This window comes from Enterobacter sp. 940_PEND (genome assembly GCF_001059415.1).
GTDB lineage: Bacteria > Pseudomonadota > Gammaproteobacteria > Enterobacterales > Enterobacteriaceae > Enterobacter > Enterobacter cloacae_M.
Genome location: NZ_JUMS01000109.1, coordinates 57,672 through 111,300, shown reverse-complemented (window position 1 = coordinate 111,300; position 53,629 = coordinate 57,672). Strand labels below are relative to the sequence as shown.

Sequence of the window (53,629 nt, the reverse complement as noted above, 5' to 3'; positions counted from 1 at the left end):
GACCGCTCGGTTCGTAGCCGAGTACTCTATCCAGCTGAGCTACGGATGCAAAATGGCGGTGAGGCGGGGATTCGAACCCCGGATGCAGCTTTTGACCGCATACTCCCTTAGCAGGGGAGCGCCTTCAGCCTCTCGGCCACCTCACCACACAACGCCTCTTTCGAGTGCTTCGAGTTACTCGTTAAGAGCTTCTCGTCGCTGCGTGGCGCATATATTACTTTCTGGGACTTATAAGTCAAACAATTTTCCAAAAGCTTTTATCGTTTGCACAAATCACACGCAATTCGCATGTAAAAGCCGCAAAGAGGGTGTTTTATAAGCGGATTTTGCAGGCATCTTCACAGAAAACCTTTGCAGAAATGGCGGCGTAAGGGCGAGTTTAAGGTAACGGAGTGGTTAAAAAGAGAGCGTTTGAAATTAAACGGTAACGTTGAGCAGGAAAAATGACAGGAGGGTTGCGTCTCGCCCGACAGCGAGACGCGACAATATCAGTAACTGGACTGCTGGGATTTTTCAGCCTGGATACGCTGGTAGATCTCTTCACGGTGGACAGATACTTCTTTAGGAGCGTTAACACCAATACGTACCTGGTTACCCTTTACCCCTAAAACTGTCACGGTGACCTCATCCCCAATCATGAGGGTCTCACCAACTCGACGAGTCAGAATCAGCATTCTTTGCTCCTTGAAAGATTAAAAGAGTCGGGTCTCTTGTATCCCGGCATTATCCATCATATAACGCCAAAAAGTAAGCGATGACAAACACGTAAAGTGTAAGCAGTCACGGCATCACATTCTGTTAAACGTAAGTTTAGCCGATATACACAAACTCAACCTGACTTTATCGTTATCGATAGCACAGTGAACAAGACGCCATAACGTTACCGCTATGGCGTCTGCTTGTGCTTTGTAGTTATTACAGTTTCGCGCTTACCCAGCTTTCAACGCTGGCCAAAGCTTGCGGAAGTGCCGCCGCATCCGTACCACCGGCTTGCGCCATGTCCGGACGACCGCCACCCTTGCCGCCCACCTGCTGAGCGACCATACCAATCAGTTCCCCTGCTTTTACGCGGTCGGTCACATCCTTAGAGACGCCCGCAATCAGAGAAACCTTACCTTCTGCCACTGTCGCCAGCACGATAACGGTAGAACCAAGCTGGTTCTTGAGATCGTCGACCATAGTACGCAGCATCTTAGGCTCAACGCCCGCCAGATCGCTGACCAGCAGTTTGACGCCCTTAATGTCTACAGCCTTGCTGGAGAGGTTTGCACTCTCCTGCGCCGCAGCCTGCTCTTTCAGCTGCTGCAGCTCTTTTTCCAGCTGACGCGTGCGATCCAGCGCAACGCGCACTTTCTCGCCCAGGTTCTGGCTATCGCCTTTCAGCAGCTGCGCGATGTCGTGCAGCTGATCGCTCTGCGCATGCAGGCTGGCAATCGCACCTTCACCGGTCACCGCTTCAATACGACGCACGCCTGCCGCCGTACCCGACTCGGAAACAATGCGGAACAGGCCGATGTCACCGGTGCGCGATGCGTGCGTACCGCCGCACAGCTCGGTAGAGAAGTCGCCCATGCTCAGCACGCGAACGCGGTCGTCATATTTCTCACCAAACAGCGCCATCGCACCTTTTTTCTTCGCGTCCTCGAGCTCCATGATGTGGGTCTCGATTGGCAGGTTACGACGGATCTGCGCGTTCACCAGATCTTCCACCGCGCGGATTTCAGACGGTTTCATCGCTTCAAAATGCGAGAAGTCGAAACGCAGCACTTTGTCGTTAACCAGAGAACCTTTCTGTGCAACGTGGGTACCGAGTACGTCGCGCAGGGCGGCGTGCATCAGGTGGGTTGCAGAGTGGTTCAGACGAATGCGCGCGCGGCGAGCTTCATCCACGTTAGCCTGTACGCCCTCGCCCACTTTCAGAGAACCGGAAACCAGTTTGCCCTGGTGACCAATCGCCTGACCGTATTTCTGGGTGTCGCTGACGCTGAAGCTGAAACCGTTGCCTTTCAGTTCGCCTTTATCGCCAACCTGACCGCCGGATTCCGCGTAGAACGGCGTTTTGTCCAGAATGACAACCGCTTCCTGGCCCGCGCTGATGCTGTCCACGGCTTTACCGTCAACAAACAGGGCGGTCACTTTGCCGGTCAGTTCCAGCGCGTCATAACCTTTGAATTCAGACGCGCTATCAACGCGGATCATCGCGTTGTAGTCTGCACCGAAACCGCTGGATTCACGCGCACGACGACGCTGCTCTTCCATCGCGGCTTCGAAGCCCGCTTCGTCAACTTTGATGTTGCGCTCGCGGCAAACGTCCGCCGTCAGGTCAACCGGGAAGCCGTATGTGTCGTACAGGCGGAAAGCTGTTTCGCCATCCAGCGTATCGCCCTTAAGTTTCGCCAGCTCTTCGTCCAGCAGCGCCAGACCGCGCTCAAGTGTACGGGCAAACTGCTCTTCTTCGGTTTTCAGAACCTGCTCTACCTGCGCCTGCTGGCGTTTCAGCTCATCACCGGCAGCACCCATCACGCCAATCAGTGGCCCAACGAGTTTATAGAAGAAGGTGTCCTTCGCGCCCAGCATGTTGCCGTGACGGATGGCACGACGAATGATACGACGCAGCACGTAGCCACGGTTTTCATTCGACGGGATAACGCCGTCGGCAATCAGGAACGCACAGGAACGAATGTGGTCCGCGATAACGCGCAGCGATTTGTTGTTCAGGTCGGTCGCACCGGTAACTTCGGCAACGGCTTTGATCAGGGTGCTGAACAGGTCAATCTCGTAGTTGGAGTTGACGTGCTGCAGAACCGCAGCAATACGCTCCAGACCCATACCGGTATCAACGGAAGGCTTCGGCAGCGGCTCCATCGTACCGTCGGCCTGACGGTTGAACTGCATGAAGACGATGTTCCAGATCTCAATGTAGCGATCGCCGTCTTCTTCCGGGCTGCCCGGAGGGCCACCCCAGATGTGGTCGCCGTGATCGTAGAAGATCTCGGTGCACGGACCGCAAGGGCCGGTATCACCCATCTGCCAGAAGTTGTCAGACGCGTATGGCGCGCCTTTGTTATCGCCGATGCGAATAATACGCTCGCGCGGGATCCCGACTTCTTTTTCCCAGATTTCGTAGGCTTCGTCATCGGTTTCATAGACGGTAACCCACAGACGCTCTTTCGGCAGGTTGAACCAGTTTTCACAGGTCAGCAGTTCCCACGCGTATTGAATGGCATCGTGTTTGAAGTAGTCGCCGAAGCTGAAGTTACCCAGCATTTCGAAGAACGTATGGTGACGCGCGGTGTAACCGACGTTTTCCAGGTCGTTGTGTTTACCGCCCGCACGCACGCAACGCTGTGAGGTTGTGGCGCGGGAATAATTACGCTTGTCGAGACCAAGGAACACATCCTTGAACTGGTTCATCCCGGCGTTGGTAAACAGCAGAGTCGGATCGTTATTCGGTACCAGGGAGCTGCTGGCAACAACCTGGTGTCCCTTACTATGGAAAAAATCGAGAAACGCCTGACGGATCTCAGCGGTGCTCTTGCTCATAATTATCCTGAAATCAAGCTAACGAAATGTCGTAGCCAGCCTGTATCGGTAAACCGTTGGACAGACCAGCTACTGGAAAAAGTGGGAATAAGATAAGTTTTCTTTAGTGGGAAGTAAAATCCCGCATGCGTTCAATCGGCAAAATTACGCCAGATATCCTGAATATCTTCCATGAGAAAGCCGCGGTAGAGCAAAAAGCGCTGGATTTTGACTTTTTCTGAAAATTCACGCGGCAGCGGTTCGCCGTATTTACGAATCGCCTGTTCTCTGGCCAGCTCGCACCAGTCAGTATCGCATTTGCGCATCGCTTTTTCGATGGACTCCCGGGCCACTCCTTTCTGGTTCAGCTCCTGCCGGATGCGCGCGGGCCCATATCCTTTACGGCCGCGGCTGGCGAGAAACCGTGAGGCAAAGCGCTCGTCATCGAGATAATGATGCTCATAGCACCAGGCAATCACGCGGTCATAATCTTCCGCGGTGGCATCAATCTCTTCCGGCCCGTTTTTACTCATCACCGGAGCCGACAGTTTTCGCCGCAGCTCCTGTTCACTGTGGTCACGAACGGCCAGGATGCGCACCGCGCGGTCCAGCAAGCGTGCATACGCGGGTCGACGTGTTGTCGGTTCACTCATAAAAAACCTGCTGATTCAGAAATGCAAAAAGGGCCGCATCAGCAGCCCTTCATTTTAAACGAAGAATTAAAAGTCTTCGTTGGTTTCTTCAGCATCCGCGGCATCGACCACGAAATCAGGTTTAGAGTCCTGGTTGTTCAGCAGAAGCTCACGCACCTTCTTCTCAATCTCTTTCGCCGCAGCCGGGTTCTCTTTCAGCCAGGAGATCGCGTTCGCTTTACCCTGACCAATCTTGTCACCGTTGTAGCTGTACCAGGCGCCAGCTTTTTCAATCAGCTTCTCTTTCACGCCCAGGTCAACCAACTCGCCGAGGAAGTTGATCCCTTCGCCGTAGAGGATCTGGAATTCAGCCTGTTTGAACGGCGCGGCGATTTTGTTCTTCACAACCTTCACGCGGGTTTCGCTACCGACCACGTTCTCGCCCTCTTTCACCGCGCCGATACGGCGGATATCCAGACGGACAGAGGCGTAGAATTTCAGTGCGTTACCGCCGGTAGTGGTTTCCGGGTTACCGAACATCACACCAATTTTCATACGAATCTGGTTGATGAAGATCAGCAGCGTGTTGGACTGCTTCAGGTTACCCGCCAGCTTACGCATCGCCTGGCTCATCATTCGTGCCGCGAGGCCCATATGAGAGTCACCGATTTCACCTTCGATTTCGGCTTTTGGCGTCAGTGCGGCAACGGAGTCAACCACGATAACGTCAACGGCACCAGAACGCGCCAGCGCGTCACAAATTTCCAGCGCCTGCTCACCGGTGTCCGGCTGAGAACACAGCAGGTTGTCGATATCCACGCCCAGCTTGCGAGCATAAACAGGGTCCAGCGCGTGCTCGGCATCGATAAACGCACAGGTTTTACCTTCGCGCTGTGCCGCGGCAATCACCTGCAGCGTCAGGGTGGTTTTACCGGAGGACTCTGGCCCGTAGATTTCTACGATACGACCCATAGGCAGACCGCCAGCGCCCAGCGCGATATCCAGAGAAAGCGAACCGGTGGAGATGGTTTCCACATCCATGGAACGGTCTTCACCCAGGCGCATGATGGAGCCTTTACCGAATTGCTTTTCGATCTGGCCCAGTGCTGCCGCCAACGCTTTCTGTTTGTTTTCGTCGATAGCCATTATTACTCCTGTCATGCCGGGAGAAGCGACTGTGCTTCACCGTGGATTTCTGTTCTGTTGGTGCAATTATACTGTATGGTCATACAGTATCAAGTGTTTTGTAGAAATTGTTGCCAGAGCGTTTTTAACGCATAAACGGTTGCCTGACGACGCACGCTTTCGCGATCGCCGCTGAAGCACTCCCGGCGGGTGATACCTTCCCCTTTGGAGGTGGCGAACCCAAACCAGACGGTGCCGACAGGCTTTACGTCGCTGCCGCCGTCCGGGCCCGCAATACCGCTAATGGAAATCGCGTAATCTGCCCGCGCCTCTTTGAGCGCGCCAATAGCCATCTCGATTACCACCGGTTCGCTGACCGCGCCATGCTGTTCAAGCGTGGATTCACGCACGCCAATCATCTGTGCTTTAGCTTCGTTACTGTAGGTCACAAAACCGCGTTCAAACCAGGCGGAACTGCCGGCAATATCGGTAATCGCTTTCGCCACCCAGCCGCCGGTGCAGGATTCCGCAGTGGTGATTGTCGCGCCACGCTGCTTCAGCGCAAGGCCAACGATCTCGCTAAGCTGCATCAATTCATGGTCAGTCATTCTCGCTCCAGGCATCAGAAAAACGTGCTGCACAAGATAGCACTTTCTCGTCAGATGTGGGGATGCACTTCAGGTTTTACTAGGGGGCTTCAGAAAAAAGCCGGTACGGACGCACCGGCGGTGGAAAAGTTATTTCATGCTCTCAGCGAGGGTGTGCACATTGTGGCGAAACGCCTTAACGTAGGTGTCAGCCACCCCACCTTTTGCCGACAGCGCTTCGGGGTAAAGCTCGCCCCCGGGCTGTGCGCCCGTCGCCGATGCAATCTGTTTCACCAGACGCGGATCGAGCTGATTTTCCATAAACCAGGTTTTCACGCCGTCGGCTTTAATCTGATTGATAATCTCGGCGACCTGCGCCGCGCTGGCTTCGCTCTCAGACGACAGCCCCTGCGGCGCCATAAACGTCACGCCGTAGGCGCGGCTGAAATAGCCGAACGCGTCATGGCTGGTCAGCACTTTACGCTTCGCCGGCGGGATCTGGCTAAAGCGCGTTTTGGCCCAGTTATCCAGCTGGCTGAGCTGCGCGATATACGTTTTGCCAGAGGCTTCCAGCGCGGCTTTGTCCTCAGGATCGGCTTTCACCAGCCCGTTCAGAATGTTTTGCGCATAGAGCGCCCCGTTCGCCGCGCTGTTCCACGCATGGGGATCGGTCACAGTCTTTCCATCTTCCTCAAGCGTGTGGGTTTTCACTCCTGTTGAGGCCACAACCAGTTGCCCTTTGAACCCGGAGGCTTTCACCAGACGATCAAGCCAGCCTTCCAGCCCCAGGCCGTTCACCACCACCACATCAGCCTTGCTCAGGGCGGCGCTGTCTTTCGGCGACGGTTCAAAGGTATGCGGATCGCCGTCCGGCCCGACCAGCGTCGTCACGTTCACATGGTCACCGCCTACCTCCTGCGTGATATCCCCCAGAATCGAAAAGCTGGTCACCACATTCAGCGTTTTCGCCATCACGCCGTGCGACATCATCCCCAGCGCGAGCGCCACTACAAATCCTGTACGTTTCATCGTTTCCCCTTGCGTTAAAAATACGCCCGCAGGCTGCCAGCGAGCCTGCTTCGCGTACCCAGTAAAATGGAAATAAAGAACAGCGCGCTGGCGGTGAGCACGATGGACGGCCCGGCAGGTAGGCTCATGGCCCAGGAGAGGCTCAGCCCCAGCCATGCGCAGAAAATACCGCTTATCCCCGCCATCAGAAGTAAGGCTGGTAGCGTGCGCACCCAGCAGCGTGCCGCCACGGCCGGAAGCATCATCAGCCCGACGGCCATCAGCGTGCCGAGCACCTGAAAACCAGCCACCAGGTTAAGCACCAGCAGCGCCAGAAACAGTCCGTGCAGCAGGCCAGGCAGCCAGCGGGCGTTCACCTGCAGCCAGGCAGTATCAAACGCTTCTGTGACCAGCCCGCGATAAAACAGCGCCAGTGTGATAAGGGTGAACATACACACGCCCGTGACAAACAGCGCGGCGTCCTTGTCCACGGCGAGGATAGAGCCAAACAGCAGATGCAGCAGATCGACATTCGACCCGCGCAGCGACACCAGCGTGACCCCCAGCGCCAGCGAGCCAAGATAAAACCCGGCAAAGCTGGCATCTTCTTTCAGCGGCGTGCGTCGACTGACCAGACCGGCCAGCAGCGCCACGGTAATTCCCGCGATAAAACCGCCAATACTCATCGCCAGCAGCGACATACCGCTGAGCAAATACCCCACGGCGACACCCGGCAAAATGGCGTGAGAAAGGGCGTCGCCCATCAGGCTCATCCGACGCAGCTGAAGAAACACGCCGAGCGCGGTGGTGCTGACGGAGAGCGCCAGGCAAACCACCAGCGCGCGACGCATAAAGCCGTACTCAATGAACGGTTGAAAAAAGAGATGCCAGATCATGCCACCCTCACCCGCTCGGTTTTCCACTGGGGAACGTCAGCATCCAGCCGCAGCGTCTGCGGAAAATGGCGCGACACGCGCTCGCTGTCGTGCAGTACCGCGAGCAGCGTTTGCCCCTGCATATACATCTCCAGCATCAAATCCATCAGCACGCTGCAGGTGGCTTCATCGACCCCGGTAAAGGGTTCATCCAGCATCACCAGCGGCGCCTGCTGCACCAGGACGCGGGCAAACAGCATGCGCTGAAACTGACCGCCGGAGAGTTCATCGATGGTGGATAACGCCATGGACTCAAGCCCGACGCGCTCAAGCGTGCTGGCAATGCGCAGCCGCGTTTCGCGACGAAACCCGGAAAAAAGCGAAATGCCCGGCCAGCAGCCCATGCTTACCACGTCGTGTACGGTCAGCGGAAACTGCGCCTCCAGGGCGTGACGCTGTGCCAGCCAGCCGATGACCGGGCGCTTACCCTGCCAGCGGAAACCGCCGCTGACGGGAGGAATAAACCCCGCCAGCGTTTTCAGCAGCGTGGATTTCCCGCAGCCGTTAGCGCCGATAATGGCGGTCATGCTGCCGCGTTCAATGGTGCCCGAGAGGGGCCGCGTAACGGGCTGGCGTTCATAACCCGCGACCAGTTCATTCATCACGATCATGGCAGTGCCACCGCCCAGCGCACGGCCAGCCCGATAAAGACAACAAGCACCAGCGCCAGCAAAAGCCGAACCAGAGCAGACAGAGAAAAAAGGGACGTTGACATGTCGACACCACATTAAATGTTATAACATAACAATAATGAAAGACGGTTAAGATGTAAATGACGGGTTTGAAAAGGGAGTGTGGCGAAATGTTTCTGAAGAATTTCCCTCTCCCGTGGGAGAGGGTCAGGGTGAGGGCATCAGGCCGCACCGTGCGTGCAGCCATGCCGGGTGGCGGCGTTGCCTTACCCGGCCTACCCGTCTGAGCAACTTACTGACTAAACGGTGACACCGCCGGAACGCGCGCCTGAGACACCGCCAGCCCCAGCTGCCATACGGCCATCGCATAGTGAGTGCTGTGGTTATAGCGGGTGATGACGTAGAAGTTCGGCAGACCGTACCAGTACTGATAGCCCGTACCGACATCCAGACGCAGCAGGCTTGCCTGTTGCGCGTTGCCCAGCGGCTGCGTTGGCGTTAGGCCTGCAGCTGCCAGCTGCGAAATGCTGTAGTTGGTTTTGAAGCCGTTTTCCAGCCCCGGCGCCTGACCGTTCGCCTGCACCGCCACCTGGCCGCCCGGCACCCAGCCGTGCGCTTTGAAGTAGTTCGCCACGCTGCCGATGGCATCTACCGGATCCCACAGGTTGATATGACCGTCCCCGTTAAAGTCGACGGCATATTGTTTATAGGAGGACGGCATAAACTGGCCGTAGCCCATCGCGCCGGCAAACGACCCTTTCAGATCGAGCGGATCGTCCTGCTCGCTGCGCGCCATCAGCAGGAAGGTTTCCAGCTCGGAAGAGAAATACTCCGCGCGGCGCGGGTAGTTAAAGGAGAGCGTCGCCAGCGCGTCGAGGATGCGGGTTTTCCCCATCACGCGGCCCCAGCGGGTTTCAACGCCGATAATCCCGACGATGATTTCCGGCGGTACGCCGTACACCTGCCACGCGCGGTTGAGCGCATCTTCATACTGATTCCAGAACACTACGCCGTTTTGCACGTTGTCCGGGGTAATAAATTGTTTGCGATAGCGCAGCCACGCGCCGTTCGGCCCGCTCGGCACCTGGGCGGTTGGTGCCTGCCTGTCCATCAGGCGCAGCACGTAGTCCAGACGCTTGGCCTGAGACAAAATTTCGTGCAGCTGCTGTCTGTCAAAGCCGTGTTTGCTCACCATTTTATCGATGAACTGCTCGGCCGCCGGGTTATTCGCGAAGTCGCCGCCCATCTGCATCATATTGTGCTGCGGCTCCAGCAGGAATCCTCCGGAAGGCGCGCCCGCCGTTTGCTGAACGGCTTCAGTCTTAGGTTTGCTACTACAGGCAGACAGCAGAATAAGCGCAGGCAACAGCGCTGCATAACGACGCTTGAACATGAGACATCCATTTAACGGGTTCGATAAGAACCCAGTATGGTAAAGCATCCGCAACACCTCAAGGAAGCGGTACGCGCCTCCCCCACGCAAATCCGCGCTTTTTTCCACCGAAAATCATTCCCCCCACCAATAAACTTTCAAAATAATCCTTTTTTCTTTCATTGTGAGATTTAATTAACACTTTAAAACCTTTCAAAGTGATTATTATTAGCCCAGTCAGACAAAAACAAAAAAGCCCCACAGGAGAGAAGAATGATAGAAACCATCACCCACGGCGCCGAGTGGTTCATCGGGCTGTTTCAGAAAGGCGGAGAAGTGTTCACCGGCATGGTGACCGGGATCCTGCCCCTGCTGATCAGCCTGCTGGTGATCATGAACGCGCTGATCAACTTTATCGGCCAGCAGCGCATCGAACGCTTCGCCCAGCGCTGTGCCGGGAATCCGCTGTCCCGCTACCTGGTACTGCCGTTCATCGGTACCTTCGTGTTCTGCAACCCGATGACCTTAAGCCTCGGCCGCTTCATGCCGGAAAAGTACAAGCCGAGCTACTATGCCGCCGCCTCCTACAGCTGCCATTCGATGAACGGCCTGTTCCCGCACATTAACCCCGGCGAGCTGTTTGTCTATCTTGGGATCGCCAGCGGCCTCACCACCCTTGGCCTGCCGCTCGGCCCGCTGGCGGTGAGCTACCTGCTGGTTGGCCTGGTCACCAACTTCTTCCGCGGCTGGGTGACCGACCTCACCACCGCCATTTTTGAGAAAAAAATGGGCATCGAGCTTGAACAGAAAGTCCATCTTTCAGGAGCCACAGCATGAACCGGATCCGCATTGAGAAAGGCACGGGCGGCTGGGGCGGCCCGCTGGAGTTCGACGCCACCGAAGGCAAAAAGATCGTCTACATCACCGCAGGCACGCGCCCGGCAATCGTCGACAGGCTGCGCGAGCTGACCGGCTGGGAAGCGGTCGACGGCTTCAAGGAAGGCGAGCCGCCGGAAGCGGAAATCGGCGTGGCGGTAATCGACTGCGGCGGCACGCTGCGCTGCGGTATCTATCCGAAGCGCCGGATTCCGACGGTGAATATTCACTCCACCGGAAAATCCGGCCCGCTGGCACAGTACATCCTTGAGGACATTTATGTCTCAGGCGTGAAGGAGGACAACATCACGCTGGTGAATGGCACTGCCGCGCCGCAAAAAGCGGCCCCGCGCGAGTACGACACCAGCAAGAAAATCACCGAACAGAGCGACGGCCTGCTGGCGAAGGTCGGGATGGGCATGGGTTCCGCCGTGGCGGTACTGTTCCAGTCCGGGCGCGACACCATCGACACGGTGCTGAAAACCATTCTGCCGTTTATGGCATTCGTCTCGGCGCTGATCGGCATCATCATGGCGTCCGGCCTGGGCGACTGGATTGCCCACGGCCTCGCCCCGCTCGCGAGCCACCCGCTCGGGCTGGTGACGCTGGCGCTGATCTGCTCCTTCCCGCTGCTGTCGCCGTTCCTCGGCCCGGGCGCGGTAATTGCCCAGGTCATCGGCGTGCTGATTGGCGTGCAGATTGGTCTGGGGAACATTCCCCCGCACCTCGCCCTGCCCGCCCTGTTCGCCATTAACGCCCAGGCGGCGTGCGATTTCATCCCCGTAGGGCTGTCGCTGGCCGAAGCGCGCCAGGACACCGTGCGCGTGGGCGTGCCGTCCGTGCTGGTGAGCCGCTTCCTGACGGGCGCGCCGACGGTGCTGATTGCCTGGTTTGTCTCCGGCTTTATTTATCAATAAGAGGTTCCTGCGATGACCGTGATTTACCAGACCACCATTACCCGCATCGGCCAGAGCGCGGCTGACGCGCTGAGCGACCAGATGCTGATCACCTTCCGCGAAGGCGCCCCGGCGGATATCGAAGAGTTTTGCTTTATCCACTGTCACGGCGAGCTGAAGGGCGAGCTGAAGGCCGGGAGCCAGCTGGAGCTGGGCGAGGCGCGCTATGCCGTCACCGCCGTCGGCGACGTCGCCGAGCAAAACCTGCGCGAGCTGGGGCACATCACCCTGCGTTTCGACGGCCAGCCGCAGGCCGAATATCCCGGCACGGTTCACGTGGCGGGCCCGGTTCCGCAGGCTGTCACCCCAGGCTGCACGTTAAAATTTGTTGCGTAATTAAGGAGAAACACATGAGTCAGGTTGCCGTTGTCATTGGTGGAGGACAAACCTTAGGCGAGTTCCTCTGCCGTGGGCTTGCCGCAGAGGGCTACCGCGTGGCGGTAGTGGACATTCAGAGTGAAAAAGCCGCCCGCGTGGCGGACACCATTAACACCGAGTTTGGCGAAGGGATGGCGTACGGGTTTGGTGCCGACGCCACCAGCGAGCAGAGCGTGATGGCGCTGGCCCGCGGCGTGGACGAGATTTTTGGGCGTACCGACCTGCTGGTCTACAGCGCGGGGATTGCGAAAGCGGCCTTTATCAGCGATTTCGAACTGGGGGATTTTGACCGTTCGCTGCAGGTGAATCTGGTGGGCTATTTCCTCTGCGCCCGCGAGTTTTCCCGTCTGATGATCCGCGACGGCATTCAGGGGCGCATCATTCAGATCAACTCCAAATCAGGGAAAGTGGGCAGCAAGCACAACTCCGGCTACAGCGCGGCGAAGTTTGGCGGCGTGGGGCTGACGCAGTCTCTGGCGCTGGATCTGGCCGAGTACGGCATTACCGTTCATTCGCTGATGCTGGGTAACCTGCTGAAATCGCCGATGTTCCAGTCCCTGCTGCCGCAGTATGCCACCAAGCTCGGCATCAAGGCTGAGGAAGTGGAGCAGTACTACATCGATAAAGTGCCGCTGAAGCGCGGGTGCGATTATCAGGACGTGCTGAACATGCTGCTGTTTTACGCCAGCCCGAAAGCCTCGTACTGCACCGGGCAGTCGATCAACGTGACGGGTGGGCAGGTCATGTTCTGATCGAGCGGCCTGATGCCCTCACCCTAACCCTCTCCCACCGGGAGAGGGAACAAAACAAGGAGTCGATATGGTTACCGCACTCATCACCGTCGCCGCCCTCGCCTGGATCTGCCAGATGGCGTTTGGCGGCTGGCAGATCCACCAGTTTAACCGCGCGTTTGACGCGCTGTGTCAGAAAGGTCGCGTCGGGGTCGGGCGTTCCGGCGGACGCTTCAAACCGCGCGTGGTCGTCGCCGTTGCGCTGGATGAAAACAATCACGTCTGCGATTCCCTCATCATGCGCGGCATGACCGTCTTCGCCCGTCCGGCGAAAATCCAGGCGATCAACGGCATTTCGCTGCAGGAATTACGGCCTGATGTGATCTTTCCCCATGATCCACTCTGTCAGAATGCACTATCATTAGCGCTTAATCTGAAACATGGATAATTTCGTTGTGAAAGCTATAGACTTGCGAAATTATCATTTCGCAACCTAAGGAACGAAGCGCCTATGAAACCTCGTCAGCGGCAGGCGGCCATTCTCGAGTATCTGCAAAAGCAGGGAAAATGCTCGGTAGAGGATCTGGCCCACTACTTTGACACCACCGGCACGACAATACGCAAGGACCTGGTATTGCTCGAAAACTCTGGCGCCGTCATTCGAACCTACGGCGGCGTGGTGCTCAATAAGGACGAAGCGGACCCGCCTATCGACCACAAAACGCTGATCAATACCCACCAGAAAGCGCTGATTGCCGAAGCCGCCGTCAAATTTATCCACGATGGCGATTCCATCATTCTGGATGCAGGCAGCACCGTCCTGCAGATGATTCCGCTGCTCAGCCGCTTTAACAACATCACGGTGATGACCAACAGCCTGCACATCGTCAACGCCCTGTCGGAGTTCGACAGCGAGCAGACCATCCTGATGCCCGGCGGCACCTTCCGCAAAAAATCGGCGTCGTTTCACGGCCAGCTGGCGGAGAATGCCTTCGACCACTTCAGCTTTGATAAACTCTTTATGGGCACCGACGGCATCGACCTGAACGCAGGCGTTACGACGTTCAACGAGGTTTTCAGCGTCAGTAAAGCGATGTGCAACGCCGCGCGGGAAGTGATTTTGATGGCAGACTCGTCGAAGTTTGGCCGCAAAAGCCCCAACATTGTCTGTAGCCTTGAAAGCGTTGATAAGCTGATTACCGACGCAGGTATCGACCCGGCGTTCAAGAAAGCGCTGGAAGAGAAAGGAATCGACGTGATCGTAACCGGAGAGAGAGATGAGTGATTTTCTGTTAGAAACGGGTCGCCAGACGCTGATGCTGGAACTGCAGGAAGCCAGCCGCCTGCCGGAACGTCTGGGCGAGGATTTTGTCCGCGCCGCCAACACCATTATCCACTGCGAAGGCAAAGTGATCGTGGCGGGCATCGGTAAATCCGGCCATATCGGCAAAAAGATTGCCGCGACGCTCGCGAGCACCGGCACCCCGGCTTTTTTTGTGCATCCGGCAGAGGCGCTGCACGGCGATCTGGGGATGATTGAAAGCCGCGACGTGATGCTGTTTATCTCCTACTCCGGTTCGGCCAAAGAGCTGGACCTGATTATTCCGCGCCTGCAGGAAAAATCGGTCGCCCTGCTGGCGATGACCGGAAAATCCCGCTCGCCGCTGGCGCTGGCCGCCAAGGCGACGCTGGATATTTCCGTTGAGCGTGAAGCCTGTCCGATGCACCTCGCTCCGACCTCCAGCACCGTTAACACCCTGATGATGGGCGACGCGCTGGCAATGGCGGTGATGCAGGCGCGCGGCTTTAACGAAGAAGATTTCGCCCGTTCGCATCCGGCGGGCGCGCTCGGCGCACGCCTGCTCAACAAGGTTCACCACCTGATGCGCACCGACGATGCCATTCCACAGGTCAAACTCGATACCAGCGTCATGGACGCGATGCTGGAACTCAGCCGCACCGGTCTGGGGCTGGTAGCGGTGTGCGATGACAGCGGGAGCGTTAAGGGCGTGTTCACCGACGGCGACCTGCGCCGCTGGCTGGTGGGCGGCGGCAAGCTGGAAACCAACGTGTCGGACGCCATGACCAAAGGCGGGCTGACGCTGAACGCCGAGAGCCGCGCCATTGAAGCCAAAGAAGTGCTGATGAAGCGCAAAATCACCGCCGCACCGGTGGTGGATGATTCCGGCAGGCTGTGCGGCGCCATCAACCTGCAGGATTTCTATCAGGCCGGCATTATCTAACCCTTCAGTCCCAGACGCTTCGCCAGCCTGTGCAGGTTGGCGACGTCCATCTCCAGCGCCCGCGCGCACGCCGCCCAGCTGCGGTTATTCTGCTCCAGCGCGCGGGTAATCATCTGACGCTGAAACGCCTCAGTGGCTTCGCGCAGATTTTCATTGACCGTTTCTGTTAGAGCCTGGGCGATTGCCGGTGGGGTTTCATCCTGCAGCGCAAAATGCCGCGCGTGGATCACCACTTCGTCACCCGAACGCGTCGCCCGCGCCAGCACCACCGCGCGGTGAATCGCGTGCTCCAGCTCGCGCACATTGCCCGGCCAGCCGTAGCTCAGCAGATGCGACCTCGCACCCTGGCTCAGCACCACGCGGGAAAGCCCCATCCTGAGACGGCACTGCTCGCAGAAAAAGCCCGCCAGCAGCACCACGTCGTCCCCGCGCTCGCGCAGCGGCGGCACGGTAAGCGGGAACACGCTCAGGCGATGGAACAGGTCGGCGCGGAACTGCCCTGCCAGCACCGCTTCACGCAGGTCGCGGTTCGTTGCCGCCAGCACGCGAACGTCCACTCTGTGGCTGCGGTCATCCCCCACGCGCTGGATGTCGCCGTACTGCAAAACGCGCAGCAGCTTGGCCTGCAGCGACAGGGAGAGCTCGCCGATTTCATCCAGAAACAGCGTGCCGTTATCGGCCATTTCGAACTTGCCGCTGCGGTTGCTGATGGCCCCGGTAAACGCCCCTTTAACGTGACCAAACAGCTCGCTTTCCGCCACGCTTTCCGGAAGCGCGGCGCAGTTGAGGTACACCAGCGGGTTCACCGCGCGCGGCGAGGCTTCGTGAATGGACTTCGCGACCAGCTCCTTGCCGGTGCCGGTTTCCCCGAAGATCAGCACGTTCAAATCTGAGGCGGCGACAATCTCAATCTCTTTTTTGAGCTGCGCCATGCCCGGAGAAAGGCCGATCATCTCCGTTTGCGTCACCTGCTCAAACGCCGCCGGGCTGCCGGGAAGAATGTTCTGGCTCTCCAGCTGTTCAATCAGCAGGGCATTGTTCAGCGCCCCGGCGGCCAGGGCGGCAATCAGGCGCAGCTCTTCGTCGCTAAAGGTGTCGAACTGGTCCGGCGACAGGCCGTCGAGGGTCAGCGCGCCGATCAGGTTTTGCCCGGCAAATAAAGGCAGGCCGATACAGGCGTGAACCTTCAGGCTCTCCTGTCCGGGAATAAGCCCGTCGTACGGGTCGGGCAGATCGCTGTCCGCCGGGAAGCGCACTACGTCACCCGCGCGGGCGATGGTTTCCAGACGCGGATGGCCCTCAAGGGTAAAACGCCGCCCGAGCACGTCCTTCGCCAGCCCGTCGATAGCCAGCGGAATAAACTGCCGCCCCTCGTAGCGCAGCAGCGCCGAGGCGTCGCACGCCAGCACGTGGCGCAGCGTGGAGATCAGCCGCTGAAAGCGGTCCTGATGGCCGATACCGGTCTGCAGCTCAATGGCGATCTTCGCCAGCACGTCTACGGAAAAGCTCATAGAGACCTCGCTGTCATTTTGACAATGCATGTTGTCATATTGACACTACCTTGTATAGTCATAATGACTACCCATTACGGATCATAAAAATATTAATTAAGTAAAATCAATAAATTAAAAACTGGCACGCAACTTGATATAGGCAAATCATCTTATTTGAAAATGCTGTATTACGTAGAGGTTGCTATGTCTATTCTGGTTAAAAATAACATTCATTGGGTCGGTCAACGTGACTGGGAAGTGCGCGATTTCCACGGGACGGAATACAAAACGCTGCGCGGCAGCAGCTACAACAGCTATCTCATCCGCGAAGGAAAAAACGTGCTGATCGATACGGTCGATCACAAGTTCAGCCGCGAGTTCGTGCAGAACCTGCGCAGCGAAATTGACCTTGACGCCATCGACTACATCATCATCAACCACGCGGAAGAGGACCACGCCGGCGCGCTGACCGAGCTGATGTCTTACATCCCGAACACGCCGATCTACTGCACCACCAACGCCATCGACTCGATCAACGGCCACCACCACCATCCGGAGTGGAATTTCCACACCGTTAAAACCGGCGACGCGCTGGATATAGGCAACGGCAAGCAGCTGATCTTCGTGGAAACGCCGATGCTGCACTGGCCGGACAGCATGATGACATACATGACCGACGACGCGGTGCTGTTCAGCAATGACGCCTTCGGCCAGCACTACTGCGACGAGCGCCTGTTCAACGACGAAGTGGACCAGACCGAACTCTTCGAGCAGTGCCAGCGCTACTACGCCAACATTCTGACCCCGTTCAGCCGCCTGGTGACGCCAAAAATCACCGAGATCCTCGGCTTTAACCTGCCGGTGGACATGATTGCCACCTCCCACGGCGTGGTGTGGCGTGAAAATCCCACCCAGATTGTGGAGCTCTACCTGAAATGGGCGGCGGACTATCAGGAAGACCGCATCACTATTTTCTACGACACCATGTCCAACAACACCCGCATGATGGCGGACGCCATTGCCCAGGGCATCAACGAAGTGGACCCCAACGTGGCGGTGAAAATCTTCAACGTGGCGCGCAGCGATAAGAACGAGGTATTGACCAACGTCTTCCGCTCTAAGGGCGTGCTGGTGGGCACCTCCACCATGAACAACGTGATGATGCCGAAAATTGCCGGTCTGGTGGAAGAGATGACCGGCCTGCGTTTTCGCAACAAGCGCGCCAGCGCCTTTGGCTCCCACGGCTGGAGCGGCGGCGCGGTAGACCGTCTGTCTACCCGCCTGCAGGATGCGGGCTTTGAGATGTCCCTCAGCCTGAAGGCGAAATGGCGCCCGGATATCGACGCCCTGGAGGTCTGCCGCCAGCACGGCCGCGACATTGCCCGTCAGTGGGCGCTCGCACCGCTTCCGCAAGCTGCCGAACCAACCGCACAGCAGGAAACCTGCGCCTGCGCCGCCGCGGCAGCCGCCGATCCCGGACCGCGCATGCAGTGCAGCGTCTGCCAGTGGATTTACGATCCTGAAATGGGCGAACCGCTGCAGGACGTTGCGCCGGGCACGCCGTGGAGTGACGTGCCGGAAAACTTCCTCTGCCCGGAGTGTTCACTCGGTAAAGACGTCTTTGACGAACTGGGTACGGAGGCAAAATGAACAACGGGATCGTCATCATCGGCTCGGGCTTTGCCGCCCGCCAGCTGGTGAAAAACATCCGCAAGCAGGACGCCAGCGTGCCGCTGACGGTGATCGCCGCCGACAGCATGGACGAGTACAACAAGCCTGATCTAAGCCACGTGATTAGTCAGCATCAGCGCGCCGAAGACCTCACCCGTCAGACGGCGGGGGAGTTCGCGGAACAGTTTAACCTGCGTCTGTTCCCTTACACCTGGGTCACCGACATCGACGCTGCCGCCCACAAGGTGAAAGCAAAAGAGAAAACCTGGCAGTACGACAAACTGGTGCTGGCCACGGGTGCCTCTGCGTTTGTGCCGCCGGTTGAAGGCCGCGAGCTGACGATCACCCTGAACAGCCAGCAGGAGTATCAGGCCAGCGAAACGGCGCTTCGCGACGCACAGCGCGTGATGATTGTCGGCGGTGGGCTGATAGGCACCGAGCTGGCGATGGATTTCTGCCGGGCGGGTAAATCCGTGACTCTGGTCGACCACGCGGCAAGCATTCTGTCGTCGCTGATGCCCGCAGAAGTAAGCAGTCGCTTACAGCATCGCCTGACCGACATGGGGGTGCATCTGCTGTTGAAATCGCAGCTGCAAAGCCTGAGCAAAACCGAAGGCGGCATTCGTGCCACTCTCGACCGCAGCCGCAGCGTTGAGGTGGATGTGGTAATCGCTGCAACGGGCCTGCGCCCGGAAACCGCGCTGGCGCATCGCGCAGGCGCCGAAATACAGCGTGGCGTGAAGGTAAATAGCTACCTGCAAACCACGCAACCTGATATTTACGCGTTAGGTGACTGCGCTGAAATTAACGGTCAGGTACTGCCCTTTTTACAGCCAATTCAATTAAGCGCGATGTATCTGGCGAAAAACCTGCTCGGCGGCAGCGCGCCGCTGAAATTACCCGCCATGCTGATTAAAGTCAAAACGCCAGAATTACCGCTGCATCTTGCCGGTGAAACGCAGCGTCAGGATCTGAACTGGCAAATTACCCTCGAACCGCAGGGAATGGTCGCGCGCGGCGCGGATAACGAGGGTCAGATTCGCGCTTTTGTGGTAAGTGAAGACCGGATGAAGGAGGCTTTCGCACTGCTGAAACTGTTACCTGCTTAACCCTCTCGTTGCCGGGCGGCGCTTCGTTTACCCGTCCAACAACGAGTCTACGCAGAGTTAACCTTTGAATTTTATTATTCACCGCCCCGATATTCCGGGGCTTTTTCTTACGCATTCTATTCATTAAATAAATGCAAAGTAGATATATCATCGCCATCAATCCCTTATTTATTATTTTCGTAAATGCTTTAATATGAAACAGCTTAAAAACATCATCCAGATTTATTATTGGCAGCTGACTCAGTCTGAAAAGACATCATCAGCAGGAGGCAAATAATGGCGAATTTTTATAAATAACTCAATTATCTTTCTCGTTATTTCACACAAGCGAAGAATGCGGAATATATTTATTCCGCAAAAGTTCTACATTTTCAGCATCTTTTTTATCGGTATGCCGCTATGCGCCAGCCATTGAGGAAGTCGCGGAGGTTGCGCCGTGCAGGAGCCGGTTCAGGAACGTACCACCAGCGCGTCGTAGCCGCGCCAGCGGTAGTTGACCATGGAGATCAGCCAGCAGGCGACAAACAGCCCGACCACCGCAAACCCGGCGTTGCCCAGGTTGTCGTTTACCGCGCCAATCAGATCCCACACGCCGCCGCTGAGGGAAAATTTGTCCATCAGCAGACCCAGCGCTTCCAGCCCGCCGATAAACAGCGCCACCACCACGGAGGTGCCGGTAATGGTCATGTTGTAGTAGAGCTTGCGCTGCGGCTTGTTGAACGCCCAGCCGTAGGCACCGACCATCAACAGGTTATCGAGGGTATCCACCAGCGCCATGCCGCTGGCGAAGAGCGCCGGGAAGACCATGATTGACCACACCGACATCCCGCTTGACGCGCTGGCGGCAGAGATCCCCAGCACGCCAATCTCGGTAGCCGTGTCAAAGCCGAGGCCAAACAGGAAACCGACCAGGTACATCTGCCAGCTTTTATTCACCAGGCGGAAGGTTTTACCAAACAGCCAGTTCATGACGCCGCCCTGGGCAGGGAGCGTGATGTCGCCCTGCACGGGCCTGCCCTGTTTCAGCGCCTGAAAACTGCGCCAGACGCCGCGCAGAATCACCATGTTCACCAGCGCCATCGCCAGCAGGAAGGTGGCGGAAACCGCGGAGCCGATCAGGCTGCCGGTTTCGTGGAACCACTCCATGTTTTTCTGAAACGCCGTCGCGGTAGCGGCGATAGCAATAGAGGCCAGCACCACGATGGTGGAGTGCCCCAGCGAGAACCACGCCCCCACGCCGGACGGACGTTTGCCCTGCTGCATCATCTTACGCGTCACGGTATCAATCGCCGCGATGTGGTCAGCGTCCACCGCGTGACGCAGCCCGTAGCACCACGCCAGCAGGCTGGCGGCCATCAGCGCCGTGCTGCCGCTGAAAGCGTGCCATGCCCATCCCCAGGCCAGCAGGTTTGCCATTACCAGAGCCAGCAGCAGAAGCGCGGCGCGAGGTTCATTGCGTAAGAGTCGTAACATTTTAAGTCCTTTGTGAACATGACCGGGCAGCGGCGATCGCCGCCTGCCCGAAGGAGATCGCTCCGTCACCTGCGGGCAGGCGCGAAGGAAAAAGAAGCGTAAAGTCAGAAAGATAATGACGCAGGCGCGCGCGCAGCAGACGGTTGTGCAGCACGCCGCCGCTGAGACAGATTGTCGACAGCGACAGGCGTCGTGCATGGCGCGCGGCGAGATGCGCCAGCCCTTTTGCCAGCGCGTCGTGAAACGCCCACGCGCGCTCGCAGGGCTCAGCCTGCCAGGCCAGCCACTGCCGCCAGAAAAGCGCAAGGTTGTCGACAGACAACGTCACCGGATGGTCGACGCCCGCGCACTGCGAGGCCAGCGCTTCCAGCCGGCAGGCCGCTTCACCTTCCCAGGATTGGGTTTCAATACCCAGCGCGCAGGCGACCGCATCAAACAGGCGACCACAGGACGAGGCCTGCGGCGCGTTGATGCCGCGCCGGATCGCCGTTGCCAGCAGCGGCCAGTTTTCACGCTGAACCGCGCGCGTTTCCGGGTACTGCTGCCAGTCAGGGACAAACGCCAGGCAGTGGGCGAGCAGATTGCGCCACGGCTGCCGCGCCGCCAGATCGCCCCCCGGCAGCGCAACGGCAGGCAGCCCGCCCAGACGCTCGCACGCGAGATAGTTCACCCGCAGGCACTCCCCACCCCACAGCGCGCCGTTCTCGCCCATGCCGATCCCGTCCAGCGTCAGGGCAATCGCGTCTCCGCCGTCGAGCGGCCAGCCGTTCTCCGCCAGGCACGCCGCCGCGTGGGCGTGATGGTGCAGTACGGTTTCAACGGGCAGCCCCTGCGCCTGCGCCCACCGTTGTGTGTGATAGCCCGGGTGAGCGTCGCACACCACGCGCTTCGGCTGGAAGGCGTAAATTTTCTGCATCAGCGAGAGCGCGCCTCGCCACTGCGCTTCGACGCCCTCGTCACCGAGATCGCCAAAATGCTGGCTCAGCACCGCCTGGCTGCCACGCACCAGGCAGAAGGTGTTTTTCATCTCCGCGCCGGTGCATAGCATGGCGGGGATATTCTCAAAACCCGCAGGCAACGCTACGGCATCCGGCACAAAACCGCGCGCGCGGCGAAGCATCGTGCCGTCCCGATCCATCACCGAATCGTCCATCCGCTGCAGGATATCGCGGTTGTGCAGCAGGAAGCCGTCCGCGATGTCGCCGAGTTCATCCAGCGCCTGCTGGTTGGTCATGGCAGGCGGTCTGCCGCTGAGGTTGCCGGAGGTCATCACCAGCGGGCGCTGGCAGTCCATCATCAAAAGATGCTGCAGCGGGTTCGCAGGAAGCATGATGCCCACGGCATCCAGACCGGGCGCGATACCTTCCGGGAACGCGGGCAGCCAGGCTTTTGGCGTGAGCACAATGGGTGCAGCGGGTGAGCGTAGCAGCGCCTGGATCGCCTCCGGCACGCCGTCCGCGTTTGGGATCATCACCGCCAGCGGCTTCGCGGGACGCTGCTTGCGTACCCGAAGCGCCGCGACCGCCTGCGGATTACGCGCGTCGCAGACGAGATGAAAACCGCCCAGCCCTTTGACCGCGACTATGCCGCCGCTTTTCAGCATCCCCACCGCCGCGCTCAGCGCAGCCTCACGGGAAGCGGTGATGTCGCCCGCACGCCATTCCAGCGCTGGCCCGCAGTCCGGGCAGGCTACCGGCTGGGCGTGAAAACGTCGATCGGCGGGGTTGCGGTATTCCGCTTCACACGGCACGCAGAGCGGAAATGCGGCCATTGACGTGGCCGGACGGTCATAGGGCATCGCGCGGATAATGGTAAACCGCGGCCCGCAGTGCGTGCAGTTGATGAACGGATAGCGATAGCGGCGCTCGGCAGGGTCGCGCATTTCAACCAGGCACGCCGGACAGGTCGCGGCGTCGGGAACAATTTGGGTGTCCATCGCCCCGCCCGCGCTGTGGCGGATAGTAAAGTCCTCCGGCACCTGCGCCCAGGTAAACGGCTGCGTTTCAACGTGGTCAATGCATGCCAGCGGCGGGCAGTCCTGATGCAGCCTCGCGGTAAAGGCCCCCCCATTACCCGCGAGGCGCACCAGCACGCCCTCTCCATCATTGCAGACGTCACCGGTCAACTGAAGCGCCTGCGCCAGCTGCCAGACGAAGGGACGAAACCCCACGCCCTGCACCTTGCCGCGCACACGCAGCTGTACGCCGTTACTGCACATACGGTTCAGAACAGCAGCGATGACGACGTGTCGAATGCCGCACGACGGCGCTTTTCGGCGCTCATCTGCTCAAGCTTGTCGCGATCCACGCAGACCAGCGCGTGCGTCGGGCAGGCTTCCATGCAGGCCGGACCGGCGTCGCGGTGATAGCAAAGATCGCATTTGTTGGCTTCGGCTTTCTCCGCACGTACGCTCAGCCCCATGCCGCTGTTGCGTACCACCGGACGGACAACCACCTCCATCGCGCCGTACGGGCAGGCGACCACGCAGGTTTTGCAGCCAATGCAGCGCTCCTGCATGACGTGCACAAAGCCTTTCTCGCGTTTAATCGCCCCGTTCGGGCAGACGTTCGCGCACGGTGCGTCTTCGCACTGGCGACAGATGGCGGCGGTGGAAATATTCACGCCTTTGATGACGTGGATGCGCGGCAGGAAGGTGTCAGGGGTGAGCGACGCGCAGTCCTGCTCCGCCTGATGGGAAACCACGCACGCTACTTCACAGGTACGGCAGCCAATACACTTACTGGCATCGGCCATAATAAAACGGTTCATCTGCTTCTCCAGCATTACAGTTATGCGCGGAGATATTCATAAACCGTGCCAATAATTAAGCCATTGATTTTATATTGATTTTAAAATTACAGCGGCGCTGTCATCGTCATAAATGACGATGACAGCTGTCGACATCAGCGGTACGGGCCATCAATAACCGAGTCGCGCAGGACCAGCTCGCCGGAGAAGGTTTGCTGATATTTAAACTCACCGCCGTCGAGCATGAAGATCAGGCGGCTGATGGTCTCTTTAATCATCTCCGTTACGGGGATGCGGACGCTGGAGAGCGACGGCACAATGTAAGGCGCGATGGCCACATCGTCGAAACCAATCACCGACACCGCGTCCGGGGCGGCCACGCCGCTGTCGTGCAGCTGCTTCATGGCACCGATTGCCATATCGTCATTGCTCGCCACCAGCGCCGTAAACCGTTCACCGCGAGCAAGCAGTTCGGAAACCGCCGCCGCGCCGCTGGCGGGGTTCCACTTCCCCTGCGCAATCAGCCCTTCACGCAGCGGAATACCGTGCTGCGCCAGCGCGTCCCGGTAGCCGGAGAGACGCTCAACCCCGGTGGGAGAATCCAGCGAGCCGGTGATAAACGCGATCTCCCGGTGCCCTTTCGCAATTAGCTGCGACACCGCCTCCTGGCTGGAGGCTTTATGATCTGACCAGACGCAGTGGCTGCTGTTTTTCCGCAGGCGGCGGTTGAGCACCATTATGGGCTGCTCGCACTTCTCGACGATCTCATCCATCTCTTCCACGCTCAGGAAACGCGGATAGATGATCACCGCGTCGCAGCGCATATCGAGCAGGTACTGGATCGCCTCGCGCTCTTCATCCGCGCTGTGCTTGCCGTCCGCGAGGATCAGCTGCCGCCCCTTTTCTTCCGTCATGCGCGCGGCGTGAAACAGGAGTTCGCTAAAGTAGACGCCGTGATAGAGGGTGTTAGTCACCACCAGCCCCAGCGTCTGGGTACGTTTGGTCGCCAGGTTGCGCGCCAGTAAATTCGGGCGATAGCCGCTCTCTTCAATGGCCTGAAACACCCGGTCTTTGGTCTCCTGGCTGACGTAGCCATTTCCCGATAGCACCCGGGACACCGTGGCTTTCGAAACGCCTGCCCGCTTCGCCACTTCAAGCATCGTGGTCATGTTGTTATTCCGTCTGAATCTGATGGAGCGCAGTGTACTGCACTGCAGAAAAATTGTCGCAGCGGTGAAATCACGCTTTTGCTACACCATTGCGATCTGCATCACGAAACGAAAAAATGGTCAAAAAGCGATCTTGTTTCATCCAAAGAAACTCATGATGATTATGTGGAACCGGTTTCCTACATATCTCACAACAATAACAGGATCACATCCGATGGCCAAAAATTACGCTGCGCTGGCGAACGACGTTATCAGCGCGCTGGGCGGCAAAGAGAACATCGTCGCCGTCACCCACTGCATGACGCGTCTGCGTTTCGTACTGAAAGACGAAAGCCTGACCGACGCAGCGCGCCTGAAAAGCATCAGCGGCGTGCTCGGCGTGGTACGCAACGACAACCAGTGCCAGGTCATTATTGGCAACACGGTTTCACAGGCGTACCGCGAAGTGGTAAGCCTGCTGCCCGCTGACCTGCAGCCCGCGGTGCCGGAAGGTCCGCAGAAGTTGACCTTACGCCGCGTTGGCGCCGGGATCCTCGACGCGCTGATCGGCACCATGTCTCCGCTGATCCCGGCGATCATCGGCGGCTCGATGGTCAAGCTGCTGGCGATGATCCTCGAGATGACCGGCGTGCTGCCAAAAGGCGCGCCGACGCTCACTATTCTGACCGTCATCGGCGACGGCGCCTTCTTCTTCCTGCCGCTGATGGTGGCGGCCTCGGCGGCGGTGAAATTCAAAACCAACATGTCGCTGGCCATCGCCATCGCGGGCGTGCTGGTGCACCCGAGCTTTATCGAGCTGATGGCGAAAGCCGCGCAGGGCGAGCACGTTGAGTTCGCCTTTATTCCGGTGACGGCGGTGAAATACACCTACACGGTGATCCCGGCGCTGGTGATGACCTGGTGCCTGTCATACATCGAACGCTGGGTGGATCGCATTACCCCGGCGGTGACGAAAAACTTCCTCAAGCCGATGCTGATCGTGCTGATTGCCGCCCCGCTCGCCATCGTGCTGATTGGCCCGCTGGGGATCTGGATCGGTAGCGCCATCTCCGCGCTGGTCTACACCATTCACGGCTACCTGGGATGGCTCTCCGTCGCCATCATGGGCGCGCTCTGGCCGCTGCTGGTGATGACCGGGATGCATCGCGTGTTTACGCCGACCATCATTCAGACCATTGCCGAAACGGGCAAGGAAGGGATGGTGATGCCGTCGGAAATCGGCGCCAACCTGTCGCTCGGCGGCTCGTCGCTGGCGGTGGCGTGGAAAACCAAAAACCCGGAGCTGCGCCAGACGGCGCTGGCGGCGGCAGCCTCCGCCATTATGGCGGGGATCTCTGAACCGGCCCTGTACGGCGTGGCGGTGCGTCTGAAACGTCCGCTGATTGCGAGCCTAATCAGCGGCTTTATCTGCGGGGCGGTCGCCGGCATGGCCGGTCTTGCCAGCCACTCAATGGCGGCACCGGGGCTGTTCACCAGCGTGCAGTTCTTTGACCCGGCCAACCCGATGACCATCGTCTGGGTGTTCGGCGTGATGGGGCTGGCAGTAGTGCTGTCGTTTGTTCTGACCCTGCTTTTAGGGTTTGAGGATATCCCGGTCGAGGACGAGGCTGAAAAAGCGCGCGCCCTGCAGGCCGCACCGGTACAGAACAACGCAGCAAAAGCATAAAATTGAAAGCGAGGTAAGAATGTCTGTTTTTCCACAAGGATTTTTATGGGGCGGTGCGCTTGCCGCCAACCAGAGTGAAGGTGCTTACCGTGAAGGCGGCAAAGGACTAACGACCGTCGATATGATCCCCCACGGCGCGAATCGTCTGGCGGTGAAGATCGGTAAGGAAAAGCGTTTTTCGCTGCGTGACGACGAGTTCTACCCGAGCCACGAAGCGATTGATTTTTACCATCGCTATAAAGAAGACATCGCCCTGATGGCGGAGATGGGCTTTACGGTGTTCCGCACCTCCATTGCCTGGAGCCGCCTCTACCCGAACGGCGACGAACCGCTGCCGAACAAAGAGGGCATTGCCTTCTATCGCGCGGTGTTCGAGGAGTGCAAAAAGTACAACATCGAGCCGCTGGTGACGCTCTGCCACTTCGACGTGCCGATGCACCTGGTGACGGAGTATGGCTCGTGGCGCAACCGCAGGATGGTCGATTTCTTCGCCCGCTACGCCCGCACCTGCTTTGAAGAATTTAACGGGCTGGTGAAATACTGGCTGACCTTCAACGAAATCAACATCATGCTGCACAGCCCGTTCTCCGGCGCGGGGCTGGTGTTTGAGGAAGGTGAAAACGAAGACCAGGTGAAATACCAGGCCGCGCACCACGAGCTGGTGGCAAGCGCGCTGGCGACCAAAATCGCCCACGAGGTGAACCCGGAAAACCAGGTGGGCTGCATGCTGGCGGGCGGCAATTTCTATCCCTACTCCTGCAAGCCGGAAGACGTGTGGATGGCGCTGGAGAAAGACCGCGAGAACCTGTTCTTCATCGACGTGCAGGCGCGCGGTAGCTATCCGGCCTACTCCGCCCGCGTGTTCCGCGAGAAAGGCGTGGTGATTGTGAAAGATCCCGGCGACGACGAGCTGTTAAAAAACACCGTCGACTTTGTCTCGTTCAGCTATTACGCCTCGCGCTGCGCGTCGGCGGATATGAACGCGGGCAACACCAGCGCGGCGAACATCGTCAAGTCCCTGCGTAATCCGCACATTCAGGTGAGCGAATGGGGCTGGGGCATCGACCCGCTCGGCCTGCGCATCACCATGAACATGATGTACGACCGCTACCAGAAGCCGCTGTTCCTGGTGGAAAACGGCCTGGGGGCGAAAGATGTCGTTGATGAAAACGACGAGATTAACGACGACTACCGCATCAGCTATCTGCGCGAGCATATCCGCGCGATGGGCGACGCGATTGAGGACGGCGTGCCGCTGATGGGTTACACCACCTGGGGCTGTATCGACCTGGTGGCCGCCTCAACGGGCGAGATGAGCAAGCGCTACGGGTTTGTGTACGTCGACCGGGACGACGCAGGAAACGGCACGCTGGACCGCAAGCGCAAGAAATCGTTCTGGTGGTATAAGAAGGTGATTGCGAGTAACGGGGCGGATCTCGAGTAGCCTGTTGCCCTCACCCCGGCCCTCTCCCACAGGGAGAGGGAGAGGGGTTTGGCACTGCTCAGAGCTGAGAAAAACCTCCATCCCCAACCCACTCCGCAAGCCGTGAATAGACCCGTTCCACCGCCTCCTTCACCGGCGGCGTCATCGGGTAATAAAACCCAACGATATCCGGCTGAATTCCCAAAAAGAGCACCTCGCCCACGTCGTCCCTGATCTGATCGACAAGGTAGTTCAACGGCATATTGTGGGTAGTCATCATAAACATCTCGGCGATGTCGTTCGGGTCAATCAGGCGGATTTCGCCCGGGTTCAGCCCCATATCGGTGGCATCCACAATCAACAGCCTGTCCGGATGGAGCTCGCGAATGGCGACCACGTCGTTTTCCGGCGCGCTGCCGCCGTCAATCACCACCCAGCTGCCCTGCGGGTTCGCGGCGCACATCTCCGCCAGCAGCGGGCCCGCGCCGTCGTCGCCCATCATGCTGTTGCCGACACACAGTAAAACGTCAGTCACGTAATCTCCTCACCATCAGGTAGATGGCGCTCTCCTGATGAATATCGTGCAGCATGCCGAGCAGCGTTTTGCTCCACGACTGCTGCTCGGGGGTTTGCCTGCCGAGCGCAGCGTCAAAGGCGTTGGCGAGCATCGCAATGTGGTTGGCGTCGATGACGATCTCGCCGTACTTCGGCACGCCCTCCATCTTGCGCCGCGCCGTACTGCCCTCCTCCAGCGTGGCGATCCATGCCAGGTACTCGGGCCACGGGCAGCTCAGCGCCGCCTCCAGGCAGTCAATCACCCCGAGGTGATGCCCAATCGCCAGGCTGTAATAGACCACCTGCTGCGCCGCGTCCGGCGTGGCATCGTTCTCATCAATAAACTTACGGCTCAGCTGGCTGAACACCACCGTTTCACTCATCGGATACGCGCCTCATCCACGATGCTGTTCAGGTTCGCCACGATCTCATTGAGACGCGGATCGTTTTCCGCCTCCAGCCAGCGCGCCACCTGATGGTCGCCCTGGCTCAGCAGGCGCAGATAATCATCGGCAATCTGACGCCCGTAGCGATAGCCCGCCAGCCTGCGCGCCGTGCGGTCAATCTTCACCCGCAGCGGCTGGACCATGTCCGGGTGCAGGATGGCCGCAGGCTGGTTGTCCAGCACGCCCGGCTCGCGGGCGTGGATTTTCTGCTCCAGCAGGCCCAGCGCCATCGCGAAGCCGTACAGCGTCGCGGCAGGCGTTGGCGGGCAGCCCGGAATGTAGACGTCCACCGGCACGATTTTGTCGGTGCCGCCCCAGACGCAGTAAAGGTCGTGGAAGATACCGCCGCTGTTGCCGCAGGCCCCGTAGGAGATGCAGATTTTAGGGTCCGGCGCGGACTGCCAGGCGCGCAGCGCGGGCGAGCGCATGGCGCGGGTGACGGCCCCGGTAAACAGCAGAATGTCCGCATGACGCGGGGACGGCACCACCTTGATGCCGAAGCGCTCGGCGTCAAACAGCGGCGACAGCGTAGCGAAGATCTCAATCTCGCAGCCGTTGCAACCGCCGCAGTCCACGCGGTAGACGTAGGCCGAGCGTTTGATTTTTTTCAGCAGCGACGCCTTCATGCTGGCGATGGACTCCTCCACCGTCATCGGCACCGGAATGCCGTTAGCGTCTCGCGGGCCCAGTAGGTTTTCCATCAGCTGGCCTCTCTCATATGGCGGGTGATATCAATACGGTCGGACGGCAGCAGGCACTTCTGACGCTTGCACTCCGGGCAGGTTTCAAAGCTTTCGCGGTGGTGCTCCGCGCGGGCGTCACCGTTGTGCTGCAGCAGCGCGATGGCATAGTCGATCTCTTTTTGCACGGCGAACGGGCGCCTGCACACGCGGCAGCTGCACAGGTCAAAGCGCGACTGCTGGAGGAAGTCCTCCTTCTTCCACACCGCCAGCTCGTACTCCTGCGACAGGCGAATGGCGACCGTCGGGCAGACCTCCTCGCAGCGGCCGCAGAAGATGCAGCGCCCGAGGTTAAACTGCCAGGCCAGCTCGCCGGTTTTGAGATCCGTTTCGACCGTTAAGGCGTTCGACGGGCAGGCGTTGACGCAGGCCGCGCAGCCGATGCACTGCTGCGGGTTGTGCTCCGGCTTGCCGCGAAAGTTTTTATCCACCGGCATCGGCTCCAGCGGATAGCTGCTGGTCTGCGTGCCCGTTTTGATTACTTTTTTGATAAAGGTAAACATAGCGAGTCCTTATTTCAGCGGCGAGTTTTTACGCTCGATGCTGTAGCGCTCAAGCTCTTTGTACGGCACCACCTGGCTTTTCTTCTTGCGCACGTCGACCACGGTCATGCGGTCAGTGCAGGAGTAGCACGGGTCGAGGCTGCCGATGATCAGCGGCGCATCGGAAACCGTGTTGCCGCGCAGCATATAGCGCAGGGTTGGCCAGTTGGCGTAGGTGGCCGCGCGGCAGCGCCAGCGGTAGAGCTTCTGGTTGTCACCGGTCATGCTCCAGTGGATATCGTCCCCGCGCGGCGCTTCGGCAAAGCCGAGGGCAAAGCGGTTCGGAATGTAGGTAAAGCCCTCCACCATCAGCGGGCCGCCGGGAAGGTTATCGAGGCCGAAGTCGATCATGTTCAGGGCGGTGAACACCTCGTTGATGCGCACCTTGAGGCGCGAGATGACGTCGCAGCCCTGCTCGCTGTGCACGGTCATCGGCAGCAGGCCGTAGCCGACGAACGGGTGATCGGCACGCGTGTCGCGGGCGTGGCCGCTGGCGCGCACCATCGGGCCGACGTTGCTGAAGTCGCGGGCAATTTCCGGGTCAAGGCGGCCGATGCCGACGGTGCGCTGCTCGATGTTTGGCGTGCTGAGCAGCATGTCCACCAGCTCCTGCACGTCGCGGCGCATCTGCTGCGCCAGCTGGCGGGTCTGGATCATGTCGTCCTTCAGCAGGTCGCGGCGGATCCCGCCGATCAGGTTCAGGCCGTAGGTTTTACGCGCCCCGGTGAGGATCTCCGCCATCTTCATTGACGCCTCGCGCACGCGGAAGAACTGCATAAACCCGGAGTCAAAGCCGACGAAGTGGCAGGCCAGGCCGAGGTTCAGCAGGTGCGAGTGCAGGCGCTCCACCTCCAGCAGAATGGCGCGGATCATCTGCGCGCGCTCCGGCACCACGATCCCCATGCCGTTCTCCACCGAGGTGGTGTAGGCGGTGCTGTGGGCGAAGCCGCAGATGCCGCACACGCGGTCAGAGAGGAACGTCACTTCGTTGTAGCCCATGCGGGTTTCCGCCAGCTTTTCCATGCCGCGGTGGACGTAGAACAGGCGGTAGTCGGCGTCGATGATGTTCTCGCCGTCGACGAACAGGCGAAAGTGGCCCGGTTCGTCAGAGGTGACGTGCAGCGGGCCGATCGGCACCACGTTGTTCTTCTTGCTGCCCAGCTCGTTGATGAATTCGTAGGTTTCGCTGTCAGTGGTCGGCGCCGGGCGCTGGCGGTAGTCCATGCTGTCTTTGCGCAGCGGATAGAGTTCGTCCGGCCAGTCGTCCGGCAGCACCAGGCGGCGCTCGTCCGGCAGGCCGACCGGCACCAGGCCGTACATGTCGCGCACCTCGCGCTCGCCCCAGACGGCAGCAGGCACGCGCGGCGTGACGGACGGGTATTCCGGCTTAGCCGGGTCGACTTCGACGCGCACGGTGAGCCAGCACTTTTCGCCCTGCTCCATCGACATCACGTAGTACACCGCATAGTTGCCGCACAGCTGGCGCTCGTCGTTGCCGAACAGCACCGACAGCCAGCCGCCCTGCTGGTAGTACAGAAACTCGACCACTTCCGGCAGATAGTTCACCTTAATGGTGACGGTTACCTGGTCTTTGGTTTGCCAGGAGTCCTCCAGCACCACGCCGGGGAAAGCCTGATGCAACGCGGCGAGATACTGCTGACCTTTCTTTTCTTCAGACATAAATACTCTCTTTAATCACGCCACCAGCAAGGAGACGAACGCTAAAAATGCAAAACCAAAACCGGCCCAGGTGATGCGCGACGTTTCCACAAAACGCAGGCGCGCCATGCTGTTTTCAAACAGGGCAATCACCAGCACGCCGACCAGCAGCTTGAAGGCGGCAACCACGACGGCCAGCATCAGACCGCCCGCGGAGAAGTGCGTCATCTGCCCCCACGGGAAGAAGACGCCGACAAACATCTGCAGCACCACCAGCTGTTTGAGGCTGATGCCCCACTTCAGCACCGCGAAGCCGTAGCCGCTGTACTCGGTAAGCGGCCCTTCCTGCAGCTCCTGCTCGGCTTCCGCCAGATCGAACGGCAGTTTGCCCATCTCAATAAACGTGGCGAACGCGCAGGCGCACAGCGCCAGCACCAGCGGGATCGAGCGGGACACCGGCCAGTGGTAAACGGTGTGGGTGATAAAGCTGATGTGGGTGGAACCCGCGACCTGCGCGGCAACCCACAGCCCCAGCAGCAGAATCGGCTCGACCAGCACGCCGAGCATCGCCTCGCGGCTGGCACCGATGCCGGTAAACGGGCTCCCGGTGTCCAGGCCCGCAATCGCAAAGAAGAAGCGGGCGATGGCGAAGAGGTAAATCAGCGTGATCAGATCGCCAAGCACGGGCAGCGGCGACGCCACCGTCACCACCGGCAGCGCGGTGGCGATGGTCAGCATCACACCCACCATCACAAACGGCGTCAGGCGGAAGACCCAGCCTGCGGCATCCGGCGCGACGCTCTGACGGGAGAGCAGTTTAAAGAGATCGCGGTACTCCTGGAGCACCCCGGGCCCGCGACGGTTGTGCATCCGGGCGCGCGCCACGCGCGTGATGCCCGAAAGCAGCGGCGCAGCGGCGAACAGCACCAGCGCCTGAAGAATTGCCAGTAACAGACTCATGTCAGGCTCCTCGTGAAATCACAATGACCACCAGCACCGCCAGCTCGATGACCGCCAGACGGCGGAACAGCGCGGGCGCGGCGGCGCTCTGCCAGCCGGGTACCCAGCCCACCGGGTTCAGCCAGTGGCGCAGCTTCAGCACAGCGGCGAAGTTCTCCTTCACCGGCATGGCAAAACCGTGGGCGGTGATGACCATCGACTGTTCGTGTTCGTAGCCGCAGGCCCACGCCGCTCCGCGCGAGCGGGAGGCGAGCCGGTCGCGCTTGAAGAACAGCATCAGGACGAGCGGCAGCAGCGGTGCGCCAATCAGCAGCAGCGCGATCATGGGCTGAGAGACGGTGGTATTCGCCACGGTCAGCGGCAGCGGAATGGCGTTGCCCAGCAGCGGCAGCAGCCACGGCGCGGCGACGCCGCCCGCGATGCAGCACAGCGCCAGCGCGACCACGCTCACGCCCATCAACAACGGTGCGCAGCAGGCGTTTTCCGCTTCGCGGGTGCGCGGCGCGCCGAGGAAGGTCACGCCGTAGACTTTCGCCATACACATCACCGCCAGCGCCCCGGTTATCGCCAGACCGACCGCCAGCAGCGGGCCGAGCAGGCGTGCAATAAATGCGTCGCTCTGGCCGAGCGCGAAGAAGGACTGGTAGATCACCCACTCCCCGGCAAAGCCGTTCAGCGGCGGCAGCGCGGCCATTGCCATCAGACCCACCAGCATGGCGAGCGAAATGACGGGCATCTTTTTGCCAATCCCGCCCAGCTTTTCTATATCCCGATGGCCGGTGCGGAACCAGACGCTTCCCGCACCGAGGAACAGCGTGCTTTTAAACAGGCTGTGGTTGACGAGGTGATAAAGACCGCCGATAAACCCGGCGGCAATCAGCGCCGGCTGGTTGAGCGCCAGCCCGGTCACGCCCGCGCCAATGCCGAGCAGGATGATGCCGATGTTTTCCAGCGTGTGGTATGCCAGCAGGCGCTGGATATTGTGCTCCATCAGCGCGTACAGACCGCCGACGAACGCGGTAATCATTCCGGCGACCAGCAGCACGACGCCCCACCACAGAGGCGGTTGTCCGCCGGTCAGCGTAATCACCAGAATCCCGAACAGACCCACTTTCATCACCACCACAGAAAACAGCGCGGCGGCGGGCGCGGAGGCATTCGCATGCGCCTGTGGCACCCAGCCGTGCAGCGGGATGATGCCAGCGAGCAGGCCAAAGCCGAGCGTGCCCAGCAGCCAGACGTCGTTCCCCAGCGGATGCCCGTTGAGCGCAGCGAAGTCCAGCGTGCCGAAGCGTTGCCACACCAGCCAGCAGGCCAGCGCCAGCAGCAGCGTTCCGAGGCGACCCAGCGCAAACCACAGCTTGCCGGAGGCGCTGCAGCCCGTCAGGAACACGCCGCACAGCGCCATGATTTCCGCCATCACCACCAGCGCGCCGAGGTTGCTGGCGATAACGGTGCAGACCGCCGTTGCCATCAGCAGGTTAACCAGCAGGCCGTTAGCCCTGGCGTGCGGATGGCGGTGCCAGTCGATATTGAACAGGCTGATAAACAGCCCGCACAGGCCAAACGTCACCAGCCAGATGGCGTTCAGGGGCGCGATCTCCACGTTGTGGCGAATCAGCGGCATCACGGTCTCAGCGGACTGGCCGCCGAGCAGGACAACGCCGCCTGCTGCCAGCGTCATCAGGCTAGCAACCGCCCCGCCGAGCCCGGCGATCGCGCCGCTCAGGGTTTTATGGAATGAGAAGATCAGCGCCAGAACAGCGGCGCCAGCAAAACAGGCTACCGCGCTGGTAATCATCATCGCCGCGTTCATTTCGCCCCCTCGTTAAGCGCCTGTAGCAGAGAAAGATCGCCAAAATCACTGTTGATGGTCAGCTCGCGTTTACGCTTGCTGGTACGGGCGATGTCGCGAATGTTAACCAGAATCAACGCCTTAGTCGGGCAGGTGCGCACGCAGGCCGGACCCTGCTCATCGAAGCTGCACAGGTCGCATTTCACCGCAACGGCACGGATGCCGGGCACCCAGTCCAGCAGCGTACTTACGCGTGCCGGAGCCGGTGGCGCGGGCGGGGCTTTTGGCGAGTTGGCGTTCGCCGGAATATGCAGCGGACGGCTGCCGGAAAATTCAATCGCGCCGAACGGGCAGGCAATGCCGCACAGCTTGCAGCTTACGCACAGGCTTTCGTTCAGCTGGACAGCGCCATCAACGCGGGTGATGGCATTCACAGGGCAGACACCCGCGCAGGGGGCATCTTCACAGTGATGGCAGAGCTGCGGGGCAGACTCTTTTTCATTACGCATGACGTGCAGGCGCGGCATGGACTGCAGCCCATGCAGGCGATGCGTTTCCGAGCACGCCGCCTCACAGGTTCGACAGCCAATACAGACCGTCGAGTCAGCAATTACAAAACGGTTCACCGGGTTATCCTCTGGTGATAGTCATTTTTGACGAAAAACTGTCTTGTCGACACTTCTCGACACGCAGGAGTCAGGCCACGTTCGCTGAGGTATTTCCATCCATCAGCTGCTTCAGGTTGACCGGGAGATCGTGTTCAACGGCGGCGTACAGGCCGTTATAGACCGGCGCGATTTTTTCCAGATAGTGCTCCAGCACCTGCTGGCGATCGCGGTTGCTGACGTGGCCGTCCACCATGCCGTCGGCCATCAGCTGCGCCTTCGCAATACACTGTTTTTCGCCGTCTTTTGTCTCGAGGTGGTACTCAATGGTGTGGCTGTTGAAGTTATCCGCCAGGGTGACGTTGATGATGAAATGGCCGAACAGGACGAAGCGCATGTCGCCCTGCGCCGCGCAGCTCATCGCGTGGTGAAGACGCGCTTTCGAGAGGGTTATGCCCTGAATCAGAGAGTTGCAGTAGAGGTGCCACTGGTCCTGCAGCTGCTGATGACGCTGCGCGATGTAATCCGCTTTTTCGCTGATTTCCCAAATAGTCATAGAAGGTATCCGTTTAATGGAGATAGCGGCTGTTAAGCAGATTCCATGCCAGTTTTTATCTTACTGATTTTAAATAGATTTAATTACAAAACCGCTGTCAACGCCCCGGTGTCGACGTGTCATTTCGACAGCGTTGACATCGTCACGTCTTAACAAAAATCAAGCTGGCACCGTTATTGCATTCAATGGCGCAATTCATTGAGGAGGCGTCATGCACGAAATCACCCTCTGCCAGCGGGCTCTGGAACTTATCGAACAGCAGGCAGTGCAAAACCACGCGAAGCGCGTCACCGGCGTCTGGCTGAAAGTCGGGGCGTTTTCCTGCGTTGAGCCCAGCGCCCTGAATTTCTGTTTTGAGCTGGTGTGTCGCGGCACGCTGGCGGAAGGCTGCGAGCTCCATATCGAAGAGCAGCAGGCGGAGTGCTGGTGCGAGCAGTGCCAGCAGTACGTCACCCTGCTGTCATCAAAGGTTCAGCGCTGTCCGCAGTGTCTGAGCACCGGTCTTCGCATCGTGGCGGACGACGGCATGCAGATCCAACGCCTCGAAATCGAGAAGGAGTAAAGTATGTGTAGCACCTGCGGTTGCGCCGAAGGCAACCTGTATATAGAAGGGGATGAACACCGTCCCCATTCCGCGTTTCGCTCCGCGCCCTTTTCGCCTGCTCCGCGGCCTGCTGCGGCGCTGACCGGTATCACCTTCGCCCCGCAACGCTCCGCTGCGGGCGATCTACACTACGGCCACGGCGAAGCGGGTACCCACGCGCCGGGCATCAGCCAGCGCCAGATGCTGGAGGTGGAAATCAACGTGCTGGACAAAAATAACCAGATCGCCGCCCGCAACCGCGCGCGCTTTGCGGCCCGCAAACAGCTGGTGCTGAACCTGGTCTCCAGCCCCGGCTCCGGCAAAACCACGCTGTTAACGGAAACGCTCAAACGCCTGAACGGGCGCGTCTCCTGCGCGGTGATTGAAGGCGACCAGCAAACCGTTAACGACGCGGCGCGCATTCGCGAAACCGGCACCCCGGCGGTTCAGGTCAATACTGGCAAAGGCTGCCACCTGGATGCGCAGATGATTGCCGATGCCGCCCCGCGTCTTCCGCTGGCGGATAACGGCATTCTGTTTATTGAAAACGTCGGCAACCTGGTCTGCCCGGCGAGCTTCGATCTGGGCGAACGCCACAAGGTGGCGGTGCTTTCGGTGACCGAAGGCGAAGACAAACCGCTGAAGTACCCGCATATGTTTGCCGCCGCGTCTATCATGCTGCTGAACAAAGTTGACCTGCTTCCGTACCTGAACTTCGACGTGGATAAGTGCCTGTCCTGCGCCCGGGAAGTGAACCCGGAGATTGAGATCCTGCTGGTCTCCGCCACGCGCGGCGACGGCATGGAAGCCTGGCTGAACTGGCTGGAGAGTGAACGATGTGCATAGGTGTACCGGGACAAATCCATTCCATTGACGGGAACCAGGCCAAAGTGGAGGTCTGCGGCATCCTGCGCGACGTGGACCTGACGCTGGTGGGCAGCAGCGATGAAACGGGCGCATCGCGTCTCGGCCAGTGGGTGCTCGTCCACGTAGGGTTTGCCATGAGCGTGATTAACGAAGCGGAAGCCCGCGACACGCTGGATGCATTGCAAAACATGTTCGACGTGGAGCCTGACGTGGGCGCGCTGCTGTACGGCGAGGAGCGTTAGCCATGCGTTACGTTGATGAATACCGCGCGCCGGAGCAGGTGCTGCAGCTTATCGGGCACCTGAAAACGCGCGCGGCGCTGCTGGAATACACGGCGGAAAACCCGTTGCGGATCATGGAGGTGTGCGGCGGACATACGCACGCCATCTTCAAATTTGGCCTCGACCAGCTGCTGCCGGAGAACATCGAGTTTATCCACGGCCCCGGCTGCCCGGTGTGCGTGCTGCCGATGGGGCGCATCGACAGCTGCATCGAAATTGCCAGCCAGCCCGACGTCATTTTCTGCACCTTTGGCGACGCGATGCGCGTGCCGGGGAAAAACGGCTCGCTGCTGCAGGCGAAAGCGCGCGGGGCCGACATCCGGATCGTCTATTCGCCGATGGATGCCCTGACGCTGGCGGAGGACAACCCCGCGCGCAGGGTGGTGTTTTTTGGCCTGGGATTTGAAACCACCATGCCCGCCACCGCCATCACGCTGCAGCAGGCGAAAGCGCGCTGCGTCGAGAATTTTTTCTTCTTCTGCCAGCACATTACGCTCATCCCCACCCTGCGCAGCCTGCTGGAAGAGCCGGGAAACGGCATTGACGCCTTTCTGGCACCGGGGCATGTCAGCATGGTGATTGGCACAGACGCCTACGGTTTTATCGCTGAACAGTACAATCGTCCGTTAGTGGTCGCTGGTTTCGAACCACTTGATCTACTGCAAGGTGTGACCATGCTGGTTGAGCAGAAAATAGCGGCCCTGAGCGCGGTGGAAAACCAGTACCGCCGCGTGGTGCCGGATGAGGGAAATGAACGGGCGCAGCAGGCGATCGCCGACGTGTTCAGCGTTGAGGGCGACAGCGAGTGGCGTGGTCTGGGGCTGATTGCCGAATCCGGCGTGCGCCTGACGTCAGCCTATCGCGCGTTCGACGCCGAAGCGCATTTTCGCCCGCAGCCGCAGCAGGTTTGCGACGATCCCCGGGCACGCTGTGGCGAGGTGCTCACCGGCAAATGCAAACCGCATCAGTGTCCGTTATTTGGCAATACCTGTAACCCGCAAACGGCGTTTGGCGCGCTGATGGTCTCCTCCGAAGGGGCGTGTGCCGCATGGTATCAGTATCGCAACCAGGAGAGTGAAGCATGAATACGGTTGAAATGGCGCACGGCAGCGGCGGACAGGCGATGCAGCAGCTGATTAACCGGCTGTTTATGGAAGCCTTCAACAACCCCTGGCTCGCCGAACAGGAAGACCAGGCGCGCATTGACCTCGCCACCCTCACCGCGCAGGGCGACAGGCTGGCCTTCTCCACCGACAGCTACGTGATTGACCCGCTGTTCTTCCCCGGCGGCGATATCGGTAAGCTCGCCGTCTGCGGCACGGCCAACGACGTGGCGGTCAGCGGTGCCGTTCCGCGCTACCTCTCCTGCGGGTTTATCCTCGAAGAGGGATTACCGATGGAGACGCTCACGACAGTGGTCAACAGCATGGCGCAGACCGCACGCGAGGCCGGGATAGCTATCGTCACCGGCGATACAAAAGTGGTGCAGCGCGGCGCGGCCGACAAGCTATTTATCAACACCGCCGGCATGGGCGCGATCCCCGCCGATATTCACTGGGCGGCGCAGCGGCTTAGCGTGGGCGACGTGCTGATCGTGACCGGAACGCTGGGCTGCCACGGGGCGACCATCCTTAACCTGCGCGAAGGTCTGGGGCTGGACGGGGAACTGCGCAGTGACTGCGCGGTGCTCACCCCGCTGATCCAGACGCTGCGGGGTATTCCCGGCGTGAAAGCCCTGCGGGACGCCACGCGAGGCGGCGTGAATGCCGTGGCGCACGAATTTGCGGCAAGCTGCGGGTACGGGATTGAACTCACCGAGCGCAGCCTGCCCGTTAAGCCTGCCGTTCGCGGGCTTTGTGAACTGCTGGGCCTTGACCCGCTCAACTTTGCCAACGAAGGCAAACTGGTGATTGGCGTTGAACGCTCGGCCGCGGAAGCCGTTCTTGAACAGCTGCGGGCTCATCCATCAGGAAAAGAGGCGGCGATGATTGGTGAAGTGGTTGAGCGCAAAGGGGTGCGCCTGACCGGACTTTATGGCGTGAAGCGGACGCTTGACCTGCCGCACGCGGAACCCTTACCCCGTATTTGCTAGAACCGCGCCAAAAGCGGTCAGCACTGAATGTCTCTTTTTTTGCCAGTTTCTATTGGAAAGCATTATGCCGTATACACCGATGAGCGATCTTGGACAGCAGGGCCTGTTTGACATCACGCGCACACTTTTACAGCAGCCCGATCTCGGTGCGCTGAGCGATGCCCTGACGCGGCTGGTCAGGCAATCGGCGCTGGCGGACAGCGCCGCGATTGTGCTCTGGCATAGCGGAACGCAGCGCGCGAGCTACTACTCGACGCGTGATAATGGCAAAACGTTTGAATACGAAGACGAAACGTATCTGGCGCATGGCCCGGTGCGCCGCATACTCTCCCGGCCTGAAGTGCTGCACTGCAACTTTGCGGAGTTCCGCCAGGCGTGGCCGAAGCTGGCGGAGAGCGACCTCTATCAGCCTTTCGGGCATTACTGCATGCTGCCGCTGGCGGCTGAGGGCCAGATTTTTGGCGGCTGCGAGTTTATCCGCACGACCGACCAGCCCTGGAGCGAGGCGGAATACGAGCGCCTGCACACCTTTACCCAGATTGTGGCCGTCGTCGCGGAGCAGATCCAAAGCCGCGTCACCAATAACGTCGATTACGACCTGCTGAGCCGCGAGCGCGACAACTTCCGTATTCTGGTCGCCATCACCAACGCCGTGCTCTCCCGCCTGGACATGGACGAGCTGGTCAGCGAAGTTTCGAAAGAGATCCACCACTATTTCAAAATAGACGCCATCAGCATTGCGCTGCGCGGCCATCGCAAGGGCAAGCTGAACATCTACTCCACGCACTATCTCGATGAAGCCAACCCGGCGCACGAGCAGAGCGAAGTGGACGAAGCGGGCACCCTTTCCGAGCGGGTCTTCAAAAGCAAAGAGATCCTCCTGCTCAACCTGAACGAGCAGGACCCGGTCGCGCCGTACGAGCGGATGCTGTTTAACACCTGGGGCAATAAAATTCAGACCCTGTGCCTGCTGCCGCTGATGTCCGGCAACACCATGCTGGGCGTGCTAAAGCTGGCGCAGTGCGAGGAAGGCGTGTTTACCACCGCCAACCTGAAGCTGCTGCGCCAGATTGCCGAGCGTATTTCCATCGCGCTCGATAACGCCCTCGCCTATCAGGAAATTCATCGCCTGAAAGAGCGGCTGGTGGATGAGAACCTGGCCCTGACCGAACAGCTCAACAACGTGGACAGCGAGTTTGGTGAAATCATCGGGCGCAGCGACGCCATGTACAGCGTGCTTAAGCAGGTTGAGATGGTGGCGCAGAGCGACAGCACGGTGCTGATTCTGGGCGAAACCGGCACGGGCAAAGAGCTGATAGCCCGCGCCATTCACAACCTGAGCAACCGCAACAGCCGACGGATGGTGAAGATGAACTGCGCCGCGATGCCTGCTGGACTGCTGGAAAGCGATCTGTTCGGCCACGAGCGAGGCGCATTCACCGGAGCCAGCAGCCAGCGGCTGGGCCGTTTTGAGCTGGCGGACAAAAGCTCGCTATTCCTCGACGAAGTGGGCGATATGCCGCTGGAGCTACAGCCGAAACTGCTGCGCGTCCTGCAGGAGCAGGAGTTTGAGCGCCTTGGCAGCAACAAGCTTATCCAGACCGACGTGCGGCTGATTGCGGCCACCAACCGGGACCTGAAAAAAATGGTCGCCGACCGCGAGTTCCGCAGCGACCTTTACTATCGTCTGAACGTCTTTCCGATCTTCCTGCCGCCGCTGCGCGAGCGCCCGGAAGATATCCCCCTGCTGGTTAAAGCCTTTACCGCGAAGATCGCGCGCCGGATGGGGCGCAACATCGACAGTATTCCTGCCGAGACGTTGCGTACCCTTTCATCGATGGAATGGCCCGGCAACGTGCGCGAGCTGGAAAACGTCATCGAACGCGCGGTGCTGCTGACGCGCGGAAACGTGCTGCAACTCTCCCTGCCTGAAGTTACGCTTCCTGACGTAACCGCGCCCGCCGCCGAGACAGCGAAAGAGGGAGAAGATGAATATCAGCTCATTATGCGCGTGCTGAAAGAGACCAACGGCGTGGTCGCCGGGCCAAAAGGTGCCGCCCAGCGTCTGGGGTTAAAACGCACCACCCTGCTGTCACGCATGAAGCGTCTCGGGATTGATAAAGAGAGCCTGGTTTAATCTGTTTCGCCTGGCGGTAGTTCTCTGATACCGCCTTTGGTGAGGGCCTCTTTTTTCGGACGATACTTTTCCGGCAGTTCCGGTACGGGACGACGGTCATCCATCAGATGGCGGACGGTCAGGATGGGATGACGCCATAACATACGCGGGCCTGCCCAGCGCATAACCTGCTTCATCTCTTCACGTCTGGCAGGCTGGTAGCAGTGTACGGGGCACTGCTTGCAGGCAGGCTTTTCCTCACCGAAAACGCATTTATCCAGGCGCTTATCGGCATACGCATTGAGCGCCTGATAGTGCCCTTCCTCCTGAGATGCCTGCGGGCAATGCTTTTCATACAGCGCGATCATTTTCGCGATGGTCTCTTTTTCTCGTGAGATGCGTTTACCGGACATAGCGGATTACCGAACTATAAAGTGCATCAATAATACACCTTTTAACACTGGATTTCAGCGGTTGCATTTCGTTTCCTGAAGCCTGATTCCAGTTTTAGCCCTGCACCGGCTAGCAATCACTGGTATTTTATACAGGCATCAGAAATGACCTTTGTCCGTGTTGTCTGGAGACCCTATGCAAGAGCTCGCGATCGGCAAACCCTATCGCCATTTAAAAGTGGGATATTTTAGAAAGCGCCATGAAGACCGCAATACCAAGATACCGAAGCGCTACAGCGTGCATGCGGCGCTGAGCTTAAAAGGTGACTGGCTTGAAAAAGCGGGATTTACAACCCATTCCCGAGTCAGGGTGGGCGTGGAGCATGGAAAAATTGTCATCGAATTAATGTCGGAAGATGCCTCGTAAAGCCACGACATTTTTCTGCGCCGGACCTTTTTTTCATGCGACAATAGAAGGAACAAACGGCCATTGAGCCCATCAAAACGGTTTATTTTCAAAGAAATGGACATCATAACTCCATGAGCACAATCGACAATTTCGACGCACATACGCCGATGATGCAGCAGTATCTGAAGCTGAAAGCACAGCATCCGGAAATCCTGCTGTTTTACCGTATGGGCGATTTTTACGAGCTGTTTTATGACGATGCTAAGCGTGCATCGCAGCTGCTCGACATCTCGCTAACCAAACGTGGCGCATCGGCAGGCGAGCCCATTCCTATGGCAGGTATCCCGCACCACGCGGTAGAAAACTACCTGGCGAAGCTGGTGAATCAGGGCGAGTCCGTTGCCATCTGCGAACAGATCGGCGATCCGGCGACCTCAAAAGGCCCGGTGGAACGCAAAGTCGTGCGCATCGTCACGCCTGGCACCATCAGTGATGAAGCCCTGTTACAGGAGCGCCAGGATAACCTGCTGGCAGCGCTGTGGCAGGACGGTAAAGGGTTTGGCTACGCGACGCTGGATATCAGCTCCGGACGTTTTCGTCTGAGTGAACCGGCTGACCGTGAAACGATGGCTGCCGAACTGCAGCGCACCAACCCTGCAGAATTGCTCTATGCCGAAGATTTCGCTGAAATGGCGCTGATTGAAGGTCGTCGCGGGTTGCGCCGTCGTCCGCTGTGGGAATTCGAAATTGATACCGCGCGCCAGCAGCTGAATCTGCAGTTTGGCACCCGCGATCTGATTGGCTTTGGCGTTGAAAACGCACCGCGCGGGCTATGTGCGGCAGGTTGCCTCCTGCAGTACGTGAAAGATACCCAGCGCACCGCCCTGCCGCATATCCGCTCTATCACCATGGAGCGCCAGCAGGACAGCATCATCATGGATGCCGCCACGCGCCGTAACCTGGAGATCACGCAGAACCTGGCGGGTGGCGTAGAAAATACGCTCGCGTCGGTCCTCGACAGTACGGTTACGCCAATGGGCAGCCGCATGCTGAAACGCTGGCTGCATATGCCGATCCGCAATACCGAGACGCTGGTTTGCCGTCAGCAGACGATTGCCGCGCTGCAGGATCGCTATACCGAGCTGCAGCCGGTCCTGCGCCAGGTGGGCGATCTGGAGCGTATCCTTGCGCGTCTGGCACTTCGAACAGCGCGACCACGCGACCTCGCGCGGATGCGTCATGCTTTCCAGCAGCTGCCGGAACTGCGCGCGCAGCTGAGTGACGTTGACAGCGCGCCGGTACAGAAACTCCGCGAAACCATGGGCGAATTTACCGAGCTTCGCGAACTGCTGGAGCGCGCCATTATCGATGCGCCTCCGGTTCTGGTGCGTGACGGCGGCGTGATTGCCCCGGGCTACAACGAGGAGCTGGACGAATGGCGCGCGCTGGCCGATGGTGCGACGGACTACCTCGATAAGCTGGAAATCCGCGAGCGCGAGCGTCTTGGGCTCGACACCCTGAAAGTGGGGTATAACGCGGTACACGGTTACTACATTCAGATTAGCCGCGGGCAGAGCCACCTGGCGCCGATTCACTACGTGCGTCGCCAGACGTTGAAAAACGCCGAACGCTACATCATTCCTGAACTGAAAGAGTACGAAGACAAAGTCCTCACCTCGAAAGGCAAGGCGCTGGCGCTGGAAAAACAGCTTTATGACGAGCTGTTCGACATGCTGATGCCGCACCTGGGCGACCTGCAGCAGAGCGCCAGCGCGCTGGCGGAGCTGGACGTGCTGGTCAATCTGGCAGAACGCGCTGAAACGCTGAACTACACCTGCCCAACCTTTACCGATAAGCCTGGCATTCGCATCACTGAAGGCCGTCACCCGGTGGTAGAGCAGGTGCTCAACGAACCGTTCATCGCCAACCCGCTGAGCCTGTCACCGCAGAGAAGAATGTTGATCATTACCGGTCCGAACATGGGCGGTAAGAGTACCTATATGCGTCAGACGGCGCTTATTGCGCTGCTCGCGTATATTGGCAGCTACGTCCCGGCGCAAAACGTGGAGATTGGCCCCATCGACCGCATCTTTACCCGCGTCGGGGCTGCGGACGATCTGGCGAGCGGACGCTCAACCTTCATGGTCGAGATGACCGAAACTGCAAACATTCTGCACAACGCGACGGAACACAGCCTGGTGCTGATGGACGAAGTCGGACGCGGAACGTCAACCTATGATGGTCTGTCCCTGGCATGGGCCTGTGCGGAAAGCCTTGCGAATAAAATCAAGGCCATGACGCTTTTTGCCACCCATTATTTCGAACTGACGCAGCTGCCGGAGAAAATGGAAGGGGTTGCGAACGTTCATCTGGATGCGCTGGAGCACGGCGATACCATTGCCTTCATGCACACGGTGCAGGATGGCGCGGCGAGCAAGAGCTATGGCCTGGCCGTCGCGGCGCTGGCAGGCGTACCGAAAGAGGTGATCAAGCGCGCGCGTCAGAAACTGCGTGAACTGGAAAGCCTGTCACCGAATGCGGCGGCGACGCAGATTGATGGCACCCAGATGTCGCTGCTGGTGCCTGCGGAAGAGACGTCGCCTGCGGTGGAAGCGCTGGAGAACCTCGACCCGGATTCACTGACGCCGCGTCAGGCGCTGGAGTGGATTTACAGGTTGAAGAGTCTGGTTTAGTTTTCTGCGGTCTGTTTTGTCGGGTGGCGGCTTCGTCTTACCCGACCTACAAAACCGTAGGCCCGGTAAGCGCAGCGCCTCCGGGCAAAAGACCACACAATATTATCGCCCGGTAAGCGTAGCGCCATCGGGCTTTTTTTTACAGCAGCGGCGGGATTGTCGGCACCTGCGGCGCCTCATCAATATCCTTCTGCGTCATGCGGAACGCTTCCGGATAGTGCTCGCGGCTGGTGCGGCGCAGCGGTTCGGTATCGCGCCAGGTATACAAACAATGCTGGCACTGATAAACGGTCCAGACCCCTTTTACCGGCGACGTCGCCATCACTTCAATATGCTCATCGGCACAACGTGGACAAATCATTTTTTCCTCCTTATTGACGTGCTGCCAGCATCGCGGTCAGTTTTTCAGCCCAGGCTTTGGTTTCAGGCAGATCCTGTACCGGCTGGCTGTAGTGGCCCCGGGTGTCCGGCGCGACAGGCGTGGTGGCATCGATAATCAGTTTGTCGGTAATGCCCGCCGGGCTGGAACCGGGATCGAGTTCAAGGACCGACATGTTCGGCAGTTGTACCAGATCGCCTGCCGGGTTCACTTTCGACGACAGCGCCCACATCACCTGCGGAAGGTTAAACGGATCGACATCCTCATCCACCATGATCACCATCTTCACGTAGCCCAGACCGTGCGGCGTGGTCATGGCGCGTAAACCGACCGCGCGGGCAAAACCGCCGTAGCGTTTTTTGGTGGAGATAATCGCCAGCAGACCGTGGGTATACATCGCATTCACCGCCTGCACTTCCGGGAATTCCGCTTTAAGCTGCTGGTAGAGCGGGACGCAGGTAGCCGGTCCCATCAGGTAGTCAATCTCGGTCCAGGGCATGCCGAGATAAAGGGATTCGAAAATAGGTTTGGTGCGGTAAGAAACTTTGTCGATACGCACAACCGTCATGTTACGACCACCGGAGTAGTGCCCGGTAAACTCGCCGAACGGCCCCTCGATTTCACGCTTGCGGCCTTCAATCACCCCTTCCAGGATCACTTCAGAACCCCACGGCACGTCGAAGCCGGTCAGCGGCGCGGTGGCAATCGGGTACGGGCTTTCACGCAGCGCGCCGGCCATTTCATACTCTGACTGATCGTATTTCAGCGGCGTCGCGCCCATCAGCGTAATGATTGGATCGTTGCCGAGGGTAATAGCAATCGGCAGATCTTCGCCGCGCTCCTCCGCTTTGTGCAGATGCAGAGCGATATCGTGCATCGGTACCGGCTGGAGGCCGAGCTTGCGCTTGCCCTTCACTTCCATACGGTAGATCCCGACGTTCTGCTTGCCGAAGTGGTCCGGGTCGAGCGGATCGCGCGAGACAACGCACGCTTTATCGAGATAAAAACCGCCGTCACCGTCGTTCAGGCGAAACAGCGGCAGGATATCGAACAGGTTAATGTCTTCACCGTCCACCGTATTCTGCGCCCAGGCCGGGTTGGCGCGGCGCTCCGGCGTGACGGGAAATTTATCCCAGCGGCGGATGAACTCGTCGATCTGCTTTTTCACCGGGGTGTTCGCAGGCAGCCCCATCGAAATGGCGTGGTTCTGCCAGGAGCCGATGGTGTTCATCACCACGCGGGCATCGGTAAAGCCACGAATGTTGTCGAACCACAGCGCGGGCGCGCCGTCGCCAATTCGGCCGGTCGCGTTGGCTGCCGCCGCCAGATCGGGCTCGGCGTTAACCTCTTCCTCAATTTTCAGCAGTTGCCCTTGCTCATCGAGCGCCTGCAGGAAGCTTCTCAAATCATCAAATGCCATCTTTATTCTCCTGTGCAAAATGTTTCGCCTCCCGCAGCCCGTTCCAGCGGCGCGCCTTTTTATGCTCCAGACCGAACTGGTCGAGCACGCGGGTCACGATGTGCTGGGTAATGTCATCGGCGGTTTGCGGGTGGTTGTAATACGCAGGCATGGGCGGCACCATCGCCACGCCCATGCGGGAAAGAGCAAGCATGTTCTCAAGATGAATCGTGCTGAGCGGCGTTTCACGAGGAACCAATACCAGCTTGCGCCCCTCTTTCAGCACCACGTCCGCCGCACGTCCCACCAGCCCTTCGGCGTAGCCCGCGCGGATACCCGCCAGCGTTTTCATGCTGCAGGGAATGACGATCATGCCGTCGGTGCGAAACGAGCCGGAGGAGATGGTGGCGGCCTGGTCAGCCGGACTGTGGACAACGTCAGCCAAAGCAGCAACGTCCTGCGCGGTGTAAGGCGTTTCCAGCTCGATGGTGGTTTTTGCCCACTTAGACATCACCAGATGCGTCTCCACCTCCGGCATTTCCCGCAGCGCCTGCAGCAGCGCCACGCCCAGCGGTGCGCCCGTTGCCCCCGTCATTCCTACTATCAATCTCATTCATCACCTCAACATTTTGTTCGTACACGAACATTATAAATAAGCTACTCCAGGATCGTTTTCCTGACAAGATCGTTCGCATACGATCACACGAATGGCTAAAAGATGCCGCGTTAAAATTGAGAGCAATAGCGGCTATCATAGGGGAGAGATTTTTTCCGTCGGAGTGTTCATGGAACTAAGACAAGAGGCGTTCCACCTGTTACGTCAGCTTTTTCAACAGCATACCGCGCAGTGGCAACATGCCTTACCGGAACTGACCAAGCCACAGTATGCGGTGATGCGCTCTATTGCCGAGCATCCGGGTATTGAACAGGTGGCGTTGACCGAAGTGGCGGTCAGCACGAAAGCGACCCTGGCGGAGATGCTCAGCCGCATGGAGGCGCGCGGTCTGGTCAAACGCGAGCACGATCCGGCTGATAAGCGCCGCCGGTTTGTCTTCCTGACGCCAGAAGGTGAAGCCCTGCTTGCTGGCTGTAAACCGGTTGGCAACGAGGTGGATGAGGCGTTTTTAGGACGTCTTAACAAGGCCGAGCGGGAGCAGTTCTCCGCGCTCATCAAAAAGATGATGCACGATTAATTCACGCTGGCGCGCATAAAATCGATAAAGGTGCGCACTTTCGCCGACACATGCCGGGCATCGGGATAAACCGCATAGATGCCCTGCTGCGCAAAGGTATATTCCGGTAAAACCGGGACCAGTTTTCCCGCATCAAGCGCATCGCGCGCCAGCCATTCCGGCAGTAACGCCACACCTCCGCCAGCAAGTGCAAAGGCCATAAGGGCCTGAGCGCTGTCGGCAAACAGGCGCGGCGCTTTTTTTATCTCCAGCGTTTCAGGCGCACCGCTGGCATCCTTCACCTGCCAGCGCAGCGGCGAGGCCAGGCGCTCGTGAATAATCCAGTCGGCGTTGGCAAGGTGCGCAAGCGTTTCGATCGGATGGTTAACGAGCCACCCGGGCGCCGCGACGGGGAGAATGGAGAAGTGCGCAATCAGCGCGGCGTGGTTGCGCGAATCGGCAAGCGTTCCCAGACGGATGGCTACGTCAAAGCGCTCCGATATAAGGTCAGCGTGCAGGGACGACGAAACGTGCCGCACGCGAAGATCTGGGTGCTGCTGGCTAAACCTGGCCAGCAGCGGCACCACCACCTGTGAGCCATACTCGGGCGTAGTCGTGATCCGCAGTTCGCCATTGAGCCCCGCATGATTCGCGCGGACATCATCCTGCAGCCGTTCCGCATCCTTCAGAAGCGCCATGCTGCGCTGATGAAATAGCGCGCCCGCCTCGGTTAACGTCAGGCGGCGGGTGGAGCGCAGCAGCAGCGTAACGCCCAGCTCATCTTCTAGCTGGCGAATATTGAAGCTGACCACGGCTTTTGTCAGCCCCATTGCCTCGGCTGCGGCAGTGAAACTGCCGGTGTCGGCCACCGCGACAAACATCTGAGACCGCTGTAGGTTAATCATCATCACGCCTTTTACTGTCAAAATATTTTTGACAGTATATCGCGCTTTGTCAGGTTTATCCGTGCTTCCCGGATCGATACGATACGCCACCTCACCGGAGGATCCACCATGACGTATCGCAGCAAAGTCGCCGTTGTTTATCTGCTGGGCTTTTTTCTTGATTTGATCAATATGTTTATTGCCAGCGTCGCCTTCCCGGCAATGGCTCACGCCTTTAACACCACTCCTTCAGCCCTTGCCTGGGTCAGTAACGGGTACATTGCCGGCCTGACGCTGGTGATCCCGTTCAGCAGCGTGCTCACGCGCCGCATCGGGCCAAAGCGCGTCATCCTGCTCTCGCTTTTTCTGTTCAGCGCAGCCTCCGCAGCGGCGGGCCTGTCTGCAACGCTTGAAAGTCTGATCGCCTGGCGAGTACTCCAGGGCGTGGGTGGAGGTTTACTGATCCCCGTTGGACAGGCGCTGACCTGGCAACAGTTTAAGCCTCACGAGCGTGCCCGACTCTCCTCGGCGGTGATGCTGGTGGCATTGCTTGCCCCGGCCTGCTCCCCTGCTATCGGAGGCCTGCTGGTGCAGACGCTAAGCTGGCGATGGATATTTTTCGCCACGCTACCGGTCGCTGTCGTGACCTTTGTTTTGGCCTGCCTGTGGCTTAAACACGAAATGCCCGCGATGAAAGCGGCCAGACTGCTAAACCTGCCGTTACTCGCGGACCCGCTTTTGCGTTTTTCCATGCTTGTCTATATCTGCGTACCCGGCATGTTTATTGGGGTGAACGTCACGGGCATGTTTTATCTTCAGCACGTGGCGAACATGAGCCCAGCCGCAACGGGGATGCTCATGCTGCCGTGGTCCGTGGCATCGTTTATCGCCATCACGGCAACGGGACGCTATTTTAACCGTATCGGCCCCCGACCGCTGATCGTCATCGGCTGCCTGCTGCAGGCGACGGGTATCCTGCTTTTGATTAACGTCAGTTCGGCTACGCTGCTGCCTGCCGTTGCGTTTACCTTAATGGGCGCTGGGGGAAGCCTGTGCAGCAGTACGGCTCAGAGCAGCGCTTTTCTGACGACGCGCCGGGAAGAGATTCCGGATGCCAGCGCGCTGTGGAATCTTAATCGTCAGCTGAGCTTTTTTGCCGGAGCCCTGCTGCTGGCGCAGGCACTGAGCCTGGCGCAGGCCTGGCTGCCACCGCTCGCCGCCTGGCACGGGATGTTTATTTTTGCCGCAGGCATGACCCTGCTGCCTGTACCGTACATTTTTCGTCTTAACAATACGCAGGTGCTCACCCAGCTGCGACAGGAGAATTCATGACGCCTTTCGAACACGACATTATCGACCTCCACATTGCGCTTGAAGACTGGTTAGGCAAAGGTGAAGGTGATTCCGACGCCCTGCTCGCCCGCTTCAGCCCGGATTTTATGATGATCCCACCGGGCGGCGTTCAGATCGACTATATCGGTCTTGCCAGTTTTCTGGAAAATCAGCGCGGAAGCCGTCCAGGACTGAAAATCGTCATTGACGAATTATCCACGATCCAGCGCTGGGATCGTGGCGCGGTGCTTCACTACCGCGAGACGCAAACCCGGCCAGATCTGCCCGTTAACGTGCGCTGGTCAACCGCGGTGCTCAATCAGGAAGGCGACAAAATAACGTGGCGTCTGCTGCACGAGACGGCGGCACAGCCGTAACACAAAAGAAAAAGGCCCGTCTCACGACGGGCCATTTTTTGACGAAAGGTTGCTTATTCGCGGAACAGCGCTTCGATATTCAGACCTTGCCCCTGCAGGATTTCACGCAGGCGGCGCAGACCTTCAACCTGAATCTGACGAACACGTTCACGGGTCAGGCCAATTTCACGGCCGACATCTTCCAGTGTCGCAGCTTCATACCCCAGTAAACCGAAACGACGTGCCAGCACTTCACGCTGTTTGGCGTTCAGTTCGAACAGCCATTTGACGATGCTCTGCTTCATGTCATCGTCCTGCGTGGTGTCTTCCGGACCGTTGTCTTTTTCATCGGCCAGGATGTCCAGCAGCGCTTTTTCGGAGTCGCCACCCAGCGGGGTGTCAACGGAGGTAATGCGCTCGTTGAGACGCAGCATACGGCTAACGTCATCAACCGGTTTATCGAGTTGCTCGGCAATCTCTTCTGCGCTTGGCTCGTGGTCCAGTTTATGGGACAACTCGCGTGCGGTACGCAGATAAACGTTCAACTCTTTGACGATGTGAATCGGCAGGCGGATCGTACGGGTCTGGTTCATAATAGCCCGTTCGATGGTCTGACGAATCCACCAGGTCGCGTAGGTTGAGAAACGGAACCCGCGTTCAGGGTCAAACTTCTCAACTGCGCGGATGAGACCTAAGTTGCCCTCTTCAATCAGATCCAGCAGAGCCAGACCACGATTGCCGTAACGGCGGGCAATTTTCACGACCAGTCGCAGGTTACTTTCAATCATGCGACGACGCGAGGCTACATCACCACGCAAAGCACGACGTGCGAAATAGACTTCTTCTTCGGCCGTTAGCAGTGGGGAGTAACCAATCTCCCCAAGGTAAAGCTGAGTCGCGTCCAGTACACGCTGTGTGGCACCCTGCGATAACAGCTCTTCTTCAGCCAAATCGTTATCACTGGGTTCCTCTTCTACTAAGGCTTTTTCGTCAAAAGCCTCTACTCCGTTCTCATCAAATTCCGCGTCTTCATTTAAATCATGAACTTTCAGCGTATTCTGACTCATAAGGTGGCTCCTACCCGTGATCCCTGAACGAGACACCCTGGCTGGCATGCCCCGTCAAATTATCGCTGCGGCAAATACTGCAGCGGGTTTACGGATTTCCCCTTGTAACGAATTTCAAAATGCAAGCGTGTAGAACTGGTTCCGGTGCTACCCATGGTAGCGATTTTTTGCCCCGCCTTAACTTCTTGTTGTTCCCGGACCAGCATTGTGTCGTTATGGGCGTAGGCACTCAGGTAATCATCGTTATGTTTGATGATAATAAGATTACCGTAACCGCGCAGAGCGTTACCGGCATACACAACGCGCCCGTCAGCGGTCGCGATGATAGCCTGTCCCTTACTCCCTGCGATATCGATCCCTTTATTTCCCCCCTCGGAGGAAGAGAAGTTCTCGATAACCTTGCCGTCAGTTGGCCAGCGCCATGCAGAGATTGGCGAACTGGAGGTCATACTGCTGGCAGTCGGTTCAGTAGAGCTAACCACAGGTGCCGTCACCGGTGCTGTGACAACAGTCGCAGTCCCTTTATTATTCGGCAACATTTTGTTAGCAGTCTGATCACCTGAATCCTCAGAATACGTAATTACAGGTTGTGAAGCAACCACCGTGGTGGATTTTTGTGCAGGCTTAACGCTGTTATTTTGAGCCGTCACATCGGCCGCTGAAACGGTGTTGCCAGGCGTAAGTGGCGTGCCCGTCGCGTTGCCAACCTGGAGCGTTTGCCCCACTTCCAGACCATACGGGGCCTGGACGTTATTGCGCTGCGCGAGGTCACGGAAATCGTTCCCGGTGATCCACGCAATGTAGAACAGCGTATCGCCGCGTTTCACTGTATAAGTGCTGCCACCGGTATAGCTGCCTTTCGGAATGTTCCCATACTGACGGTTATAGACTATGCGGCCATTCTGGGTCTGAACAGGCTGTTCCACTGGCTGAATCTGCGTCGGCTGCGTCATTGGACGCTGAACCGGCTGGATTGGCGGATTTTGTTGCGCCGTAGAGGTGCCCGTTTTAGGCGGAGGAGTGATCAACATTCCGCTGGACGTGTTACCCGAGCCGCTGTTTCCGCCGACAGAACTGACGGGCGCAGGCGCGTTGTTAGAACTTGTACAGCCTGCCAGCCAGAGCGAAACCAGTGATAATGCCGCAACACGGCTGATGGTGAATTTAGGGCTTCCCGCGCTCATTTATCCCCCAGGAATGTGTTAACTACCAGTGACTTAAAATTTACCGTGATGACACGAATCTTTCGCGCCACACCATACGCTGAATTTGCCTTAATAACCCTGGATAATTCCGAGTCTCAGGCCAACTCCCCCTTTACCAGAGGCACAAAGCGCACGGCTTCCACGGTGTCGATAATAAACTCGCCGCCGCGCCGACGAACGCGCTTCAAAAGCTGCTGCTCGTCCCCGACGGGCAGAACAAGAATTCCCCCCTCATCCAGCTGCGACAACAGGGCCGCAGGAATTTCAGGCGGGGCCGCCGTCACGATGATCGCGTCAAACGGCGCGCGCGCCTTCCAACCCTGCCATCCATCACCGTGTCGTGTCGAAACATTGTGTAAATCAAGTTGTTTCAGGCGACGACGCGCCTGCCACTGTAAACCTTTAATCCGCTCAACGGAGCATACATGATGAACCAGATGCGCCAGGATCGCGGTTTGATACCCCGACCCGGTGCCAATCTCCAGCACGCGTGATTCGGGCGTCAGCTCCAGCAGCTCCGTCATGCGCGCCACCATGTAAGGCTGTGAAATCGTCTGGCCCTGTCCGATGGGCAGCGCCACGTTTTCCCACGCTTTGTGTTCAAACGCCTCGTCTACAAATTTCTCACGCGGAACCTGAGCAAGCGCTTCAAGCACGTGCTCGTCGCGGATCCCCTGCGCGCGGAGTTGTTCCAGAAGAGTTTGTACACGTTTGTTTACCATTGCGCGTTCACTCCTGCGCGATCCAGCCAGCCCGACACCACATCATGCGCGCTATACGCGGTTAAATCTACGT

At 58.9% G+C, this 53,629-nt stretch carries 54 protein-coding genes and 1 tRNA gene (1 of these 55 running past the window's edge); 22 read left to right on the top strand and 33 right to left on the bottom strand.

Annotated features, from left to right (window positions below):
• Nucleotides 1-53: 53 nt before the first annotated feature.
• The 10 genes from ADJ24_RS15605 to mltB form a co-directional block, all read right to left on the bottom strand.
• Nucleotides 54-146 (bottom strand) — tRNA-Ser (locus tag ADJ24_RS15605).
• Nucleotides 147-488: 342 nt separating this feature from the next.
• Nucleotides 489-674: a carbon storage regulator CsrA gene (gene csrA / locus ADJ24_RS15600; protein ID WP_000906486.1), complete on the bottom strand. Its 186-nt coding sequence runs from the start codon at nt 672-674 to the stop codon at nt 489-491.
• 241 nt (nt 675-915) lie between these two features.
• Nucleotides 916-3,543, bottom strand: a complete 2,628-nt coding sequence (gene alaS / locus ADJ24_RS15595; protein ID WP_023308941.1) for an alanine--tRNA ligase — start codon at nt 3,541-3,543, stop codon at nt 916-918.
• A 131-nt stretch (nt 3,544-3,674) separates the two neighbouring features.
• On the bottom strand, nt 3,675-4,175 hold the full coding sequence (gene recX / locus ADJ24_RS15590; RefSeq protein WP_023308942.1) for a recombination regulator RecX: 501 nt from the start codon (nt 4,173-4,175) through the stop codon (nt 3,675-3,677).
• A gap of 66 nt (nt 4,176-4,241) precedes the next feature.
• Nucleotides 4,242-5,300 (bottom strand): recombinase RecA, encoded by a 1,059-nt coding sequence (gene recA / locus ADJ24_RS15585; protein ID WP_023308943.1) that lies wholly within the window; start codon nt 5,298-5,300, stop codon nt 4,242-4,244.
• Between the two features lie 89 nt (nt 5,301-5,389).
• On the bottom strand, nt 5,390-5,887 hold the full coding sequence (gene pncC, locus ADJ24_RS15580; protein ID WP_023308944.1) for a nicotinamide-nucleotide amidase: 498 nt from the start codon (nt 5,885-5,887) through the stop codon (nt 5,390-5,392).
• Between the two features lie 129 nt (nt 5,888-6,016).
• On the bottom strand, nt 6,017-6,895 hold the full coding sequence (locus ADJ24_RS15575; protein WP_032667918.1) for a metal ABC transporter substrate-binding protein: 879 nt from the start codon (nt 6,893-6,895) through the stop codon (nt 6,017-6,019).
• Between the two features lie 14 nt (nt 6,896-6,909).
• Complete coding sequence (locus tag ADJ24_RS15570) at nt 6,910-7,770, bottom strand: metal ABC transporter permease (RefSeq protein WP_023308946.1); 861 nt, start codon at nt 7,768-7,770, stop codon at nt 6,910-6,912.
• Nucleotides 7,767-8,420 carry a metal ABC transporter ATP-binding protein gene (locus ADJ24_RS15565; RefSeq protein ID WP_023308947.1) on the bottom strand — a complete coding sequence of 218 codons (654 nt, stop codon included), beginning with the start codon at nt 8,418-8,420 and terminating at the stop codon, nt 7,767-7,769. The genes ADJ24_RS15570 and ADJ24_RS15565 overlap by 4 nt, the downstream gene beginning before the upstream one ends.
• Before the next feature lie 313 nt (nt 8,421-8,733).
• Nucleotides 8,734-9,834: a lytic murein transglycosylase B gene (mltB, locus tag ADJ24_RS15560; protein ID WP_023308948.1), complete on the bottom strand. Its 1,101-nt coding sequence runs from the start codon at nt 9,832-9,834 to the stop codon at nt 8,734-8,736.
• A gap of 252 nt (nt 9,835-10,086) precedes the next feature.
• Here mltB and srlA point away from each other — a divergent pair, with 252 nt between their 5' ends.
• From srlA to gutQ, 7 genes are all read left to right on the top strand, one after another.
• Nucleotides 10,087-10,650 carry a PTS glucitol/sorbitol transporter subunit IIC gene (gene srlA, locus ADJ24_RS15555; protein ID WP_023308949.1) on the top strand — a complete coding sequence of 188 codons (564 nt, stop codon included), beginning with the start codon at nt 10,087-10,089 and terminating at the stop codon, nt 10,648-10,650.
• Nucleotides 10,647-11,606, top strand: a complete 960-nt coding sequence (gene srlE / locus ADJ24_RS15550) for a PTS glucitol/sorbitol transporter subunit IIB (protein ID WP_023308950.1) — start codon at nt 10,647-10,649, stop codon at nt 11,604-11,606. The genes srlA and srlE overlap by 4 nt, the downstream gene beginning before the upstream one ends.
• Before the next feature lie 12 nt (nt 11,607-11,618).
• Nucleotides 11,619-11,981 carry a PTS glucitol/sorbitol transporter subunit IIA gene (gene srlB, locus ADJ24_RS15545; protein WP_023308951.1) on the top strand — a complete coding sequence of 121 codons (363 nt, stop codon included), beginning with the start codon at nt 11,619-11,621 and terminating at the stop codon, nt 11,979-11,981.
• A 14-nt stretch (nt 11,982-11,995) separates the two neighbouring features.
• Nucleotides 11,996-12,775, top strand: a complete 780-nt coding sequence (gene srlD, locus ADJ24_RS15540) for a sorbitol-6-phosphate dehydrogenase (RefSeq protein ID WP_023294411.1) — start codon at nt 11,996-11,998, stop codon at nt 12,773-12,775.
• 67 nt (nt 12,776-12,842) lie between these two features.
• Nucleotides 12,843-13,202 (top strand): transcriptional regulator GutM, encoded by a 360-nt coding sequence (gutM, locus tag ADJ24_RS15535; protein WP_023308952.1) that lies wholly within the window; start codon nt 12,843-12,845, stop codon nt 13,200-13,202.
• 63 nt (nt 13,203-13,265) lie between these two features.
• A complete protein-coding gene (srlR, locus tag ADJ24_RS15530) occupies nt 13,266-14,039 on the top strand; it encodes a glucitol operon DNA-binding transcriptional repressor SrlR (RefSeq protein ID WP_023308953.1) in 774 nt (257 codons plus the stop codon).
• On the top strand, nt 14,032-14,997 hold the full coding sequence (gene gutQ, locus ADJ24_RS15525; RefSeq protein WP_023308954.1) for an arabinose-5-phosphate isomerase GutQ: 966 nt from the start codon (nt 14,032-14,034) through the stop codon (nt 14,995-14,997). Before srlR ends, gutQ begins: the two co-directional genes overlap by 8 nt.
• Here gutQ and norR read toward each other — a convergent pair.
• Complete coding sequence (norR, locus tag ADJ24_RS15520; RefSeq protein ID WP_023308955.1) at nt 14,994-16,508, bottom strand: nitric oxide reductase transcriptional regulator NorR; 1,515 nt, start codon at nt 16,506-16,508, stop codon at nt 14,994-14,996. The two genes, gutQ and norR, sit on opposite strands and share 4 nt — an antisense overlap.
• 186 nt (nt 16,509-16,694) lie before the next feature.
• Here norR and norV point away from each other — a divergent pair, with 186 nt between their 5' ends.
• Nucleotides 16,695-18,140, top strand: a complete 1,446-nt coding sequence (gene norV / locus ADJ24_RS15515; RefSeq protein ID WP_023308956.1) for an anaerobic nitric oxide reductase flavorubredoxin — start codon at nt 16,695-16,697, stop codon at nt 18,138-18,140.
• The gene (norW, locus tag ADJ24_RS15510; RefSeq protein ID WP_023308957.1) at nt 18,137-19,270 is read left to right on the top strand and encodes an NADH:flavorubredoxin reductase NorW; all 1,134 of its coding nucleotides are present in this window, start codon (nt 18,137-18,139) and stop codon (nt 19,268-19,270) included. The genes norV and norW overlap by 4 nt, the downstream gene beginning before the upstream one ends.
• 450 nt (nt 19,271-19,720) lie before the next feature.
• On the opposite strand, the gene ADJ24_RS15505 is transcribed toward norW, so the two are convergent.
• The 4 genes from ADJ24_RS15505 to ADJ24_RS15490 all read right to left on the bottom strand — a co-directional run bounded on the left by ADJ24_RS15505 (nt 19,721) and on the right by ADJ24_RS15490 (nt 24,660).
• Complete coding sequence (locus ADJ24_RS15505; protein ID WP_048702886.1) at nt 19,721-20,743, bottom strand: HoxN/HupN/NixA family nickel/cobalt transporter; 1,023 nt, start codon at nt 20,741-20,743, stop codon at nt 19,721-19,723.
• A 1-nt stretch (nt 20,744) separates the two neighbouring features.
• Nucleotides 20,745-22,961 carry a carbamoyltransferase HypF gene (hypF, locus tag ADJ24_RS15500; RefSeq protein ID WP_023308959.1) on the bottom strand — a complete coding sequence of 739 codons (2,217 nt, stop codon included), beginning with the start codon at nt 22,959-22,961 and terminating at the stop codon, nt 20,745-20,747.
• Nucleotides 22,962-22,966: 5 nt separating this feature from the next.
• On the bottom strand, nt 22,967-23,512 hold the full coding sequence (gene hydN / locus ADJ24_RS15495; protein WP_023308960.1) for an electron transport protein HydN: 546 nt from the start codon (nt 23,510-23,512) through the stop codon (nt 22,967-22,969).
• 134 nt (nt 23,513-23,646) lie between these two features.
• A complete protein-coding gene (locus ADJ24_RS15490; protein ID WP_023308961.1) occupies nt 23,647-24,660 on the bottom strand; it encodes a LacI family DNA-binding transcriptional regulator in 1,014 nt (337 codons plus the stop codon).
• A 214-nt stretch (nt 24,661-24,874) separates the two neighbouring features.
• Between ADJ24_RS15490 and ascF the strand changes: the two genes are divergently transcribed.
• Together ascF and ADJ24_RS15480 are read left to right on the top strand one after the other, a co-directional pair.
• A complete protein-coding gene (gene ascF / locus ADJ24_RS15485) occupies nt 24,875-26,326 on the top strand; it encodes a PTS cellobiose/arbutin/salicin transporter subunit IIBC (protein WP_023308962.1) in 1,452 nt (483 codons plus the stop codon).
• Between the two features lie 19 nt (nt 26,327-26,345).
• On the top strand, nt 26,346-27,770 hold the full coding sequence (locus ADJ24_RS15480) for a 6-phospho-beta-glucosidase (protein WP_023308963.1): 1,425 nt from the start codon (nt 26,346-26,348) through the stop codon (nt 27,768-27,770).
• A 58-nt stretch (nt 27,771-27,828) separates the two neighbouring features.
• Here the strand turns inward: ADJ24_RS15480 and hycI are convergent, their stop codons facing one another.
• The 9 genes from hycI to hycA all read right to left on the bottom strand — a co-directional run bounded on the left by hycI (nt 27,829) and on the right by hycA (nt 35,607).
• Nucleotides 27,829-28,284 (bottom strand): hydrogenase maturation peptidase HycI, encoded by a 456-nt coding sequence (hycI, locus tag ADJ24_RS15475; protein ID WP_023308964.1) that lies wholly within the window; start codon nt 28,282-28,284, stop codon nt 27,829-27,831.
• Nucleotides 28,277-28,687, bottom strand: coding sequence for a formate hydrogenlyase maturation HycH family protein (locus ADJ24_RS15470; RefSeq protein ID WP_023308965.1), 411 nt, complete (start codon nt 28,685-28,687; stop codon nt 28,277-28,279). The genes hycI and ADJ24_RS15470 overlap by 8 nt, the downstream gene beginning before the upstream one ends.
• Nucleotides 28,684-29,451: an NADH-quinone oxidoreductase subunit B family protein gene (locus ADJ24_RS15465; protein ID WP_023308966.1), complete on the bottom strand. Its 768-nt coding sequence runs from the start codon at nt 29,449-29,451 to the stop codon at nt 28,684-28,686. The genes ADJ24_RS15470 and ADJ24_RS15465 overlap by 4 nt, the downstream gene beginning before the upstream one ends.
• Nucleotides 29,451-29,993, bottom strand: a complete 543-nt coding sequence (locus ADJ24_RS15460) for a formate hydrogenlyase complex iron-sulfur subunit (protein WP_023308967.1) — start codon at nt 29,991-29,993, stop codon at nt 29,451-29,453. The genes ADJ24_RS15465 and ADJ24_RS15460 overlap by 1 nt, the downstream gene beginning before the upstream one ends.
• A gap of 9 nt (nt 29,994-30,002) precedes the next feature.
• Complete coding sequence (hycE, locus tag ADJ24_RS15455) at nt 30,003-31,712, bottom strand: formate hydrogenlyase subunit HycE (protein WP_023308968.1); 1,710 nt, start codon at nt 31,710-31,712, stop codon at nt 30,003-30,005.
• 15 nt (nt 31,713-31,727) lie between these two features.
• Entirely contained in the window at nt 31,728-32,651 is a 924-nt protein-coding gene (locus ADJ24_RS15450; RefSeq protein ID WP_023308969.1) for a respiratory chain complex I subunit 1 family protein, read from the bottom strand.
• Nucleotide 32,652: 1 nt separating this feature from the next.
• Entirely contained in the window at nt 32,653-34,467 is a 1,815-nt protein-coding gene (hycC, locus tag ADJ24_RS15445) for a formate hydrogenlyase subunit 3 (protein WP_023308970.1), read from the bottom strand.
• Nucleotides 34,464-35,072 carry a 4Fe-4S dicluster domain-containing protein gene (locus ADJ24_RS15440; RefSeq protein WP_023308971.1) on the bottom strand — a complete coding sequence of 203 codons (609 nt, stop codon included), beginning with the start codon at nt 35,070-35,072 and terminating at the stop codon, nt 34,464-34,466. The genes hycC and ADJ24_RS15440 overlap by 4 nt, the downstream gene beginning before the upstream one ends.
• A gap of 70 nt (nt 35,073-35,142) precedes the next feature.
• Nucleotides 35,143-35,607, bottom strand: a complete 465-nt coding sequence (gene hycA, locus ADJ24_RS15435; protein ID WP_023308972.1) for a formate hydrogenlyase regulator HycA — start codon at nt 35,605-35,607, stop codon at nt 35,143-35,145.
• Nucleotides 35,608-35,818: 211 nt separating this feature from the next.
• On the opposite strand from hycA, the gene hypA reads away from it, so the two are divergent.
• The 6 genes from hypA to flhA all read left to right on the top strand — a co-directional run bounded on the left by hypA (nt 35,819) and on the right by flhA (nt 41,567).
• Nucleotides 35,819-36,169 carry a hydrogenase maturation nickel metallochaperone HypA gene (hypA, locus tag ADJ24_RS15430; protein ID WP_023308973.1) on the top strand — a complete coding sequence of 117 codons (351 nt, stop codon included), beginning with the start codon at nt 35,819-35,821 and terminating at the stop codon, nt 36,167-36,169.
• 3 nt (nt 36,170-36,172) lie between these two features.
• Nucleotides 36,173-37,036 carry a hydrogenase nickel incorporation protein HypB gene (gene hypB / locus ADJ24_RS15425; protein WP_023308974.1) on the top strand — a complete coding sequence of 288 codons (864 nt, stop codon included), beginning with the start codon at nt 36,173-36,175 and terminating at the stop codon, nt 37,034-37,036.
• Nucleotides 37,027-37,299, top strand: coding sequence for a HypC/HybG/HupF family hydrogenase formation chaperone (locus ADJ24_RS15420; protein ID WP_023308975.1), 273 nt, complete (start codon nt 37,027-37,029; stop codon nt 37,297-37,299). The genes hypB and ADJ24_RS15420 overlap by 10 nt, the downstream gene beginning before the upstream one ends.
• Before the next feature lie 2 nt (nt 37,300-37,301).
• Complete coding sequence (gene hypD, locus ADJ24_RS15415; protein ID WP_023308976.1) at nt 37,302-38,423, top strand: hydrogenase formation protein HypD; 1,122 nt, start codon at nt 37,302-37,304, stop codon at nt 38,421-38,423.
• The gene (gene hypE, locus ADJ24_RS15410) at nt 38,420-39,430 is read left to right on the top strand and encodes a hydrogenase expression/formation protein HypE (protein ID WP_023308977.1); all 1,011 of its coding nucleotides are present in this window, start codon (nt 38,420-38,422) and stop codon (nt 39,428-39,430) included. Before hypD ends, hypE begins: the two co-directional genes overlap by 4 nt.
• Nucleotides 39,431-39,494: 64 nt before the next feature.
• A complete protein-coding gene (flhA, locus tag ADJ24_RS15405; protein ID WP_023308978.1) occupies nt 39,495-41,567 on the top strand; it encodes a formate hydrogenlyase transcriptional activator FlhA in 2,073 nt (690 codons plus the stop codon).
• Here the strand turns inward: flhA and ADJ24_RS15400 are convergent.
• Nucleotides 41,564-41,959, bottom strand: coding sequence for a nitrous oxide-stimulated promoter family protein (locus tag ADJ24_RS15400; protein ID WP_023308979.1), 396 nt, complete (start codon nt 41,957-41,959; stop codon nt 41,564-41,566). The genes flhA and ADJ24_RS15400 overlap by 4 nt on opposite strands.
• 175 nt (nt 41,960-42,134) lie before the next feature.
• Between ADJ24_RS15400 and ADJ24_RS15395 the strand changes: the two genes are divergently transcribed.
• Both ADJ24_RS15395 and mutS read left to right on the top strand, forming a co-directional pair.
• Nucleotides 42,135-42,365: a SymE family type I addiction module toxin gene (locus ADJ24_RS15395; protein ID WP_023308980.1), complete on the top strand. Its 231-nt coding sequence runs from the start codon at nt 42,135-42,137 to the stop codon at nt 42,363-42,365.
• Between the two features lie 113 nt (nt 42,366-42,478).
• Complete coding sequence (gene mutS, locus ADJ24_RS15390; protein ID WP_023308981.1) at nt 42,479-45,040, top strand: DNA mismatch repair protein MutS; 2,562 nt, start codon at nt 42,479-42,481, stop codon at nt 45,038-45,040.
• Nucleotides 45,041-45,179: 139 nt separating this feature from the next.
• On the opposite strand, the gene ADJ24_RS15385 is transcribed toward mutS, so the two are convergent.
• The 3 genes from ADJ24_RS15385 to ADJ24_RS15375 are packed head-to-tail and all read right to left on the bottom strand — an operon-like array spanning nt 45,180 to nt 47,431.
• Entirely contained in the window at nt 45,180-45,401 is a 222-nt protein-coding gene (locus ADJ24_RS15385) for a non-oxidative hydroxyarylic acid decarboxylases subunit D (RefSeq protein WP_003862116.1), read from the bottom strand.
• 10 nt (nt 45,402-45,411) lie between these two features.
• Nucleotides 45,412-46,839 carry a non-oxidative hydroxyarylic acid decarboxylases subunit C gene (locus ADJ24_RS15380; protein WP_023308982.1) on the bottom strand — a complete coding sequence of 476 codons (1,428 nt, stop codon included), beginning with the start codon at nt 46,837-46,839 and terminating at the stop codon, nt 45,412-45,414.
• Nucleotides 46,829-47,431, bottom strand: coding sequence for a non-oxidative hydroxyarylic acid decarboxylases subunit B (locus ADJ24_RS15375; protein WP_023308983.1), 603 nt, complete (start codon nt 47,429-47,431; stop codon nt 46,829-46,831). The genes ADJ24_RS15380 and ADJ24_RS15375 overlap by 11 nt, the downstream gene beginning before the upstream one ends.
• Before the next feature lie 172 nt (nt 47,432-47,603).
• On the opposite strand from ADJ24_RS15375, the gene ADJ24_RS15370 reads away from it, so the two are divergent.
• On the top strand, nt 47,604-48,011 hold the full coding sequence (locus tag ADJ24_RS15370) for a MarR family winged helix-turn-helix transcriptional regulator (RefSeq protein ID WP_023308984.1): 408 nt from the start codon (nt 47,604-47,606) through the stop codon (nt 48,009-48,011).
• On the opposite strand, the gene ADJ24_RS15365 is transcribed toward ADJ24_RS15370, so the two are convergent.
• Nucleotides 48,008-48,895: a LysR family transcriptional regulator gene (locus ADJ24_RS15365; RefSeq protein ID WP_023308985.1), complete on the bottom strand. Its 888-nt coding sequence runs from the start codon at nt 48,893-48,895 to the stop codon at nt 48,008-48,010. The genes ADJ24_RS15370 and ADJ24_RS15365 overlap by 4 nt on opposite strands.
• A gap of 108 nt (nt 48,896-49,003) precedes the next feature.
• Here ADJ24_RS15365 and ADJ24_RS15360 point away from each other — a divergent pair, with 108 nt between their 5' ends.
• Complete coding sequence (locus ADJ24_RS15360) at nt 49,004-50,206, top strand: MFS transporter (protein WP_023308986.1); 1,203 nt, start codon at nt 49,004-49,006, stop codon at nt 50,204-50,206.
• The gene (locus ADJ24_RS15355) at nt 50,203-50,583 is read left to right on the top strand and encodes a DUF4440 domain-containing protein (RefSeq protein WP_023308987.1); all 381 of its coding nucleotides are present in this window, start codon (nt 50,203-50,205) and stop codon (nt 50,581-50,583) included. Before ADJ24_RS15360 ends, ADJ24_RS15355 begins: the two co-directional genes overlap by 4 nt.
• Nucleotides 50,584-50,636: 53 nt before the next feature.
• On the opposite strand, the gene rpoS is transcribed toward ADJ24_RS15355, so the two are convergent.
• The 4 genes from rpoS to surE form a co-directional block, all read right to left on the bottom strand.
• Nucleotides 50,637-51,629, bottom strand: coding sequence for an RNA polymerase sigma factor RpoS (gene rpoS, locus ADJ24_RS15350; RefSeq protein WP_008499600.1), 993 nt, complete (start codon nt 51,627-51,629; stop codon nt 50,637-50,639).
• Between the two features lie 59 nt (nt 51,630-51,688).
• Entirely contained in the window at nt 51,689-52,813 is a 1,125-nt protein-coding gene (nlpD, locus tag ADJ24_RS15345; protein WP_023308988.1) for a murein hydrolase activator NlpD, read from the bottom strand.
• Nucleotides 52,814-52,929: 116 nt separating this feature from the next.
• Nucleotides 52,930-53,556: a protein-L-isoaspartate(D-aspartate) O-methyltransferase gene (locus ADJ24_RS15340; RefSeq protein WP_023308989.1), complete on the bottom strand. Its 627-nt coding sequence runs from the start codon at nt 53,554-53,556 to the stop codon at nt 52,930-52,932.
• On the bottom strand, nt 53,550-53,629 hold the 3' end of the coding sequence (gene surE / locus ADJ24_RS15335; protein ID WP_023308990.1) for a 5'/3'-nucleotidase SurE. Its footprint extends 682 nt past the window's final position; 80 of the gene's 762 nt are visible here — the last part of the coding sequence; its start codon lies off the right edge, out of view; the stop codon is at nt 53,550-53,552. Before surE ends, ADJ24_RS15340 begins: the two co-directional genes overlap by 7 nt.

Coding starts and splice junctions, on each gene's coding strand:
- csrA (WP_000906486.1), bottom strand. CDS start 674: ATGCTGATTCTGACTCGTCGAGTTGGTGAGACCCTCATGATTGGGGAT.
- alaS (WP_023308941.1), bottom strand. CDS start 3,543: ATGAGCAAGAGCACCGCTGAGATCCGTCAGGCGTTTCTCGATTTTTTC.
- recX (WP_023308942.1), bottom strand. CDS start 4,175: ATGAGTGAACCGACAACACGTCGACCCGCGTATGCACGCTTGCTGGAC.
- recA (WP_023308943.1), bottom strand. CDS start 5,300: ATGGCTATCGACGAAAACAAACAGAAAGCGTTGGCGGCAGCACTGGGC.
- pncC (WP_023308944.1), bottom strand. CDS start 5,887: ATGACTGACCATGAATTGATGCAGCTTAGCGAGATCGTTGGCCTTGCG.
- ADJ24_RS15575 (WP_032667918.1), bottom strand. CDS start 6,895: ATGAAACGTACAGGATTTGTAGTGGCGCTCGCGCTGGGGATGATGTCG.
- ADJ24_RS15570 (WP_023308946.1), bottom strand. CDS start 7,770: ATGATCTGGCATCTCTTTTTTCAACCGTTCATTGAGTACGGCTTTATG.
- ADJ24_RS15565 (WP_023308947.1), bottom strand. CDS start 8,420: ATGATCGTGATGAATGAACTGGTCGCGGGTTATGAACGCCAGCCCGTT.
- mltB (WP_023308948.1), bottom strand. CDS start 9,834: ATGTTCAAGCGTCGTTATGCAGCGCTGTTGCCTGCGCTTATTCTGCTG.
- srlA (WP_023308949.1), top strand. CDS start 10,087: ATGATAGAAACCATCACCCACGGCGCCGAGTGGTTCATCGGGCTGTTT.
- srlE (WP_023308950.1), top strand. CDS start 10,647: ATGAACCGGATCCGCATTGAGAAAGGCACGGGCGGCTGGGGCGGCCCG.
- srlB (WP_023308951.1), top strand. CDS start 11,619: ATGACCGTGATTTACCAGACCACCATTACCCGCATCGGCCAGAGCGCG.
- srlD (WP_023294411.1), top strand. CDS start 11,996: ATGAGTCAGGTTGCCGTTGTCATTGGTGGAGGACAAACCTTAGGCGAG.
- gutM (WP_023308952.1), top strand. CDS start 12,843: ATGGTTACCGCACTCATCACCGTCGCCGCCCTCGCCTGGATCTGCCAG.
- srlR (WP_023308953.1), top strand. CDS start 13,266: ATGAAACCTCGTCAGCGGCAGGCGGCCATTCTCGAGTATCTGCAAAAG.
- gutQ (WP_023308954.1), top strand. CDS start 14,032: ATGAGTGATTTTCTGTTAGAAACGGGTCGCCAGACGCTGATGCTGGAA.
- norR (WP_023308955.1), bottom strand. CDS start 16,508: ATGAGCTTTTCCGTAGACGTGCTGGCGAAGATCGCCATTGAGCTGCAG.
- norV (WP_023308956.1), top strand. CDS start 16,695: ATGTCTATTCTGGTTAAAAATAACATTCATTGGGTCGGTCAACGTGAC.
- norW (WP_023308957.1), top strand. CDS start 18,137: ATGAACAACGGGATCGTCATCATCGGCTCGGGCTTTGCCGCCCGCCAG.
- ADJ24_RS15505 (WP_048702886.1), bottom strand. CDS start 20,743: ATGTTACGACTCTTACGCAATGAACCTCGCGCCGCGCTTCTGCTGCTG.
- hypF (WP_023308959.1), bottom strand. CDS start 22,961: ATGTGCAGTAACGGCGTACAGCTGCGTGTGCGCGGCAAGGTGCAGGGC.
- hydN (WP_023308960.1), bottom strand. CDS start 23,512: ATGAACCGTTTTATTATGGCCGATGCCAGTAAGTGTATTGGCTGCCGT.
- ADJ24_RS15490 (WP_023308961.1), bottom strand. CDS start 24,660: ATGACCACGATGCTTGAAGTGGCGAAGCGGGCAGGCGTTTCGAAAGCC.
- ascF (WP_023308962.1), top strand. CDS start 24,875: ATGGCCAAAAATTACGCTGCGCTGGCGAACGACGTTATCAGCGCGCTG.
- ADJ24_RS15480 (WP_023308963.1), top strand. CDS start 26,346: ATGTCTGTTTTTCCACAAGGATTTTTATGGGGCGGTGCGCTTGCCGCC.
- ADJ24_RS15470 (WP_023308965.1), bottom strand. CDS start 28,687: ATGAGTGAAACGGTGGTGTTCAGCCAGCTGAGCCGTAAGTTTATTGAT.
- ADJ24_RS15465 (WP_023308966.1), bottom strand. CDS start 29,451: ATGGAAAACCTACTGGGCCCGCGAGACGCTAACGGCATTCCGGTGCCG.
- ADJ24_RS15460 (WP_023308967.1), bottom strand. CDS start 29,993: ATGTTTACCTTTATCAAAAAAGTAATCAAAACGGGCACGCAGACCAGC.
- hycE (WP_023308968.1), bottom strand. CDS start 31,712: ATGTCTGAAGAAAAGAAAGGTCAGCAGTATCTCGCCGCGTTGCATCAG.
- ADJ24_RS15450 (WP_023308969.1), bottom strand. CDS start 32,651: ATGAGTCTGTTACTGGCAATTCTTCAGGCGCTGGTGCTGTTCGCCGCT.
- hycC (WP_023308970.1), bottom strand. CDS start 34,467: ATGAACGCGGCGATGATGATTACCAGCGCGGTAGCCTGTTTTGCTGGC.
- hycA (WP_023308972.1), bottom strand. CDS start 35,607: ATGACTATTTGGGAAATCAGCGAAAAAGCGGATTACATCGCGCAGCGT.
- hypA (WP_023308973.1), top strand. CDS start 35,819: ATGCACGAAATCACCCTCTGCCAGCGGGCTCTGGAACTTATCGAACAG.
- hypB (WP_023308974.1), top strand. CDS start 36,173: ATGTGTAGCACCTGCGGTTGCGCCGAAGGCAACCTGTATATAGAAGGG.
- ADJ24_RS15420 (WP_023308975.1), top strand. CDS start 37,027: ATGTGCATAGGTGTACCGGGACAAATCCATTCCATTGACGGGAACCAG.
- hypD (WP_023308976.1), top strand. CDS start 37,302: ATGCGTTACGTTGATGAATACCGCGCGCCGGAGCAGGTGCTGCAGCTT.
- hypE (WP_023308977.1), top strand. CDS start 38,420: ATGAATACGGTTGAAATGGCGCACGGCAGCGGCGGACAGGCGATGCAG.
- flhA (WP_023308978.1), top strand. CDS start 39,495: ATGCCGTATACACCGATGAGCGATCTTGGACAGCAGGGCCTGTTTGAC.
- ADJ24_RS15400 (WP_023308979.1), bottom strand. CDS start 41,959: ATGTCCGGTAAACGCATCTCACGAGAAAAAGAGACCATCGCGAAAATG.
- ADJ24_RS15395 (WP_023308980.1), top strand. CDS start 42,135: ATGCAAGAGCTCGCGATCGGCAAACCCTATCGCCATTTAAAAGTGGGA.
- mutS (WP_023308981.1), top strand. CDS start 42,479: ATGAGCACAATCGACAATTTCGACGCACATACGCCGATGATGCAGCAG.
- ADJ24_RS15385 (WP_003862116.1), bottom strand. CDS start 45,401: ATGATTTGTCCACGTTGTGCCGATGAGCATATTGAAGTGATGGCGACG.
- ADJ24_RS15380 (WP_023308982.1), bottom strand. CDS start 46,839: ATGGCATTTGATGATTTGAGAAGCTTCCTGCAGGCGCTCGATGAGCAA.
- ADJ24_RS15375 (WP_023308983.1), bottom strand. CDS start 47,431: ATGAGATTGATAGTAGGAATGACGGGGGCAACGGGCGCACCGCTGGGC.
- ADJ24_RS15370 (WP_023308984.1), top strand. CDS start 47,604: ATGGAACTAAGACAAGAGGCGTTCCACCTGTTACGTCAGCTTTTTCAA.
- ADJ24_RS15365 (WP_023308985.1), bottom strand. CDS start 48,895: ATGATTAACCTACAGCGGTCTCAGATGTTTGTCGCGGTGGCCGACACC.
- ADJ24_RS15360 (WP_023308986.1), top strand. CDS start 49,004: ATGACGTATCGCAGCAAAGTCGCCGTTGTTTATCTGCTGGGCTTTTTT.
- ADJ24_RS15355 (WP_023308987.1), top strand. CDS start 50,203: ATGACGCCTTTCGAACACGACATTATCGACCTCCACATTGCGCTTGAA.
- rpoS (WP_008499600.1), bottom strand. CDS start 51,629: ATGAGTCAGAATACGCTGAAAGTTCATGATTTAAATGAAGACGCGGAA.
- nlpD (WP_023308988.1), bottom strand. CDS start 52,813: ATGAGCGCGGGAAGCCCTAAATTCACCATCAGCCGTGTTGCGGCATTA.
- ADJ24_RS15340 (WP_023308989.1), bottom strand. CDS start 53,556: ATGGTAAACAAACGTGTACAAACTCTTCTGGAACAACTCCGCGCGCAG.